At 34.0% G+C, this 57494-nt stretch carries 62 protein-coding genes, 1 pseudogene and 1 riboswitch (2 of these 64 cut by a window edge); of the genes and pseudogenes, 23 read left to right on the top strand and 40 right to left on the bottom strand.

What is annotated here, in order from left to right; translation table 11 throughout:
• Positions 1–1227, bottom strand: the beginning of a protein-coding gene (gene carB, locus GWR14_RS03140) for a carbamoyl-phosphate synthase large subunit (RefSeq protein ID WP_163407601.1). 1629 nt of this gene lie to the left of the window's left edge; the window shows 1227 of its 2856 coding nt (coding positions 1–1227); the start codon lies at positions 1225–1227; its stop codon lies off the left edge, out of view.
• Positions 1228–1372: 145 nt separating this feature from the next.
• Positions 1373–1534: a 50S ribosomal protein L34 gene (gene rpmH / locus GWR14_RS03135; protein WP_008464848.1), complete on the bottom strand. Its 162-nt coding sequence runs from the start codon at positions 1532–1534 to the stop codon at positions 1373–1375.
• A 169-nt stretch (positions 1535–1703) separates the two neighbouring features.
• Between rpmH and GWR14_RS03130 the strand changes: the two genes are divergently transcribed.
• Entirely contained in the window at positions 1704–2219 is a 516-nt protein-coding gene (locus tag GWR14_RS03130) for a DUF2892 domain-containing protein (protein WP_163407600.1), read from the top strand.
• Positions 2220–2415: 196 nt separating this feature from the next.
• On the opposite strand, the gene GWR14_RS03125 is transcribed toward GWR14_RS03130, so the two are convergent.
• Positions 2416–3075 (bottom strand): alpha/beta hydrolase, encoded by a 660-nt coding sequence (locus GWR14_RS03125; protein WP_163407599.1) that lies wholly within the window; start codon positions 3073–3075, stop codon positions 2416–2418.
• Positions 3076–3360: 285 nt separating this feature from the next.
• Between GWR14_RS03125 and GWR14_RS03120 the strand changes: the two genes are divergently transcribed.
• Positions 3361–3645 (top strand): GNAT family N-acetyltransferase, encoded by a 285-nt coding sequence (locus GWR14_RS03120; protein WP_163408049.1) that lies wholly within the window; start codon positions 3361–3363, stop codon positions 3643–3645.
• On the opposite strand, the pseudogene GWR14_RS03115 reads toward GWR14_RS03120, so the two are convergent.
• The 9 genes and pseudogenes from GWR14_RS03115 to GWR14_RS03075 all read right to left on the bottom strand — a co-directional run bounded on the left by GWR14_RS03115 (position 3642) and on the right by GWR14_RS03075 (position 13235).
• Positions 3642–5072: pseudogene (locus tag GWR14_RS03115) on the bottom strand (anion permease). The gene GWR14_RS03120 and the pseudogene GWR14_RS03115 overlap by 4 nt on opposite strands.
• A 406-nt stretch (positions 5073–5478) precedes the next feature.
• Positions 5479–6522 (bottom strand): YncE family protein, encoded by a 1044-nt coding sequence (locus tag GWR14_RS03110; RefSeq protein WP_163407598.1) that lies wholly within the window; start codon positions 6520–6522, stop codon positions 5479–5481.
• 4 nt (positions 6523–6526) lie between these two features.
• The gene (locus tag GWR14_RS03105) at positions 6527–8380 is read right to left on the bottom strand and encodes a TonB-dependent receptor plug domain-containing protein (RefSeq protein ID WP_163407597.1); all 1854 of its coding nucleotides are present in this window, start codon (positions 8378–8380) and stop codon (positions 6527–6529) included.
• A gap of 27 nt (positions 8381–8407) precedes the next feature.
• Positions 8408–8639, bottom strand: a riboswitch (cobalamin riboswitch).
• 65 nt (positions 8640–8704) lie between these two features.
• A complete protein-coding gene (gene cobC, locus GWR14_RS03100) occupies positions 8705–9241 on the bottom strand; it encodes an alpha-ribazole phosphatase (RefSeq protein WP_163407596.1) in 537 nt (178 codons plus the stop codon).
• Positions 9226–10011 carry an adenosylcobinamide-GDP ribazoletransferase gene (locus GWR14_RS03095; protein WP_163407595.1) on the bottom strand — a complete coding sequence of 262 codons (786 nt, stop codon included), beginning with the start codon at positions 10009–10011 and terminating at the stop codon, positions 9226–9228. Before GWR14_RS03095 ends, cobC begins: the two co-directional genes overlap by 16 nt.
• Positions 10012–10065: 54 nt before the next feature.
• On the bottom strand, positions 10066–11745 hold the full coding sequence (gene cobT, locus GWR14_RS03090; RefSeq protein WP_163407594.1) for a nicotinate-nucleotide--dimethylbenzimidazole phosphoribosyltransferase: 1680 nt from the start codon (positions 11743–11745) through the stop codon (positions 10066–10068).
• 178 nt (positions 11746–11923) lie between these two features.
• The gene (gene cobU, locus GWR14_RS03085) at positions 11924–12433 is read right to left on the bottom strand and encodes a bifunctional adenosylcobinamide kinase/adenosylcobinamide-phosphate guanylyltransferase (protein WP_163407593.1); all 510 of its coding nucleotides are present in this window, start codon (positions 12431–12433) and stop codon (positions 11924–11926) included.
• A 37-nt stretch (positions 12434–12470) separates the two neighbouring features.
• Complete coding sequence (locus GWR14_RS03080) at positions 12471–12845, bottom strand: four helix bundle protein (protein ID WP_163407592.1); 375 nt, start codon at positions 12843–12845, stop codon at positions 12471–12473.
• A 27-nt stretch (positions 12846–12872) separates the two neighbouring features.
• The gene (locus GWR14_RS03075) at positions 12873–13235 is read right to left on the bottom strand and encodes a DUF5522 domain-containing protein (RefSeq protein ID WP_163407591.1); all 363 of its coding nucleotides are present in this window, start codon (positions 13233–13235) and stop codon (positions 12873–12875) included.
• A 147-nt stretch (positions 13236–13382) separates the two neighbouring features.
• Here GWR14_RS03075 and GWR14_RS03070 point away from each other — a divergent pair, with 147 nt between their 5' ends.
• The 4 genes from GWR14_RS03070 to GWR14_RS03055 all read left to right on the top strand — a co-directional run bounded on the left by GWR14_RS03070 (position 13383) and on the right by GWR14_RS03055 (position 16987).
• Positions 13383–14525: an ABC transporter substrate-binding protein gene (locus tag GWR14_RS03070; protein ID WP_163407590.1), complete on the top strand. Its 1143-nt coding sequence runs from the start codon at positions 13383–13385 to the stop codon at positions 14523–14525.
• 1 nt (position 14526) lies between these two features.
• On the top strand, positions 14527–15555 hold the full coding sequence (locus GWR14_RS03065; RefSeq protein ID WP_246236269.1) for a FecCD family ABC transporter permease: 1029 nt from the start codon (positions 14527–14529) through the stop codon (positions 15553–15555).
• A 142-nt stretch (positions 15556–15697) separates the two neighbouring features.
• On the top strand, positions 15698–16111 hold the full coding sequence (locus tag GWR14_RS03060) for a GxxExxY protein (protein ID WP_163407589.1): 414 nt from the start codon (positions 15698–15700) through the stop codon (positions 16109–16111).
• A gap of 99 nt (positions 16112–16210) precedes the next feature.
• A complete protein-coding gene (locus tag GWR14_RS03055) occupies positions 16211–16987 on the top strand; it encodes an ABC transporter ATP-binding protein (RefSeq protein WP_163407588.1) in 777 nt (258 codons plus the stop codon).
• A 100-nt stretch (positions 16988–17087) separates the two neighbouring features.
• Here GWR14_RS03055 and GWR14_RS03050 read toward each other — a convergent pair whose 3' ends face one another.
• Positions 17088–17546 (bottom strand): tRNA (cytidine(34)-2'-O)-methyltransferase, encoded by a 459-nt coding sequence (locus tag GWR14_RS03050; RefSeq protein WP_163407587.1) that lies wholly within the window; start codon positions 17544–17546, stop codon positions 17088–17090.
• A gap of 77 nt (positions 17547–17623) precedes the next feature.
• Positions 17624–18205 (bottom strand): pseudouridine synthase, encoded by a 582-nt coding sequence (locus tag GWR14_RS03045; RefSeq protein WP_163407586.1) that lies wholly within the window; start codon positions 18203–18205, stop codon positions 17624–17626.
• A 136-nt stretch (positions 18206–18341) separates the two neighbouring features.
• On the opposite strand from GWR14_RS03045, the gene GWR14_RS03040 reads away from it, so the two are divergent.
• From GWR14_RS03040 to GWR14_RS03030, 3 genes are all read left to right on the top strand, one after another.
• Positions 18342–18710 (top strand): hypothetical protein, encoded by a 369-nt coding sequence (locus GWR14_RS03040; RefSeq protein ID WP_163407585.1) that lies wholly within the window; start codon positions 18342–18344, stop codon positions 18708–18710.
• Positions 18711–18863: 153 nt separating this feature from the next.
• Complete coding sequence (locus GWR14_RS03035; RefSeq protein WP_163407584.1) at positions 18864–19616, top strand: SDR family NAD(P)-dependent oxidoreductase; 753 nt, start codon at positions 18864–18866, stop codon at positions 19614–19616.
• Between the two features lie 337 nt (positions 19617–19953).
• A complete protein-coding gene (locus GWR14_RS03030; RefSeq protein ID WP_163407583.1) occupies positions 19954–23367 on the top strand; it encodes a T9SS-dependent choice-of-anchor J family protein in 3414 nt (1137 codons plus the stop codon).
• A gap of 54 nt (positions 23368–23421) precedes the next feature.
• Here the strand turns inward: GWR14_RS03030 and GWR14_RS03025 are convergent, their stop codons facing one another.
• From GWR14_RS03025 to GWR14_RS03005, 5 genes are read right to left on the bottom strand one after another with little or no spacing between them, the layout of a single operon-like run.
• Positions 23422–23955, bottom strand: coding sequence for a MepB family protein (locus GWR14_RS03025; protein WP_163407582.1), 534 nt, complete (start codon positions 23953–23955; stop codon positions 23422–23424).
• 12 nt (positions 23956–23967) lie between these two features.
• Complete coding sequence (locus GWR14_RS03020) at positions 23968–25794, bottom strand: hypothetical protein (protein ID WP_163407581.1); 1827 nt, start codon at positions 25792–25794, stop codon at positions 23968–23970.
• On the bottom strand, positions 25791–26342 hold the full coding sequence (locus GWR14_RS03015) for an RNA polymerase sigma factor (protein ID WP_163407580.1): 552 nt from the start codon (positions 26340–26342) through the stop codon (positions 25791–25793). Before GWR14_RS03015 ends, GWR14_RS03020 begins: the two co-directional genes overlap by 4 nt.
• Before the next feature lie 51 nt (positions 26343–26393).
• Positions 26394–26792: a hypothetical protein gene (locus GWR14_RS03010; RefSeq protein ID WP_163407579.1), complete on the bottom strand. Its 399-nt coding sequence runs from the start codon at positions 26790–26792 to the stop codon at positions 26394–26396.
• Between the two features lies 1 nt (position 26793).
• Positions 26794–27654, bottom strand: a complete 861-nt coding sequence (locus GWR14_RS03005; protein WP_163407578.1) for a protease complex subunit PrcB family protein — start codon at positions 27652–27654, stop codon at positions 26794–26796.
• A 187-nt stretch (positions 27655–27841) separates the two neighbouring features.
• Between GWR14_RS03005 and GWR14_RS03000 the strand changes: the two genes are divergently transcribed.
• The 3 genes from GWR14_RS03000 to GWR14_RS02990 all read left to right on the top strand — a co-directional run bounded on the left by GWR14_RS03000 (position 27842) and on the right by GWR14_RS02990 (position 30737).
• Positions 27842–29215 (top strand): DNA recombination protein RmuC, encoded by a 1374-nt coding sequence (locus GWR14_RS03000; RefSeq protein WP_163407577.1) that lies wholly within the window; start codon positions 27842–27844, stop codon positions 29213–29215.
• A gap of 47 nt (positions 29216–29262) precedes the next feature.
• Positions 29263–29811 (top strand): acyl-CoA thioesterase, encoded by a 549-nt coding sequence (locus GWR14_RS02995; protein WP_163407576.1) that lies wholly within the window; start codon positions 29263–29265, stop codon positions 29809–29811.
• Positions 29812–30170: 359 nt separating this feature from the next.
• Positions 30171–30737, top strand: coding sequence for a YceI family protein (locus GWR14_RS02990; protein ID WP_163407575.1), 567 nt, complete (start codon positions 30171–30173; stop codon positions 30735–30737).
• Positions 30738–30747: 10 nt separating this feature from the next.
• On the opposite strand, the gene GWR14_RS02985 is transcribed toward GWR14_RS02990, so the two are convergent.
• On the bottom strand, positions 30748–31659 hold the full coding sequence (locus GWR14_RS02985) for a TIGR01777 family oxidoreductase (RefSeq protein WP_163407574.1): 912 nt from the start codon (positions 31657–31659) through the stop codon (positions 30748–30750).
• Between the two features lie 98 nt (positions 31660–31757).
• Between GWR14_RS02985 and GWR14_RS02980 the strand changes: the two genes are divergently transcribed.
• The gene (locus GWR14_RS02980) at positions 31758–32420 is read left to right on the top strand and encodes a TetR family transcriptional regulator C-terminal domain-containing protein (protein ID WP_163407573.1); all 663 of its coding nucleotides are present in this window, start codon (positions 31758–31760) and stop codon (positions 32418–32420) included.
• On the top strand, positions 32417–33721 hold the full coding sequence (locus tag GWR14_RS02975; RefSeq protein WP_163407572.1) for an ABC1 kinase family protein: 1305 nt from the start codon (positions 32417–32419) through the stop codon (positions 33719–33721). The genes GWR14_RS02980 and GWR14_RS02975 overlap by 4 nt, the downstream gene beginning before the upstream one ends.
• An 83-nt stretch (positions 33722–33804) precedes the next feature.
• On the opposite strand, the gene GWR14_RS02970 is transcribed toward GWR14_RS02975, so the two are convergent.
• The 6 genes from GWR14_RS02970 to GWR14_RS02945 all read right to left on the bottom strand — a co-directional run bounded on the left by GWR14_RS02970 (position 33805) and on the right by GWR14_RS02945 (position 39380).
• Positions 33805–35100 carry a cryptochrome/photolyase family protein gene (locus GWR14_RS02970; protein WP_163407571.1) on the bottom strand — a complete coding sequence of 432 codons (1296 nt, stop codon included), beginning with the start codon at positions 35098–35100 and terminating at the stop codon, positions 33805–33807.
• A 178-nt stretch (positions 35101–35278) separates the two neighbouring features.
• The gene (locus GWR14_RS02965; protein WP_163407570.1) at positions 35279–35746 is read right to left on the bottom strand and encodes an SRPBCC family protein; all 468 of its coding nucleotides are present in this window, start codon (positions 35744–35746) and stop codon (positions 35279–35281) included.
• A gap of 67 nt (positions 35747–35813) precedes the next feature.
• On the bottom strand, positions 35814–36713 hold the full coding sequence (locus GWR14_RS02960) for a MerR family transcriptional regulator (RefSeq protein ID WP_163407569.1): 900 nt from the start codon (positions 36711–36713) through the stop codon (positions 35814–35816).
• 72 nt (positions 36714–36785) lie between these two features.
• Positions 36786–37745, bottom strand: coding sequence for an ion channel (locus GWR14_RS02955; RefSeq protein ID WP_163407568.1), 960 nt, complete (start codon positions 37743–37745; stop codon positions 36786–36788).
• A gap of 121 nt (positions 37746–37866) precedes the next feature.
• Positions 37867–38367, bottom strand: a complete 501-nt coding sequence (locus tag GWR14_RS02950; RefSeq protein ID WP_246236268.1) for a tetratricopeptide repeat protein — start codon at positions 38365–38367, stop codon at positions 37867–37869.
• Positions 38368–38489: 122 nt separating this feature from the next.
• Complete coding sequence (locus GWR14_RS02945) at positions 38490–39380, bottom strand: Fic family protein (RefSeq protein ID WP_163407567.1); 891 nt, start codon at positions 39378–39380, stop codon at positions 38490–38492.
• 310 nt (positions 39381–39690) lie between these two features.
• Between GWR14_RS02945 and GWR14_RS02940 the strand changes: the two genes are divergently transcribed.
• The 6 genes from GWR14_RS02940 to GWR14_RS02915 all read left to right on the top strand — a co-directional run bounded on the left by GWR14_RS02940 (position 39691) and on the right by GWR14_RS02915 (position 47359).
• Positions 39691–40071, top strand: coding sequence for a hypothetical protein (locus tag GWR14_RS02940; RefSeq protein WP_163407566.1), 381 nt, complete (start codon positions 39691–39693; stop codon positions 40069–40071).
• Positions 40072–40241: 170 nt separating this feature from the next.
• On the top strand, positions 40242–41321 hold the full coding sequence (locus GWR14_RS02935) for an efflux RND transporter periplasmic adaptor subunit (RefSeq protein ID WP_187356522.1): 1080 nt from the start codon (positions 40242–40244) through the stop codon (positions 41319–41321).
• 114 nt (positions 41322–41435) lie between these two features.
• Positions 41436–44603, top strand: a complete 3168-nt coding sequence (locus tag GWR14_RS02930) for an efflux RND transporter permease subunit (protein ID WP_163407565.1) — start codon at positions 41436–41438, stop codon at positions 44601–44603.
• On the top strand, positions 44596–46035 hold the full coding sequence (locus GWR14_RS02925; protein WP_163407564.1) for a TolC family protein: 1440 nt from the start codon (positions 44596–44598) through the stop codon (positions 46033–46035). The genes GWR14_RS02930 and GWR14_RS02925 overlap by 8 nt, the downstream gene beginning before the upstream one ends.
• A 234-nt stretch (positions 46036–46269) precedes the next feature.
• Positions 46270–46713 (top strand): SMI1/KNR4 family protein, encoded by a 444-nt coding sequence (locus GWR14_RS02920; protein ID WP_163407563.1) that lies wholly within the window; start codon positions 46270–46272, stop codon positions 46711–46713.
• A gap of 256 nt (positions 46714–46969) precedes the next feature.
• A complete protein-coding gene (locus GWR14_RS02915; protein WP_163407562.1) occupies positions 46970–47359 on the top strand; it encodes a VOC family protein in 390 nt (129 codons plus the stop codon).
• A gap of 73 nt (positions 47360–47432) precedes the next feature.
• On the opposite strand, the gene GWR14_RS02910 is transcribed toward GWR14_RS02915, so the two are convergent.
• Positions 47433–47657, bottom strand: a complete 225-nt coding sequence (locus GWR14_RS02910) for a helix-turn-helix domain-containing protein (RefSeq protein WP_163407561.1) — start codon at positions 47655–47657, stop codon at positions 47433–47435.
• Between the two features lie 59 nt (positions 47658–47716).
• Here GWR14_RS02910 and GWR14_RS02905 point away from each other — a divergent pair, with 59 nt between their 5' ends.
• The 3 genes from GWR14_RS02905 to GWR14_RS02895 all read left to right on the top strand — a co-directional run bounded on the left by GWR14_RS02905 (position 47717) and on the right by GWR14_RS02895 (position 49167).
• The gene (locus tag GWR14_RS02905) at positions 47717–47905 is read left to right on the top strand and encodes a SymE family type I addiction module toxin (RefSeq protein WP_163407560.1); all 189 of its coding nucleotides are present in this window, start codon (positions 47717–47719) and stop codon (positions 47903–47905) included.
• Positions 47906–48101: 196 nt separating this feature from the next.
• A complete protein-coding gene (locus GWR14_RS02900; RefSeq protein WP_163407559.1) occupies positions 48102–48524 on the top strand; it encodes a lipocalin family protein in 423 nt (140 codons plus the stop codon).
• A 232-nt stretch (positions 48525–48756) separates the two neighbouring features.
• Positions 48757–49167, top strand: coding sequence for a VOC family protein (locus GWR14_RS02895; protein ID WP_163407558.1), 411 nt, complete (start codon positions 48757–48759; stop codon positions 49165–49167).
• Positions 49168–49224: 57 nt separating this feature from the next.
• On the opposite strand, the gene GWR14_RS02890 is transcribed toward GWR14_RS02895, so the two are convergent.
• The 13 genes from GWR14_RS02890 to GWR14_RS02830 form a co-directional block, all read right to left on the bottom strand.
• Positions 49225–49440: a hypothetical protein gene (locus GWR14_RS02890; protein ID WP_163407557.1), complete on the bottom strand. Its 216-nt coding sequence runs from the start codon at positions 49438–49440 to the stop codon at positions 49225–49227.
• A gap of 11 nt (positions 49441–49451) precedes the next feature.
• Positions 49452–49862, bottom strand: a complete 411-nt coding sequence (locus GWR14_RS02885) for a single stranded DNA-binding domain-containing protein (protein WP_163407556.1) — start codon at positions 49860–49862, stop codon at positions 49452–49454.
• Between the two features lie 144 nt (positions 49863–50006).
• Entirely contained in the window at positions 50007–50288 is a 282-nt protein-coding gene (gene yidD, locus GWR14_RS02880; RefSeq protein WP_163407555.1) for a membrane protein insertion efficiency factor YidD, read from the bottom strand.
• A complete protein-coding gene (locus tag GWR14_RS02875; protein WP_163407554.1) occupies positions 50289–50519 on the bottom strand; it encodes a hypothetical protein in 231 nt (76 codons plus the stop codon).
• A gap of 57 nt (positions 50520–50576) precedes the next feature.
• Positions 50577–51641 carry a type I restriction endonuclease gene (locus GWR14_RS02870; RefSeq protein WP_163407552.1) on the bottom strand — a complete coding sequence of 355 codons (1065 nt, stop codon included), beginning with the start codon at positions 51639–51641 and terminating at the stop codon, positions 50577–50579.
• A 103-nt stretch (positions 51642–51744) separates the two neighbouring features.
• Entirely contained in the window at positions 51745–52647 is a 903-nt protein-coding gene (locus tag GWR14_RS02865) for a hypothetical protein (RefSeq protein ID WP_163407550.1), read from the bottom strand.
• Positions 52648–52651: 4 nt separating this feature from the next.
• Entirely contained in the window at positions 52652–53920 is a 1269-nt protein-coding gene (locus GWR14_RS02860) for an ABC transporter permease (protein WP_163407548.1), read from the bottom strand.
• A gap of 3 nt (positions 53921–53923) precedes the next feature.
• Entirely contained in the window at positions 53924–54319 is a 396-nt protein-coding gene (locus tag GWR14_RS02855; protein ID WP_163407547.1) for a hypothetical protein, read from the bottom strand.
• A 16-nt stretch (positions 54320–54335) separates the two neighbouring features.
• A complete protein-coding gene (locus tag GWR14_RS24095; RefSeq protein ID WP_163407545.1) occupies positions 54336–54557 on the bottom strand; it encodes a DUF4236 domain-containing protein in 222 nt (73 codons plus the stop codon).
• Between the two features lie 6 nt (positions 54558–54563).
• Entirely contained in the window at positions 54564–54764 is a 201-nt protein-coding gene (locus GWR14_RS02845) for a hypothetical protein (RefSeq protein ID WP_163407543.1), read from the bottom strand.
• Positions 54765–54917: 153 nt separating this feature from the next.
• On the bottom strand, positions 54918–55586 hold the full coding sequence (locus GWR14_RS02840) for a response regulator (RefSeq protein WP_163407541.1): 669 nt from the start codon (positions 55584–55586) through the stop codon (positions 54918–54920).
• Between the two features lie 6 nt (positions 55587–55592).
• Entirely contained in the window at positions 55593–57152 is a 1560-nt protein-coding gene (locus GWR14_RS02835) for a tetratricopeptide repeat-containing sensor histidine kinase (RefSeq protein WP_317165154.1), read from the bottom strand.
• A gap of 189 nt (positions 57153–57341) precedes the next feature.
• Positions 57342–57494, bottom strand: the 3' portion of a protein-coding gene (locus GWR14_RS02830) for a hypothetical protein (RefSeq protein WP_163407537.1). It continues 30 nt past the right edge of the window; only the last 153 of its 183 coding nucleotides appear in the window; its start codon lies beyond the right edge, outside the window — the gene reads right to left on this strand; it ends in the stop codon at positions 57342–57344.

The following is a 57494-nucleotide window of genomic DNA, read 5'->3' as shown; positions in this document are numbered from 1 at the left end:
GCCATTTCTCTTAATCTCTAAAGACTGTGTTGCTTTATGAAGTGCTTCTTGGAAAGAACGTCCAATTCCCATAACCTCACCTACAGATTTCATCTGAAGCCCTAAAGTTCTGTCTGAACCTTCAAATTTGTCGAAGTTCCAACGTGGTATTTTTACGATTACGTAGTCTAAAGTTGGTTCAAAAAGAGCCGAAGTAGATTTTGTAATTTGATTTTGTAATTCATCTAAGTTGTATCCTAAAGCCAATTTAGATGCAATTTTAGCAATTGGATAACCCGTTGCTTTTGATGCTAAAGCAGAAGAACGAGATACACGAGGGTTGATCTCGATGGCTACGATATCTTCTTTTTCGTCTGGCGAAACTGCAAATTGTACGTTACATCCTCCAGCAAAATTTCCGATACTTCTCATCATTAAGATAGCGTAGTCACGTAATTTTTGGAAAGTTGTATCTGATAATGTCATTGCAGGCGCAACTGTAATCGAATCTCCAGTGTGGATTCCCATTGGGTCCATGTTTTCGATAGAACAGATAATTACAACGTTGTCATTTTTATCTCTTAAAAGCTCTAACTCGTACTCTTTCCATCCCATCAAAGCTTTATCAATTAAAACTTCGTGAATTGGAGAAGCTTCAAGCCCGCGGGTTAAAAGCTCATCAAAATCTTCTTTTTTGTAAACCACAGCTGCTCCGGTTCCTCCAAGTGTAAATGAAGGGCGAATTACAAGCGGGAAACCAAATTCCTGAGCAATTTCTTTTCCTTCTAAGTAAGAAGTAGCTGTTTTTGCAGGTGCAGTTGGGACATTAATTTTTTCTAAAAGCTGTTTAAACTGCTCTCTGTCTTCTGTAATATTAATAGCATTAACATCAACACCGATTAATCTTACTCCGAAATCTTGCCAGATTCCTTTTTCCTCAGCTTCCAAACACAAGTTTAATGCTGTTTGTCCTCCCATTGTTGGTAAAACTGCATCAATTTGTGGATGTTCCTTAAGAATTTCAATAATCGATTTTGTCGTTAAAGGTTTCAAATAAATATGATCGGCCATAGATGGGTCGGTCATAATTGTCGCTGGGTTTGAGTTAATCAAGATAACCTCAATTCCTTCTTCACGAATCGAACGAGCAGATTGAGATCCTGCATAGTCGAATTCGCAAGCCTGGCCAATAACAATAGGTCCTGAACCTATAATTAAAACTGATTTTATTGATGTGTCTTTAGGCATTTTATATGTATTGTGTAGTTATTTACGATTTTAAAAAACGCTTCTAGTGTGCTATAAACTAGAATGTTGAGAAAATTTTTACCGACAAGGTATAAAAAAAGGCGATACTAAAAAAGTAATCGCCTTATGTATGTTTATACAAACATTATTTTTTGTGTCTAGGCTCGCTAGAAACAGTTAATTTATGTCTTCCTTTTGCTCTTCTACGCGCTAGAACTTTTCTTCCATTCGCAGAAGCCATTCTGTCCATAAATCCGTGCTTATTTCTTCTTTTTCTTTTCGATGGTTGAAATGTTCTTTTGCTCATTGCTTTGTATCTTTAAAAATGGTATCTATTAACTCGTTATTTTGGTTTTGGATATCGTTGTTCAAAAACCGAGTGCAAATATACAAAGACTTTTTTTTCTGGCAAGCAGTTTTATAAAAATATTTTTAATTCCTTTTGCTATCTTTGCAGACACAAATATACATCTATTATGTTTAACAAAATTATAAAACTTATTCTGGCCGGACTTCTTGTAGTGGCGGGCATTTGGCAATTTACAGAAAGTAATATCGGGAATGGTATATTTCTTATTTTACTGACAGCAATTCCAATTTTTCTTTATTTTAAAAACGAGTTTATCCTTTTAGCTTTCCTTAAATTAAGAAAACAAGACTTTGAAGGCGCTAAAAAATGGCTGGCATACATCAAAAATCCTGAAACGGCATTGGTAAGAAAACAGCAAGGATACTTAAATTATTTACAAGGGATCATGTTGTCTCAGACTAATATCAATCAGGCTGAAAAACATTTCAAAAAAGCAATTGAACTTGGATTGTCAATGGATATGGATTTAGCTGTTGCTAAACTTAATCTTGCAGGAGTTGCCATGTCACGAAGAAGAAAACTGGAAGCGACTAATTTACTGAATGAAGCTAAAAAATTAGACAAACAGGGGATGCTGAAGGAGCAAATCGCAATGATGAAAGAACAAATGAAGAAAATCTAAATTCTTTAAATTACAATATTTAAAATCCCAAATTCCAAATTTTTTGGAATTTGGGATTTTTTTTTGGAGCTGTTTACTGCTATCCGCTTGTATCTTTAATGGTGAATCCCCGCAATTAAAGGTACGCTGCTTCTATTATGGCTAAGGTAATTGATAGGTTAAAAACTTGGAATTTGGAATTTCTAAATTTGGAATTTTAAGATTCTAATATAATCGAAGGTAAATTTTCATTCAGCCATTTGTATTTATTCAGAATCATAATGTGAGTACCGCCTTTTACAACAATGCATTTGTTGATGTATTTTATAGGAAAAACATCATCCTGATCACCATGAATATGAATTACCTTTTCATCTATTTTGTCTCTATCCCATAAAATAACAGATTCTACGGCCCACTGCAGGTAATTAAGATCCCGTACAGCCAAAAACTTCTCGTACAATTTGATGCGTTTATTCACTTTTTCTCCAAATGAGTATTTGGCAAGATTCTCAATATTTAAAATGAGTTTCATCGGGATGAGTTTGTAAGCTTTTGTAGTTTTCCCGATTTTCATTCTCCTTGGAAATTCAACATTGCTTCTGACGCTCGAAATAATAATCACTTTTCGGGCTTCTATATGTCTGGCCATTTCCTGAACCAGAATTCCACCAAAAGAAACGCCAATTAAAACCGGATTTTCGTGTTGAATGTTTTTTGTAATCCGAAGTGCATAATCCGATAATGATTCTTTTGGGTTTGGAATTTCCCATTCGAGCAGAAACATTTCAAAAACAGTTTCATCTAATTTAATTCTTTCAAAAATGGTAGGACTAGCAGCTAATCCAGGCATAAAATAAACAGGAATTTTGCTCATTTTTCAGAGAGTGATTTTAAGTTGAAGCTAAATTTACCTTTTTTACTAATATACATGGCAATTCTTAAGCTTAATTATAATAAAATTAATAAACATTATTATTTAAAATCATTCTACATCTTTCAATAAAATGTCTTTTATTGAAAATCAAATGATTATCTTTGCAATCCGAATTCTTTGAAGGTAAAGAACTTATTAAAAGATTTTATCGGATATTAATTTCACGTTCATTTTCTAATATTTTTTATTCACCCCAAAAACATGATAAATATGGAGCCTACCGTAATGGAAATTAAAGACAATACTTTTGCAAGACAATTTGAAGCCACAATCCCTGAGGGCTTATTAAGTGTTGAGTATTCATTTCAGGAGAAAAAGATTTTTTTAACCAAAATTAATACGCCTGAAAATTTTGAAAATCAGCCAGTGATTGACTCTTTGCTGAAAAATATAATGGAACTGAGTACAGAGAAAAAATTAAGAGTTGTTCCAATTCATCCAAAAATTGCTGTTTTTTTCAAAAAAAATCCAAAATACAAAGAATTGCTTCCACCAGGAATCAGGATTTAAAAATAACCAATTAAACGGAGCCATAATCCGCCAATTACCATATAGATAAAGAGCATAACCAATCCGGTTATTAATCCTTTGATCCACCAGCTTTTCAGGTCGACATAACCACTTCCGAAGAAAACTGGTGCGGGTCCGTGTCCGTAATGGGTTAAAGTTCCATAAAGAGATCCTACAAAACCAAGCATAAAAGCGAGAAGTAAACCAGGAATTCCAATAGAGATTCCAACTCCCAATAAAGCTGCATACATGGCGGCTACATGTGCAGTTGCGCTTGCAAAAAGATAGTGGCTGAAAAAGTATACCAGTATAATGATAGGAAAAGCTATTTGCCAGCTTAAACCTCCAATCTGATTTTTTATCAAATCACTAAACCAGCCAATAAATCCTAATTCGTTGAGTGAGCTTGCCATCATTACCAAAACAGAGAACCAGACGATGGTGTCCCAGGCACCTTTTTCGGCTTTTACGTCATCCCAGGTTAAAACCGAAGTTAAAAGCAAAATGACTAAACCAATAAAAGCCGTTGAAGTAGCGTCGATTGAAAATAAATCACCTGTCATCCAGAGAAACAACAAAATAAAGAAGGTTAGCAGCATCATCCATTCGTTGCGGGATATTGCGCCCATTTCTTTTAATTTCTGAGCAGCAAATTGTGGTGCATCTCCGGTCTTTTTGAGTTCTGGAGGATAAATTTTATACAATACAAACGGAATTACAAAAAAAGCAACTAAACCGGGAACAATCGCAGCTATTGCCCAGGAAATCCAACTGATTTTGATTCCTAAGTTAAGCGCAAATTTTTGGCACATTGGGTTACTTGCCGTACCTGTCAGAAACATTAAAGATGCAATTAAATTGGTATTATAACAATTCAGAGTAAGATAGGCTCCTAGTTTTCGATGCGTTTCAGGCTGTTCAGGCATCGAACCAAAACTCATAGACATTGATTTCATAATTGGGTAAACAATTCCGCCGCCCCGGGCTGTATTGCTGGGAACGGCAGGTGCCAAAACTAAGTCAGCCAATCCTAATCCGTAAGCTAATCAAAGGGAACTTTTGCCGAAGAACCTAACAAATAAAAAAGCGATTCTGTTTCCTAAACCTGTTTTAATAAATCCTCTTGCAATGAAAAATGAAATTCCGATAAGCCAGATTACTTTATCCCCAAAACCTTTTAAAGCCAGTGTGATTGATTTTCCGGGATCGCCTGGAGCCAAAACTTGTGAAAAAGCGGTTAAGGCAACTGCAATCATACACATGGTTCCCATAGGAGCCGCTTTCAAAATAATGCCTAAAATAGTAGCAACAAAAATGGCAAATAAATGCCAGGCTTCGGCTGTAAGACCATTGGGAGCGGGAATTAGCCAAATTACGATTCCTATTGCAAAAGTAATCAGGGTTTGAGTAATTTTTATTTCTTTCATATAAACAAAGAATTAAATTAAAATCGGAATTGTAATTGAAATAAATAATTCATCATCAAAAATGATCTGCTTGTATCCGGAATTATGATTATTCTAAATTATCTGCCGTTTGAGTGTCGGCATTTGAGCATTCATCAGTAGGGCATCATAAAAAGAACAAAAAGGAGTAATAACGGTTATTTGTTAAATTATCTCTTGAAAATCAAGTTGGGTTTAATTTTTAAAATGTAATTAATTGATAATCAATACTAAGTGTGAGGCTAATGTACTGAAAAAAAATATAGCTTGTAAAAAAATATTCATTAAAATTTACCTGAGAAATACAAAAAAGGCTTTCAGTTGATGAAAGCCTTTTTTCCAAAAAACAATTTAAAAAAAACAAAATTAACTAATTGATAATTATTTTTTAATCATTAAAGTAAAAACCGTTTGTTCCCACACCTGAGGTTACTTCTTTTAGTAAATTTCCGCTTAAATCATAAATATAAGCTGCACCATCTTGTGTGTAAACTCCGTCAGCGATGTAAATACGGTTGTCATTTACAGCAAATCCATATACATTACTGGCAGGAGAGGTTACGATTGGTGTAGTTGAAGCTGCTGTTGCATTGGTATTGATTACATAAACTGAACTTCCTGATGTGTAATAAATTTTGTTATCTTCAATATCCATATAACCAGCTCTGTCTAAAGTTTCAGGAAAAGTAATTTTAGAAATTGATTTATTAGATAATTTTACTTTTACAATTTCACTTCTGTCTCCATAAGGGGCTCTTAAAATATACAAAACACCATCTTCTTCCTCTATAGAATCAGCATATGACCCAATTTCTATTGATGTTTCCAGTTTTTTAGTAGCAATATTTACTACCAATAGTTTAGTATTGTCATAAGGCTCAGTAATGTATAGTTTTCCATTTTCTTCAACTAAACGATTGGCAGTTGCATTCAAATCAATTTTAGACTCATACTTATTGGTCTTTAAATTAATAATGGCAACATAATCGTCCGTATTACCAGTTGCAGGATTTATGTATGAATAGGTGTTTGCATTGGTTACATATGCTTTTCCGTCTTTTACGACACCGTATCTTGGAGTTTTAAGACCTGTTGATATTTTATCAACTAATTTGAAAGTATATCTGTTAACTACGTTAATTACGTCTGAACCTCCGGCAATGATATAAGCATTATCCCCATAAAAGAAAATATTCTGCGCATATTTTCCAAGCAAGTCATCACCATTAGCGGCAGTGTAAACATCTTTGGTGAAAACGCTAAAATCTTCGCTTAAAAAAGAAACAGTTCCCTGATCTGAACTTCCTTCATTTAAAATGAAAACTCCGTTATCATAAACTCCTTGTGGTTCGTTTGAATCTTCATCATCGCTTGAACACGAAACGAATATAGAGGCACTAAGTGCTATTAAAAATAATTTGCTAAACTTCATTATATTAAAATTTTAAGATTAAATACATATTAAAATTACGACCCGGCATAGGTCTGTTTTCGAGACTTTCGTAAGCTTCGTTGAATAAATTCAGTACCTGAAAACCCAATTTGAAAGAATCTAAAAATTTAAAATCATAATCGGCTCCAATATTGGATATCATATAATCTTTTATGATTTCATCCGGATCATTGTCTGCTCGGGTGTAGACAAATCCGTTATGTAAAAATTGATAATAGGTTGAAATTTTATTTCTGGAATAAGAAACAGAAGCTGTAGCTTTATCAAAAGGAACAAAAAAGAGTTGTTTTTTTGTGTCAATATTTTCAGAAATGGTATGTGCGTAAGTTGCATTAACTGCAAAAATATTTTTACCAAATTGTTTTCTCCAGCCAAGTAAAGTTTCTGCTCCGTAACTGTTTACCTTATCAGTGTTTTGTGGAGTCCAGATACCATTTTTGCCAGGAACCCACTGCAATAAATCTTTTATTTTGATGTAATAGAAAGTCTGGGTTAGCGTAATGTTGCTAAATGTAAATACGTTTCCGACTTCTGCCTGATAGGAACTCTCAGGTTTTAAATCACGGTTTCCACCTGTTTCCCAATATAAATCATTAAAGGTCGGGATTCTGAAATTGCGGGATACATTCAATTTCAAATTGTACAATTTGCCAAACTGATGAGAAGAACCTAAAGAAAATAAAATAGGAGATTTGTAATTGTCTGTAAATTCTTTTCGAACTCCAAATTCATTTTTCCAGTTTGCAGAAATATCCTGTTTTACCAATAAAGAAGCCGAACTGATTTCGCGGGTATTGGTTCCAAAACCACTTCCGGTTCCTGTGGTTTTGTTGTAATCTAAAATCCCGTTTATTTGGGTTGACTTAAACAAAGTATAACCAAAATCAGCTTTTGTAATTAAGCTTTCCGTTTTTCCGTAGGTATAGTTATTGGTAGCGTTGTCAGCGTAGTATTGGTAATTTTCAAAAATATACGCTGTTTTAAAATTTGCAGTGAATCTGCCAAAATTACCATCGTATTCTAATAAGTTCCTGTTAAAACCGTTGATGTATTTACTTGGCGTTTCAGTTTCTGTGATTAAAGAAGTATTTCTGTCTGTGTTTGATGTTTGACTGTATAGTTTTAGAGTGTTTTTGGTGTTTAGTTTATAGCCTAAATTAGCACTCATTGTAAAAATATTGTATTCTCCATTTCGGTTCCAGCGTTGTTCACCTTTCCAGGTGTATTTTTTCACATATTTATAATCGTTTGTAGAACTGTTGTTAGAAAAACCAATCTGAGCACTCCATTTTTTGTTGGAAATATTAGTTTTATAATTAACTCCAATTGTATTGAAACTTCCGTAATCGAGTTTTAAATTATTCTCAAAGCGATTATAAAAGTCCAAATCGTTGTTTAAATGTACTGTTCCGCCAATTGCACCACTTCCATAAATTACGCTTCCACCTCCGGCTTTCACACTTACGGAATTATAATCAGAGCCTGAAATTGTATTAAAATCGGTGCTGCCGTTCATTTGCGAATTGATGTTAATCCCATTCCAGATTACAGCAGTCTGAGATGAAGTCGTTCCTCTAAAAGAAACCGTAGAAAGCATTCCGCGACCGTATTCTTTAAAATAAAGTGTAGAGTTGAAGTTTAGCAGGTCGGTCAGCAATGCTTCATTTTTATTGATGATCGAGTCACCAAGTTTTAAAACTGACTGAGAATTGGAGTATTTGTTGAGGTTATTGTCTGAAACAACAACTTCTTTCAGTTTCATAATAGAATCGTTCTGTGCCGAAATAATCTGGCACAAAAGCAGCAAACAAAAAGCAAAACGTATTTTTAAAGTCATAATTTCTACACTCTTTTTCCCGAGAGTTCGATATTTGTTAATAAGGCAGGTCTCCTGGCTTGCGTCTTGTTGTTTACCTTCCCATCAATAAATGACAGTGGTTTTGTAGATAACAACAAGCATTCTTTTGACAGAACTAAGCTTACAGTTGCGGGTACAGCTCAAGATTTTTTGTTTTAAATAATTTAAAATCAATAACTTGATTCCCTTTTAATGTGTTTTTTGTAATTAAAACACAACCTTAATCGGGTGCAAAGATAATGTTAAAAATATGTAAAATTCAAATTTGTTCTACTTTTCAATAAAAATTCTAAACAAATAATGTCAAAAATCTATTCTGATGACCTCCCCAAAATCTACTTTATTTTGAAACGCATCTTTTAACGGCAGTGAAGAGTGATGGCATAAAAAGCTCCTGATAATACCTGCATGAGCTACTATAATAACAGGATAATTTATTTTTTTTGATTTTTTTTCGGATAAGAAATGACCAGTCCTTTCATGTAATTCAATAAAAGATTCTCCATTTGAAACTTTAATATTGACAAAATCTTGCATCCACGGATTAAGCTGTTCCTGCGGAATAGTATCCCAGTTTTTCATTTCCCAATCACCAAAATTCATTTCCATCAGGCGTTTATCTTCCTGGTAAGAAATGGTTTTTATATTGTTCTGAATGTATTTTGCCAAAGTAACACACCTCTTCAGAGGACTGGAAAAAATTATTGCTTCTGAGGGTAAATGCGAAAGGATGTTTTTAAAAATTGTCTCAAAAGGTAATGCTAAATCTACATCAGATTGTCCGTAGCAAATTCCTTTTTCACAGATCGTTTCGGTATGACGGACTAAATAAATTTCCATAAAAAAAGAAGACTTAAATAATAAATAACTTCGCATACCTGCTGTGTTGCGCCAAGGCAATCTCCGGTATAACCGTCAATCCATTTTTGAAAATAACGAGCCAGAAAATAGCGGGTTATGAAAACCGGAATTAGAACTAAAAGGATTTCATATTGAAAATAGGAGAGTGCCAATAATGGAAGCAGCCCGAAGAAAAAAGAACCGAAAACTTCTTTCCAGCCATAGTTTTTTGCAATAGGTTTGCTTTTACTCGAAGCATCATCGCGAGAATAGTCATGAGTAAAAATAATAGAAATTGCCGCCAAACGACTTACAGAATGGGCAGAAATAAACAATAGAGAAATCAAATAATTGTGATTAGAAAAAAGCAAAATAGATTCTGAAAGTAATTTGAATTTCAATAAAAACAACAAAACCAGTCCAATCGCACCATAAGCTCCAATCGCACTGTCTTTCATAATCATCAGGATTTTTTCTTTGGTCCAGCCTCCGCCAAAACCGTCGCATACATCAGCAAAACCATCTTCGTGAAAAGCTCCTGTTGTTAATATGGAAGCGATGATTCCTAAAATCACAGCCGTTTCTGTAGATAGAAAAAGATAAGAAATATAGAAGGCAAAAAATGAAATACTCCCCACAATCCAGCCAATTAAGGGGAAGTAGCGAGTAGCTTTGTTTAAATATTCAGGATCGTGACTAATGTTTTTCGGACAGGGGATCCGGGTGTAAAACATCAAACAGGTAAAAAATATATGGAGTTCTTTTTTCATTTATAGAATATTTTTAAATTGAAATTTGCAATTGATATTGACATTGCAATTTCTTCATTTTCTGCTAACTCCTGCACTTTCAAAACTGGCCATTTCGTTTAAAAAAGCTTCAGCAGATTTTAAAATTGGAAAAGCAACTGCGCAGCCGGTTCCTTCACCAAGGCGCAAATCTAAATTTAAAATTGGTTTTGCCTGTAGATAATTCAATAATTTTTGATGTGCTTTTTCTGCAGAGCAATGACAGAAAATAGCATTTTGTATAATATCAGGATTTATTTTGGAAGCAATTAAAAAGGCAACACTGCAAATAAAACCATCAACCAAAATAAGCATGTTATTTTCGAAAGCAGCTAACATTCCGCTTGCCATTTGTATGATTTCAAAACCTCCGAAGTAGGCGAGCTGTGACATTAATTCGTCTGGCCCCGAATAATTTTCGATTGCTTTTTTAAGCAGGTTTTGTTTCTGAATCAATTTTTCATCAACAACTCCTGTTCCTTTTCCGACACATTCTTCAATCGGGAAACCCGTTAAGATGCTCATTAAAACAGAAGCTGTAGAAGTATTTCCAATTCCCATTTCACCAAAACCAATACAATTAGAGCCATTTTGAGCAATAGGTTCGACAACTGATTTTCCTTTTTCAAAACACAATTGCAATTCCATTTCGCTCATTGCCGGTGCATGCAAAAAAGATTGGGTTCCTTTTGCGATTTTAGCATTAATTAATTCTGCATTCGTTGGAAAATCATAATTGACCCCGGAATTTACAATGGAGAGTTTGATATTATGCTGATTGCAAAAAACATTAATCGCAGCGCCTCCTTCCAGAAAATTATTCACCATTTGTCTGGTCACATCCTGTGGATAAGCACTGACACCGTGATTTGCAATTCCGTGATCGGCTGCGAAAACGACAATATTTGGGTTAATTATTTTTGGGTTTAAAGTTTTAAAAACTGTTCCGATTTGAAAAGCCAGCTTTTCTAAAGTCCCTAAAGCGCCAATAGGTTTGGTTTTGGAATCTATTTTTTCCTGTAAAAGCCTGCTGAAATTTGTTTTGTCTCTAATTTCAGACTGAGGATTTAAAACAAAATCTGAAACAGGATTTTCAATAACATTTTTAATTTCGGTACAATCAGGAGCTTCCGATTTTTGTTTCCAGTGTAATTGCTGCAGCATGGGCTGATTGCCGTAATTGGTTGCCGGTTTTCCTATGCAGAAATAACCGAGAGGCTCAATATTTTCGGGTAAATCAAGTATTTTTTTAAACTGATAATAATTTAAAATCGAAACCCAGCCCATTCCGTAGCCTTGCTCTGTTAGCGAAAGCCAGATATTTTGAGCTGCACAAACTGAACTGAATTTTACTGCCTCATTACTTCCAACAGTACCAATTGTAAACTGATTCAGGACAGAGCGGTCATAAGCAATTATAAGCCCAATTGGAGCTTCTTCAATTGCTTCCAGTTTAAGAGATTTATAAAGTTCTTTTTGTTCGGGATTATCAGTAAGTTCTTCAGCCTTTTTATTATAATCTAAAAACAATTTTTTAACAGCATTTTTTACTTCTGCCGATTTGATGATGTAATATCTTGTAGCATCTGTCAGCCCGACAGAAGGTGCCCAATGTCCAGCCTGTAGAGCCTTTTCAATTACCTCATCAGGAACTTCGTCAGCTGTAAAGTGTCGTGTATCACGGCGTGATTTTAATATATCGTCCAGATTGCTCATTTTCAAAAATCAATTACAATGTCAAAAATCAATATCAATACAATTTCAAAAATCAATTGCACTAATCCTGATGTTTGAATTTATGTAAAGTTAAGGCAGAGCTTTTGAATTTTGAATTTAAAATTTGGAATTTCTTTATTTATTGATATTGATTTTTGAAATTGCCATTGAAATTTACTTAACCTTTTATTTTGACAGGGATCCCCGAAACCATCAAAACCACTTCATCTGCATTTGAAGCCAAAAACTGATTCATCCAGCCTTGCAGTTCGGTAAATTTTCTCCCAATGTGAGTGTCGGCATGCACGCCCATACCGATTTCGTTTGTAACAATAATCAGGTTGGTATTTTGTTGACTGGCTATTTTTTTAAATTCAGTCTTTGCTTCTTCCAGTGATAATGTGATATCATATTTAGTGTCAACAAAGAAGTTAGTTAACCAAAGTGTTACGCAGTCGATTAAAGCTGTTTTGTCTGAGAAGTCAATTCCACTCAAATATTTTTCTTTTTCAATATTTGTCCAGCGTTCGTCGCGCTCTTTTTGGTGACGGTCAATTCGGTGCTGAAAATCATCATCCCATTTTCTGGCAGTTGCCACATACATTGGAGCATCTGAAAGCTGTAAAGCCAGATTTTGAGCATAGCTGCTTTTTCCTGATCGTTCGCCTCCGGTAATTAAGTAAATCATTAATTGGAATTGTTAATTATGAATTGTTAGTTATTAATTAAGAAAGGACTTGCTTAGCAATAACTTGGTTTTTAGTAGTTTTAAGAATGCTGGTTGTTAATTTTAATATTGTAATTGCATCATCATGAATGTTTCCGAATTCTTTTTCACTTAAATATTCAGTTGCTTTGAGTAGTTCTAACCAATAAATTGTTTCATTGGCTTCTTTCTGTGCAATTGCAAATTTATGAATAAAATCATTTTTACTTTCAGCATGCTCTGCTTCTCTTATCATTGCACCAATACTGGTTCCGGATCGAAGGAGCTGTTTAGATAGCGTAAATTCTTTTTTCTCAATACATAGATATTGGTATAATTTAACTATTCGAATAGCAAAATCAAAACTTTTATCTTTTACAATGTTATTTTTCATTAAGAACTAACAATTTATAATTAACAATTAATATGGGCAATGGCGACAGGCATTCCCACAACAGGTTCCCCTTTTTAAATGAAACCAGGGTTTAAAAACATAATTGCCATTCTCTACATAATAGTCAATATCTTCAATTAGTTTTTCAGTTTTTGGTAAACAAATGGCTTTATTTTTAGGGGCTTTTTTAGGAGTAATAGTTTCGACATAAGCATCGATTTTGTCAACACATGCTTCTTTGAAACATTCGGGACAAAGACAATCTCCTCCTTCTGAAAGATTGAAAATAGGAGGAAAATCGTTACACCAGCAATTATTTTCAGCAGAAATATTTCCACAGCTAAAAGAAGATTCACAGCTTGAACAAACTTTTGTTTTTATAATATTCATAATATGTAAAAAAAGGTGTTTGTTTAAATTTGTAAGAATAAAGATAAACAAAAAAATATAAATTACGTTACCTTTGCCATTATTGATAAGGGAACGATAATGACGAACAATAACAATGCCATACCCCTTGAAACAACTGACCTTAACATGAAACATTTTTTTTTCAATTTTATTTTTATCATATCTTTTTTTCTTCTGACGGGATGCAAAAAAAATGAAACCACAGAAGTAGCTGCTTCTAAAATTCCTCAAAACAGTATTGAATATGCTTCAGGACTTTCAATTGTAAAACGCGATGGATATTCGGTGGTTACAGTTTCAAATCCATGGCCGGAAGCGAATAAAAATTTTAAATATATTTTGAAAGAAAAAGACGCTGAGGTGCCAGATAGTCTACAGAATTATACAATGATTAAAGTTCCTTTGGAATCTGTCGTGGTAACCTCAACAACCAATATTCCGTTTCTGGAAATGTTGGATGTCGAAAATAAACTGACGGGTTTTCCACATACAGATTACATTTCTTCCGAAAAAACAAGAGCGTTAATTGACAAAGGTTTAGTTAAAAATGTTGGACAAAACGAAAAATTGAATATTGAGCAATTAATAGAATTGTCCCCGGATCTGATTGTGACTTTTGGTGTCGATAATAATAATCCAATGCTGGATAATCTGAAAAAAAGCGGATTGAACGTTTTAATTCAGGGTGACTGGATGGAACAGTCTCCTCTTGGAAAAGCAGAATGGATTAAACTTTACGGGGCCTTATTTGGTAAAGAAGAAAAAGCAAAAGAATTGTTTGATAAAATCGTAGAGAGCTATAATCAGGCGAAGAAATTAGTTGCCGGTAAACCTGTCAGTTCAACAGTTTTATACGGCTCCATGTACGAAGATGTATGGTATGTGGCCAAAGGAAATAGCTGGGTTGCCCAATTTATGAAAGATGCTCAGGCAAATTATTTATGGTCTGATCTAAAAGGAACAGGAAGCCAGGGATTGTCTTATGAAAAAGTACTGGACAAAGCGAAAACGGCAAATGCATGGATTGTGACAGGGTCATTTAAAACTTTGGACGAATTGCAAAAAGCGAATCCGCATTACAGCGAATTTGACGCTTTTAAAAACAAAACGGTTTATACATTAGAAAGTAAATTTGGTGCTACGGGTGGAACGATTTATTACGAATTATCGCCAAGTCGTCCGGATTTGGTACTGAAGGATTATATCAAGATTTTTCATCCGGATTTACTGCCGGGTTATGAATTCACTTTTGCAATCAAACTGAATTAAATTGGCGAACCAAAAAAGAAATACTATTTTATTTGTCATTTTGGCTCTAGGGCTTTTACTGATGTTTTTTATGAGCATTAGTCTGGGGTCTGTTAATATTCCGTTTAAAGACGTCTATACAAGTTTAACCGGAGGAGAAGCCAGTAAATCGACCTGGGAATATATTATAATTAATTATCGTTTACCAAAAGCCATCACGGCTATTTTGGTGGGAACAGGGCTTTCTATAAGCGGTTTGCTGATGCAGACTTTATTTAGAAATCCGTTGGCAGGACCTTATGTTTTAGGATTAAGTTCAGGAGCAAGTTTAGGAGTAGCGTTTGTAATTTTGGGAGCAGGTTTTTTGCCTTATTTTTTAAAACTCATTGCTTTGTCATCTTACGGAATCGTTTTGGCATCTACTTTAGGAAGTACACTTGTTTTATTACTGGTTTTGTTAGTTTCACAAAGGTTAAGAGATACTATGGCAATTTTAATTGTCGGTTTGATGTTTGGGAGTTTTACAACAGCAATTGTTAGTGTTTTAACTTATTTCAGTACAGCTGAACAGCTTCAGAAATTTACTTTTTGGTCGTTGGGAAATCTTGGAAACCTCTCATGGAATTCTATTTGTATTTTATCTTTTTCTGTGTGTTTTGGTCTGGTTTTAAGTGCCGGAAGTATCAAACCTTTAAATGCTTTGTTGTTAGGTGAAAACTATGCGAAAAGTATGGGGCTGAATTTGAAAAAAACTCGATTAGTAATCATTTTTGCAACCAGTATTTTATCAGGAAGTATAACGGCATTTGCCGGTCCCATAGCATTTATAGGATTAGCGGTTCCGCATATTGCAAAACTGACATTTCAGACCAGCGATCACAAGGTTTTGTTTTGGAGTACATTGCTTTTTGGGGCTATTATTGTGTTATTCTGCGATATCGTTTCTCAAATGCCAGGCTTTGATGTGACGCTTCCAATTAATGCTATTACGTCTATAATTGGGGCTCCGGTTGTAATTTGGTTATTGGTTCGAAAAAGAAATTTTCAGTAAAAGATTACAATTTTTTATATCTTTAGTTTTTTTTAACACATAGAGACATAGTTTTTGAAAGCTTAAAAAGGCATTTCACTTTTCTTCAAAAAACATAGATAGATTGAAGATTAAAATTGTTTCTATATTTTATTAACTGAAAATGATTACTCAAAAGTATTTAGACGAATTAACATATAATGTAATTGGTGCCTGTATTGAAGTGCATAAAATAATTGGAAAGGGATTACTCGAAAATGTTTACCATCAATGTCTAAAGGAAGAATTACAACTTCGAAAGTTGAATTTTTTTACTGAAATGAAAGTGCCACTGGTTTACAAAAACAAAGAATTGAACACAGATCTAAGATGTGATTTATTTGTAGAAAATTGTTTGGTTGTCGAGTTAAAAACGGTTTCTGAAATAAGTCCCATCCATGAAGCACAACTATTAACTTATATGAAATTATCCAAAGCGCCAAAGGGAATTATAATTAACTTCAATTGTCATAATATCTTTAAAGAAGGCCAAAAAACATTTGTAAATGAATATTTCAAATTATTGCCAAAGTTTTAGCGACAACAGCTATGTGTTAATTTATAAGTGAATTTTAAAATAAACTGTCAAAGAAAAAAAGAAAACTATGTTCTCTATGTGTTTAAACAATAAGTCACAATGAAAACTATATTAAATACTACAAATTTAAATATCGGATATAAATCTAAAAAAGGTGTTACGGTTATTGCTGAGAATCTAAATTTAAATTTGGATTCAGGAAAACTTATCGCTTTAATTGGAGCCAACGGAATAGGGAAGTCAACTTTGCTGAGAACGATTACAGGAATCCAAAAACCTTTGTCAGGAAGTGTTTTTCTGAATGATAAAAATATTTCAGATTATAAGCCTTTGGATTTAGCTCAAAACCTGAGTCTGGTCTTAACCGAAAAATTGCCTCCAAGTAATCTTACGGTTTTTGAATTGGTGGCTTTAGGGCGTCAGCCTTATACCAATTGGATGGGAACCTTAACTCCCGAAGATATCGTAAAAGTAAACGAAGCTTTAAAATTAACTCAAATAGAACATTTAGCTTCAAAAAGACATTTTGAAATCAGTGATGGGCAATTGCAAAAAGTTTTGATTGCACGAGCGTTAGCACAGGATACACCATTGATCATTTTGGACGAACCTACAACCCATCTTGATTTACTACATAAAGTTTCATTGTTCAAATTGCTTAAAAAACTCACAGAAGAAACCCAGAAATGTATTTTATTTTCAACTCATGATATCGATTTGGCTATTCAGCTGAGTGATGAGATGATTATTATGACACCCGAAATGGTATTACAGGATGAACCTTGCAATTTAATCTCAAAAGGAAGTTTTACTACTTTATTTAAAGATGAACATATTGTTTTTGATGCTGAAAAAGGGAAGTTTATTGTGAGTTAATTTTTAGAAGCTATTCCTGCTATCCGTTTCAATCTTTTGTGCTGAACCCCAGCACAAAAGGATTTACACTTCTATCAGGGCTAGAACTATCGATTTTATATTAAACTTTCTTCAAGCCAATTTGCCTCTTAGCTTCCCCAACCACAAAAGCAACTGAATTGGCAATATTAAAACTGCGAATAAGAGGTGACATCGGAATAGTCAAATGATTTTCGAATCGAGCCATAAATTCCTTGCTCAAACCAACGCTCTCTTTACCAAAAACCAGCCAGTCGCCATCCTGAAATTCGTTTTCCAGATACGATTTATCAGAATGAGAACTCATTAAAAACACCCGTGACTGATCAGGAATCTTTGTAATCCATTCCTCTACAGTTTGATATTCAGTTACGTCAAGATGTATCCAGTAATCCAATCCGGAACGTTTCAGGTTTTTATCATTAATTACAAATCCAAAAGGATGAATTAAATGAAGACGGCTTTCGGTACCTACGCACAAGCGCCCGATATTTCCGGTATTATTTGGTATTTCCGGTTCTACAAGAACAACGTTTAGCATTTTTTTTAAGTTAAATGTTAGAGGTTAAATGTTTAGAAGTTTTGAAATAATTATCTCATTGACTAATTGCCGCATTATCAAATTGGTTCATTATCTAATTGAAAATCGGAAACTTCGAGTACTTCACCCGCTTTTAAGTTTTGCAAATATACATTTCCTATACGAACACGGACTAATCGTAAAGTGGGAAAACCAACTGCGGCAGTCATTTTTCGCACCTGACGAAATTTTCCTTCTCTCACAGTAATCGAAGCCCAAGAAGTAGGACCATGACGTTCGTCTCTGATTTTTTTTGCTCTGGGCCCAAAATCTGGAATTTCGGTCACAATAGCTGCTTTACACTTTTTTGTTTTGTATTTACCACCGTCCAAACCAATTTCGACACCATTTTGCAGTTTTTCTATAGCTTCGGGGGTAATCAGGCCGTCGACCTGAACAAAATATTCTTTGTCTACTTTTTTGCTACGAACCAGTTCGCTCATGTTTCCGTCTGTAGTCAAAAGCAGTAAACCTTCCGAATCTTCATCTAAGCGCCCAATTGCCATTGTCCCTTCCGGAAAGTCATGCAATTCGCCCAAAAGCTTTTTCTTTCTTTTTAATTCATAAATAAATTGACTGAGGTAGCCATAAGGTTTAAAAAGAATGAAGTGTCGGTGCATTTTAATTTTTTTGCAAAGATAGTGGTTTCATCTTCATTAAAAATAATCGAATAATAAACCAAAAGCAATGTTAAACCATTGAGTTTTAAAATTTAGAATTCGTAATATTATAATGCAAATTTTAAAGAATAATAGTATGGAAACTAATGATTTAGGCTCTAAGAAGATAAATGGAGTACAGAAAAATATAGACAAATCTAAAGGAAAAAATATTTCGCACGACGGAAAATCAGATGATGTGAATCTGAAAAAAGAAGTGGTAACTGATGCGGATGGGAATAAGCAAATAGTAGAACGGGCAAGAAACGAAAACGAGGATATTACTAAAGCATTTTCAATAAATCCGGGTAACCCCAATGCAAACCGTGGTGTAGAAACGGATGAAGAAGCAAATAAAACAGTAGAAAACAAAGACCGAAATTCGGATATTACGCCAAACCGTTATCCAAATTCCAATCCCGAAAGTCATGAAGACCGAGGGAACATGAAATTGGATGAAGACTAATTAATAACGAAAAAATTACAGATTAGACGCTCATTTCTCTAAAATAACATTTGATTAGCATATCGGGTTAATATTATGATAAACTCAGGTTTTAAAGGAGGTTACCCAAGAATGTCTTCGTAAATTTAAAGGACAATTTTAAAATTTATAAATATGGCACTTTTAGAAAACAAGGTAGCTTTTGTTTCGGGTGGCGGTTCAGGAATCGGACGCGCTGTAGCAGAAGCTTACGCCCGTGAAGGAGCAAAAGTAGTAGTTTCGGATATTAATGTTGAGCATGGTGAAGAAACTGTAAACAATATAAAGAATAGCGGAGGAGAGGCTTTTTTTGTAAAAGGCGATTCTTCGAGTGCGCTTGATAACAAACATATGGTTGAAGTTACGGTATCAAAATACGGACAACTCGATATTGCCTGTAATAATGCCGGAATGGGCGGTCCTGCAAAACCTACAGGAGAATATGAACCGGATGCATGGGATAAGGTAATTGCACTCAATTTGAGTGGTGTTTTTTATGCCTGTCGTTATCAATTGGAGCAAATGGAGAAGAACGGAGGAGGAAGTATTGTCAATATCGCTTCGATTCACGGACAGGTTGCAGCTCCAAACAGTCCTGCTTATACTGCTTCAAAACATGGAGTTGTAGGATTAACAAAAAATATTGCCGCGGAGTATGCACAAAAAAATATTCGCTGTAATGCAGTAGGTCCCGGTTATATTGAAACAGCCTTGTTAAAAGATAATTTAAACAAAAGTATGATGGATGCTGTTGCGGCAAAAGCTCCGATGAACCGTTTAGGGACATCAGAAGAAATTGCAGAACTTGTTGTTTTTTTAAGTTCTGAAAAATCTTCCTTTACTACTGGAAGTTACATTATTGCTGATGGTGGTTATACTGCAATTTAAGAACTTTTGAAGTGATTTATAAAGGCTGTCTGTTTTTCAGATGGCTTTTTTTATGCGCCATATTTTGTGTCTTTTTGTTAACAGATTGGGAATGTTTAAAATGTTAATTTTATTGATTGATGACTGGTTTGTTAATAATATTGAATAAAAGTTGTTCAAAAATAGTATTTTGTTGTCAAATGTTTATAAGTAAAAGGTTTTTAAGTAAAAGGTTTTTAAGTAAAAGGTTTTTAAGTAAAAGGTTTTTAAGTAAAAGGTTTTTAAGTTGACGGTTTTATAATATTCCCTTAACTTTAAAGGGTATAATTTTATTGTCTTAAAAATTTATTTAAAGCTTATGAAAAACATTTACTTCTTCAGGTATTTAATGGCTTTTTTATGTTTGTTGGGCTTGTCAGCTACTCTGACTGCACAGACAATGCCAGCTCCGGTGGGATCATTACCATACACAGAAAATTTTGGTTCCTTAGCCGCAAATTCTACAGAGTACCCATCTGGATTCCAGGGATGGAACGCAGCAGGAGCTCCAGGATCTTCTTTTAATACTAATGCAACATTAATTGGAGACAAACTATTGATTGCTAGTAGTTCTGCAAGTACAACCAGCGGGAATATTCATAATTACAATGGTAAAATTGGTTTTCTGAATAACGGTTCTTCAGATTTAACAATTGGTTTTGCTTTTAATGCAACGGGACAGTCTGCAATAATGGTACAGTATGATGCCATGACAATCCGTAATCCTTATGACGGAGGAAGTAACACCCGTATCAATGAAATGGTTCTGCAATATAGGGTAGGTACTACAGCCTCTTTTACATCATTATTAGAAACTGCCTATAGCAATAATACAATTACGCAAACGGGATCAGGAGTTATTACACCACAAAATTCACAAATGAAAAAAGTGACTTTGCCTGCAGAATGTAATAATCAGCCTGTGGTGCAAATCAGATGGATTTCAAGACAAGTATCAGGCAGTGGATCCCGACCATCTTTTGCAATTGATAATGTCGATATAAGAAGTGATATTTATGCTCCGGTTAATATTACCGATTATCCAAAAGCAAATAATATCCTGGGCGAAAGTTTTGATTTTATTAATAAAATTGATGAAATTGGAAAAACGTATTATGTGTTGTTGCCGGGAGGAAGTATAGCGCCATCAGTTGTTCAGGTAAAAGCCGGTCAGAATGCAACAGGAGCAGCAGCTTTGCAATCAGGATATTTAGATATCACAGATGCTTCTCAGGAATATGTAAAAAGTTTTGCAGGATTAAGCCTGAATACTGCTTATGCTGTTTTTTCTGTTTCTGAAGATTCTTATGGAAATATTCAGTCAGTTGTAAATAAGGTTGATGTTACAACATCAAACGTGCCTATTCCTTCTTTGGCTACTTCGGTTTCTTCTCTTGATTTAGGTTTTTCTGAAGCCAATTATAATTCTGAAAGTTTAAGTTACCAGATTCAGGGATCAAATCTTACTGCAGATGTAACAGTTGCAGCACCGGCTAATTTTACTATTTCTAAAGATAATAACACATTTGGTTCTTCTTTAATTTATGCAGCATCTGATTTTGCTTCAAATGCAGCACAAACGGTTTATGTTCGTTTTACTCCAAACTCTACGGCTGCTTTTTCAGGATCGATTACGCATGAATCAGCAGGAGCGGCAATAAAAAACATTACTTTGACCGGAGTTGGAATCAATCCGTATGTTCAGGAATTTAATGATGCAAATGTTTTAACCAACAGCGGATGGACTCAGCATAACACATCGGGAAGCTTGAACGCATGGGCATATACTGCGACTGCAAGAAATATAAATTCTGGTAGCGGTGCGGTGTTGATGAACGGATATTCTGATACCGGAGCGAGTAAAGACTGGCTGATTTCGCCAAGATTACGTCTGGATAATTTTAGTCAATTTATATTGTTATCTTTTTATTCACGTAAATTTTACGCAGGTCCCGAATTAAAATTAATGGTTTCGACAGATTATGACGGTAAAAGCAATCCGGAGACAGCAACCTGGGTTTCATTAAATGGTAAATTTCCAACTGTAACCGGAACTTACACAGCATCACAATATATAGACTTAAGCGGATTTAAATCAAATAATACTTATGTGGCCTGGGTTTACGAAACTACAGCAGGAGGAACTAATTTTGCTGCAGAATGGTCATTAGATGATATCGCAATTACAGACGATGCAGGTTATGTAGATGCCAATCCTGTTTTGGATTTTGGTGATGTAAATGTAAATGTAGTCTCTGCAAGCCAGTCTTTTATTTTTAAAGCGGAAGGTTATGGAGACATTACTCTTACAGCTCCTGCAGATTACAAATTGTCGTTGGATAATATTTCATTTCAATCTAGTGTGGTTATCGATGCTACGGATGCTGCAAACAACAAAACGGTTTATGTGCAATTTGCTCCTTCTGTAAAGCAACTAACAATTTCAGGAGTATTAACAGTTACCGGGACTTCATTAAATAAACAAATTGGATCATTTACAGGTTCTTCAATTCCAAAAGCAGATACTTTTGATGTGGTAACTTATAATCTAGAATTTTTCGGTACTGATGTAAAAGGTACTGACGGAGTTGAATTTGGTCCAACGGATGATGCTTTGCAAATCGAGAATATAGCAAAGGTAATGAACAAACTCAATGCAGATGTATATGTAGTTCAGGAAGTGTCTGATGATCCGTCAATTGATATATTGATTCAAAAAATAAGTATCAACGGTAAAACATTTGATAAAACAATTTCTACATCATGGTCGTATTCATTTAATGCACCAGACCCGAATTTTCCTCCTCAAAAATTAGTGGTGCTTTATAATACGCAAACCACTACAGTTAAAAAGACCCGGGTAATGTTTAAAGATTTGTACGATGAGGTTCGTGCGGGAACTACAACTTTGCCGAATTATCCTGGAGGAAACGGAGCAAGTTTTTTCTCATCAGGACGTTTGCCTTATATGGTACAGATAGAAACGAATATTGGTGGAATAACAAAAGAAATCAGCCTGATTGATCTTCATGCCCGAGCCAATAGTGGAACAGATATCTCAAGATACAATATGCGTAAATACGATGCAGAATTATTAAAAGACAGTCTGGATGTTCATTATCCAAATGCAAATTTCATGATTTTGGGAGATTTTAATGACGATGTAAAAGCATCTGTTCTTACGCCAAATCCGTCTTCGTATGAGGCTTTTGTAAATGATACCAGCAGATACAATGCGCTTACATTAGGTATTAGTCAGGCGGGTGCTTACAGTTTTTTAAGCTCTGGAGGATTTTTAGACCATATTGTTATTTCTAATGAACTGACAGATGAGTACATACCAAATTCGATTGCAGTTTATGATCCTCGTACAGATATTACAAATTATACCACTACAACTTCTGACCATGGTCCTGTAATTGCCCGTTTTGAATTGAAATCTGATAATTTGGGGACTGTGGATTTTGATAACGTGGATTTTATAGCAAAGGTATTTCCTAACCCGGCTACAGATGCTATAAATCTTCAGGTAAAAAGCAATTTAGATAAAAATCTGAAATTAAGGCTTTATGACAGCAACGGGCGTCTGACAGGAAGTACTGTTGATGTTAAGGCAGGTCAGGATATAAGTACTACGGTAATTCCGGTGACTCATTTACAGTCGGGATTCTATATTTATACTTTGACAGAAAATAATAAAGTTATTTTTAAAGGAAAAGTTTTAAAGAAATAAACTAGACAGGCATATAAACTAAAACAGGCAGCTCATTTGAGACTGCCTGTTTTTTTATGAGATATCAAATAATTTTTTTGCTTTTGAAACTATAGTTTCCTTTTCGAATATTTCTAAAAAATAATTAACCTGCCATTCCTGCGTTTTTTGAGCCTGTTTGCTTGTAGTAATGTCCCAGGGTGGATAAACACGAATTGCTCTTTTGCCTTCTTTAGCTGAAGTAGAGAAAATTCCTTTTTCCAGTAAAACACTTTTCGGAAAGATGAATAATCCAAAATTATTTTCTTTTCGGGCACTGATAATCACAAAATCGATTGGGTCCGAAAAATCAAATGGCTCAATAGTGCCTGATATATTCCGTTTCCACAAAGTAACAAACTGTCCCGTTTTTGTTGGTGTAATTTTAGCTTCCCTATAACAGATTTTTTTATCGTTGATTTCAAAACGATAAGCACTATATTCAGCACTTTCTGTTTCCGGTTCAGGCAGAGTGGATTTTAAATTGCAACAGTTAAAAACTAGTTCTTTTACAAGAATTAAATCATTTGATATTGATTTTGAATTAGTCCACTGCTTATGATTGTCCATTTTAGTTAAGAATTAAAACGAAACATTAAGGCCAAAATTAAACGACCATTGAAATTGGTTAAAAGTTTGATTATTCAGCGGATTGATGTAATAATTCATCCCCGGCTCAACAAAAACATGTGTTTTTTTGTATAATTGATATTGAAAAGTGCTGCTTAACAAAGAGCCATAAACAAAATCATTTGCGTTTAGGTTATCGCCTATTGAACTTCCGTTTAAAGTCACATCGTTTGAAATCAGTTTTCCAACAAAACCACCTGTATTCAGGCTGATATTGGTTTTGTTTTTATTGAATAGGGAATAAGAGACCTCAAGTGGCATTTCAATATATTTTAAACTCTGGTTAATATTTCCACTTTCAACATTGTCACTTTTTAAAGTGTTTTGTGTGCTTTTTGAAACAAAAACATAGCTGGAATTATCTGTTATTTTTGGCGAAATTAATGTAGAACTACTTTGTAAATAGTCATTTGTTAGCGGGGCTGACGGAATTGATACTGCTTCATGATTATTGTAGTATGAAACATTAGCAATGCTTTGTCCCAGTTCATTTAGTTTTAAACCGGAACTTACCGCCCACTTTTTATTTAGTTTGTAATTTGTTTTTACTCCGTATGTATTTGTCTGTTTAGATTCATTAACATTTCCAAGAGTCTTTTGTTTGCCGTAATTCTCAGAATTAGCAATTCCCGCAAAAACTTCCAAAGACCATTTTTCACTATTAGAACCAGGCGTAGTTTTTTTGTCTTTTTTAGTTTCAACTTCTGCAATACCTTTTTCTAAATTTTGTAACTGAACTAACTGAATAGAATCTTGTTTGCTCAATGCAGCATTGTTTTTTTGAGTAAGTTCTGCAATGGCAGTTTTCGAACTGATAGTTTCTGTTACAGTTTGTCTCTCATTTAAAGAATTATTTTTTTCTGTTGAATTTGATCGATTTAAAGCAATAACAGCAGCGTTTTTGGAAATTGCTTTTTCTTCAAAAACAGAATTTGATATTGTGCTTTTTGAAAAAGAATTAGTAGTGTTTTGTTTTTCTGTACCAAAAGTTGTGTGGGCTACGGCTTGATTTTCATTGTTTTTTACAGAATTCGGTAATTGATTATTTGAAAAAGAATTGAATGTATTTTGTTTTTGAGTACTAAAAGTTTTTTCAGCTATAGTCTTATTTTCATTGTTTTTTACAGAATTCGGTAGTTGATTATTTGAAAAAGAGTTAAATGAATTCTGCTTTTGTGTACTAAAGGATTTTTCAGCTACAGCCTGATTTTCATTTCTTTTTTTAGAATTTGGTAATTGATTATTAGAAAAAGAATTAAATGAATTTTGTTTTTGTGTACTAAAAGTTTTTTCAGCTATAGTCTGATTGCTATTTTCTTCACTAGTATTTGATTCCTCGTTTGTACCGAAATTCATTTTAGTGTCAGAAGTTTTAGTAATGTTTGTTTTATAGGCGTTATTTTTTTGTGTTTTAGCAGATTGATTTGATGTGTTTTTTATAGTTGAACTTTCAGCTACTACGGTTTCTTTTTCGATAATATCATCTTTTGTAGAAATTGTTTTGTTGTCTGAGTCTTTTTTGTTTTCATCAATTACAACATTTTTTTCTACAGATCCGTCATTTTGTATTTTCATTCCTGAATCAGAGGAAAAATGTAAAACAGATGGAAGTAGTAATCCTAATAAAAGGCATGCAGCAGCCGACCACCAAAGAACAATTCTTTTTTTCTTTTTAGGTTTGTCAAGTTCTTCTTCAATTTTCCTCCACAATTCGGGTGGCGGAACACTCGAAAAGTTTTCTATTGAGGAAAAAATATCTTCTATTTTTTGCTTTTTCATGCTGTTTTAAAATTTTTAATACTCAAAATTTTTTTCTGTAAAATTTTTTTGGCCCTGTTTAGGTTTGATTTTGAAGTTCCTTCCGAAATTTTGAGTAATTCTGCAATTTCTTTATGTTTCATTTTTTCGAAAACATACAAATTAAAAACCATTCGGTATTGATCGGGTAATTCCCTAATGTATTCAAGCAGTTTTTCCTGTGGTACTGTAATGATGTCTAATTCCTCTTCTTCTATAAAATCGGTATCAGGATCAAAAACATCCAAAAAGAAACTTTCTTTTTTTTTCTTATTTAGTGTTTCAATTAGTTTGTTGATGAAAATTCGTTTTAGCCAGCCTTCAAAACTTCCTTCAAATTTATATTGGTGGATTTTCTGAAAAACGATAACAAAAGCTTCCTGAAAAACATCTTTTGCGTCATCTTCATTTTTCATATATTTTAAGCAAATACCGTATAAGACAGGAGAGAACAACTGATAAATTTTCAGTTGTCCAGCTCTGTCATTTTGTACGCATTGCTTTATATATGTATCTAAGTCGTTTTTCAAAAAACAGTTTGGTTTGATTTTGGCAAAAATAACGAATTTTAAATATTCAGACTATTTTTTATAGATGGTACGTGTTCCTTCAGAATCGTTACTTATTAATGTTAAGTTTTGATTGTCAAGGTTTTCTATGATGTAAGTTTTGCCCTCAAAAGAGATTAGTTCCTGTTCTGAATCATCAAAAAAACTAACTCCTTTTTTTATTTCATAAGCGCTGTTTCGAATCTCGACACCATCTTTGTAGGTGATGATTTTTCCGTCCTGAGTAAAAACTATTTTTTTATTGAATCCTGTTGACTTGGGAGTTGAAATATAAGGATTGCTCTCTCCCCCTATAGTTTTTTCCCAAATCCAGGTGTTGATAATTTTGCTGGTTTCGGCTGTGTTTGCTTCTAAAGAATAAGCAGTTGCAAAAATTCCAAATACAATAAAAAAGAATAGTTTTTTTCTCATGTTAATTTACTTTTAAAAGAAGGATTTTGTCTTTAATGGCCCTCTTGAAAGCTTTAACTTCTGTACTCTGATCATCAGTATCGTTGTTGTCGATGTAGATTTTTGTTGTACTGGCACCTTGGTGTAATTCAAAATAAACCAAATTTGACGAGCTTGGAGCTCCGTAGATTTTGGTTTGGCCTTTTAAGTTTAAGATTTCAGTTGGGACACTTTTCAGGAACAACGTATATTCACCCCTTTTTATTGTAGCAGTGTATTTATATTGATTAAATTGAAAACTTTCCTCAGCGGCAACATTTAAAAACTTAAGAATGTTATAGTCATTTAGTTGGAAAAAGTCATTAGTGGCTCCAAAAGTTCCAATTACTATATTGTCTTTGTTTTCTGTAGTTTTGTTAAAATAAACAGGTTTAGTTGTTTTAGGAATCAAAACAAAATCAGAAGGATATGTTTTCGTTGGTGAAGTGGTTTCTCCTGTTTGTGGACCACTTTCAAAAAAATTAACCACAATCTGACAGCTATTTTCTACTATCGAAGTGATTTTTATTCCATAGCCGGTAGTTGCTTTCTCTCCTGAAAAAATGGCAACCAGATAATATTTAGTAAAATCAATAGTAGGATCGCTCGAAATCGTACAGGTATTGTCATGTTTTGTAAAATACTGATTCAGTTTTTCTTCAGAGGTTATAATAGCAAAAGCCGAATTGACTGGTGATTCCTTGATAGTGTAATTGCATGGCAGCGGGAAACCGGTAAAAGCAAGGTTTGTATAGTCTCCACAAGTATCAGTAGGCAAATCGTCGCCCAAAGAACATGAACTTAGTCCAAAAGCTATAAATAAGCTCAACATTAATTTTTTCATGATTTTATTATTAGGTTTATTTCTAATAGATGTTATTGTTTAAAAAAGGTTGCGTCAGGAGAAAAATAATTTAAAAAAAATGTCAATTGTTTATTTAATTTAGAATGGTTACTAATTCGTGAAATTTTAGTTATAAAGATCAGGAACTACGTATTATTGCGTACTTTTACTTAAAATTAACGTAGTTATGTTCGATTTACTTCCCTTTTTATTGGCTTTTCTGATTGCTTTGTTCCTGGGAATCTATTTAGGTAAAATATTGTCTTTGGGTAAATTCGAGTCGGAGAAAGTTAGTCTGAACGAAAAGCTAAATACAGCAAATATCCAATTTCAATTGCAGAAAGAACAATTTCAAAATGATAAAAACAGTTTTGAAAAACAGCTTCATTTAATTCATTCAGAAAAAGAAAATATTCGGAACGAAAAAGACAGTCTGGCAATTCAGCTTTCTAAAAAAGAAGTTGATTTTGAAAATTTATGGGAACGTCATAAAGAGCAAAAAGCAGAAATAACAGCATTACAGGAAAAATTTACCAAAGAATTTGAAAATTTAGCCAATAAAATTCTCGAAGAGAAATCGGCAAAATTTACGGAACAGAATTCCATAAATATGAAGAGTATCCTTTTGCCTTTGCAGGATAAAATTCAGGGATTTGAGCAAAAAGTAGAACAAACTCATAAAGAAAGCATAGATTACCATGCTGCACTGCGTCAGCAGATTTTAGGTTTGAGCGAAATGAATGTTCAGATGAGTAAAGAAACTTTGAATTTGACCAAAGCACTGAAAGGTGACAGTAAAATGCAGGGCAATTGGGGCGAACTGGTTTTAGAACGTGTGCTCGAAAAATCAGGGCTGGAAAAAGGAAGAGAATACGAAGTACAGCAAAGTTTTACGAATGCTGACGGGAATCGTGTATTTCCTGATGTGGTGATTAATTTGCCTGATGGTAAAAAAATGATTGTCGATTCGAAAGTTTCTCTGACAGCTTATGAAAAATGGGTAAATGAAGAGGAGGAAAGCCTTAAAAATGAATTTCTGAAAGAACATGTCAATTCACTAAAAAGGCATGTTGAACAGCTCGGAAGCAAAAATTACCATGATTTGTACCAAATTGAAAGCCCCGATTTTGTTTTACTTTTTATTCCGATAGAACCTGCTTTTGCAATTGCCTTAAACGAAGATTCGGCTTTATACAATAAAGCTTTTGCAAGAAATATTGTGATTGTGACACCAACTACATTACTGGCTACTTTAAGAACTATTGACAGTATGTGGGCCAACCAGAAACAACAGGAAAATGCTTTTGAAATTGCACGTCAGGCAGGAGCATTATACGATAAGTTTGAAGGTTTTGTAACGGATTTGGTAAAAATCGGAAACAAAATAAAAGACACCAAAACTGAATACGAAAACGCAATGAATAAACTTGTCGACGGAAGAGGAAACCTGATTTCGAGTGTTGAAAAACTAAGAAAAATGGGAGCTAAAGCTAAAAAAACGCTTCCGGAAAATATTATTGCAAGAGCTTCAAATACTGATGAAAATCAATTATTGAATTAAATTCTCATTTTAAAATAAACTAAACAAAACCATAAACTACAAGATTAATGACTACAGATTTCAGACCCGTTTCTTCATCAAAAATTAGTATTTCAGAATTGATGCTTCCGTCGCATACAAACTTCAGCGGAAAGATTCACGGAGGATACATTTTACAATTACTGGATCAGATTGCCTTTGCGTGTGCCTCAAAATTTTGCGGCAATTATTGCGTAACAGCTTCAGTAGATACGGTAAACTTTTTAAAACCCATTGAAGTTGGAGAATTAGTAACCATGAAGGCATCCGTAAATTATGTTGGGAGGAGTTCGATGATTGTAGGCATCCGTGTTGAGGCAGAGCACATTCAGACGGGTGTGATTAAACATTGTAACTCGTCTTATTTTACTATGGTTGCCAAGGATAAAGAAGGCAAAAGTATTCAGGTTCCGGGACTCATTTTAACTAATCTGGATGAAGTACGTCGTTTTAGAAAATGTATCAAACAAATAGAAACCAGAAAAGAAATAGAAGAACATGCAAAAGAAGCCAAAGTAAATTCGATTGAAGATCTGGCGAGTTTAGACAAATACAATGTATTGGTTGAAATTGGTTAATAGTTTTGTAAATCAGTTTGTTATATTTGGAATAAGTGTCAGGCGGAGCCGAAGCCCTTTGTGATTAAAAAACTTTTGACTTCATTTAAGATGACATTATTCCCTGAAATTGAATGATGTTAACTCCTGATATTAACGTTTTATACTTTAATAAAAGTCGGAAGAAAGTAATATAAAGATTCACAAATATTTAGCATAAAATCATCAGCCAGACTCCTGAAAATTTCGTAACTTTAAGTGTAATCATTGAGTTACTATATTTTTTCACGGAGTACGCCATTCGATTTTTTTGATCTTAGTTTTTTTCTTTCTTCTTAAAATAAAAACCGAATGACATAATTGTTTAAATGCTGACGATTATGAAAAGAACTGTATTTTTTATTTTATTGTTTACCGCCTGTTCTATTATTGCCCAGGAAAAAATTACTACCAACAAGGCAATAATAAATTTTGAAGCTACCGTACCATTTTTCGAAGAAATAAAAGCGGTAAACAAATCGGTTATGATTATTTTAGATCCTAAAGCAAGTACATTTTTATGTACTGTTGTTATGAGAGATTTTCATTTTAAACTGGATTTGATGGAAGAGCATTTTAATCAAAACTATGTAGAAAGTGATCGTTATCCCAAAGCTTTTTTTAAAGGCAAAATTGCAAAATTTGACTTAAAAGATATTGATGAAACGGAGAAAGAATATGTAATCAAAGGAAAATTGATGATCCGAGGAAAATACAAAGAGATTGCGGTAAAAGCATTGTTGAAAAAGGTGTATGGAGGGATACAGATTAAATCGGATTTTCCTATTTCTATTGCCGATTTTGATATTGAAATTCCGAACAGAATAGCTGCTAAAATTGCAAAAACAGTCAATACTGAGTTAAACGGAGTGATTGGAAATGACGAAATGCTTTTGACACTGAAATGAAAACCAGGCATTAGGAGATACAGTTTGAAAGTGCAGTTTTTAAATCTTCAAACTGGAAATTTAAACCCGTATTTTTGATTTTTTCTGAAGAGACCCTTTGACCGTTAAGTACGGCAACGCTCATTTCTCCTAAAAGCAGTTTAAGTACAAAAGCAGGAACTTTGGGCAGCCATATGGAATAACCATATAAATTTGCAAGTGTTTTAGATAATACAGCGTTGGTTGTGTTGTCTAAAACAGTTGCATTATAATTACCGTTTGTTGCCTTGTCCTGAATTGCTTTTAAATAAATGGTACACAAATCGTCAATATGGATCCAGGGAATATACTGGTTTCCGGTTCCTAAAATGGCTCCAAATCCTGACTTAAAGCTGGGTTTTAATTTCTTTAAAAAGCCTTCGTTTCTTCCCAACACAATTCCGGTTCTGACTTTTACAGTTCGGATTCCTAATGATTCAATTTTAGCAACGGTTTCTTCCCAAATTTGGCAGGTAGTACCTAAAAAATCATTTGCCGGCGGTGTATCTTCAATACAAATTTCATCAGATGTTATTGCTCCGTAAATTCCGACTGCCGAAGCCGAAACAAAAGCTTCCAGTGATTTGTTATTTTTTTGCAAAACCGAATAAATAAGTTCAATGGGTTTTGTACGGCTTTCTAAAAGGGCTTTTTTTCGTTTTTCCGTCCAGCGTTTTTCTACAATTCCTTCGCCTGCCAGATGGATAATAAAATCGGTATTTAAAATGGCATTTTCATCAATATAATTACGATCTAAGTCCCATTGGTAATATGTAATAAAATCAGTATTGTTTCGGGAACTTCTACTTAAGATAGATACCGAAAAACCATTAGCAATCAGTAAACTGGTAAGATGTTTGCCGATGAATCCGGTTCCTCCGGTTAATAATACGTTTTTAGCCATGATAGTTTATAATATATTTAACAGTGCCAGCTGTTTAAGGATTCATAAAGATACTCAAACATTGCTTACCTTTAGGACGAATTCTAAATTTAAAAGAAATGGCTGCTAAAAAGAAGGTAATCAGTAAAGAAGATATCGTTTCAATATACATGAATGAAGTTTTGGAAAAAGGCCAGAAACCAAAATCGGTTTATCATTTTGCCAAAGAAAATGATTTTACAGAGGCTGAATTTTATCCATTTTTTGGAACGCTGGAAGGTTTGGAAAAAGAAATTTTCAGATTGTTTTTTGCAAACACAATTGATTTGCTGCACAAAAACACTGATTATTTAGAATACGATATGAAGAACAAAATGCTGAGTTTTTATTTCACTTTTTTCGAAATATTAACTGCTAACAGAAGCTATGTTCTGCAATCGCTTAAGCTGGACAGAAATCCGTTAAAGAATTTGGTTCAACTTACTTCTCTTCGTGATAGTTTCAAAGAATATGTTTCAGAAATCCTGACGGATGATTACAGACTTGAAGTTGAAAAACTGCAGAAGTTTCAGGAAAAAGCCATTCAGGAAAGTGCCTGGCTACAGTTGATGATGACGATAAAATTCTGGATAGACGATTCATCAGCAGCTTTTGAAAAAACAGATATTTTTATAGAGAAATCAGTCAATGCTTCGTTCGAATTAATGAATGTCGCACCAATGAACCATCTGATAGATTTAGGAAAATTTCTGTTTAAAGAAAAAATATACAGTAAATCATGAAAACAATCGATTATATACCAACTTCAAAAATAGAAAGAGCCGGAAAACTGGTTCAGACAGGTGCTAAAATTGGAGTAAACTATGTTAAACATTATGCTGAAAAAATAGTCAACCCGGATTTGACACGCGATAAACTCAATGAAAATAATGCAGAAGATATTTACGACGGATTAAAAAGCTTAAAAGGAAGCGCTCTGAAAGTTGCCCAAATGCTGAGCATGGACAAAAACTTTTTGCCTCAGGCGTATGTGGAGAAATTTTCGTTGTCACAATTTTCAGTTCCGCCACTTTCGGCTCCTTTAGTGTTAAAGACGTTCAAGAGCAATTTTGGTAAAACACCGTATGAAATTTTTGATGAGTTCAATGCCAATTCTGTTAATGCAGCAAGTATCGGACAGGTGCATCTGGCGAAGAAAGACGGAAAAAAACTGGCAGTTAAAATTCAGTATCCGGGTGTTGCCAACAGCATTTCGTCTGATTTGGCTTTGGTAAAACCAATTGCGATTAGAATGTTTAATCTGCAGGGAAAAGATTCTGATAAATATTTTAAGGAAGTTGAAGATAAACTGATTGAAGAAACCAATTATTTACTGGAATTAAAGCAAAGCGAAGAAGTTGTAAAAGCCTGCAGTAAAATTGAGAACATTCTTTTTCCCAATTACTATCCGGAATTTTCATCAGAGAAAATCATTACGATGGACTGGATGACCGGAATTCATCTTTCGGAATTTACAGTAAAAGATTTTGATCGTGAAACCGGCGACAAAATAGGGCAGGCGCTTTGGGATTTTTATATGTATCAAATTCATGTGTTACGAAAAGTTCACGCCGATCCGCATCCCGGAAACTTTTTGGTAGACGATCAAAACCGTTTGATTGCTTTAGATTTTGGCTGTATGAAACAAATTCCGAATGATTTTTATATTCCGTATTTCGAACTCATCAATAAAAATGTCATTACCGATAAAAATCGTTTCAACGATAAATTATTCGAATTAGAAATCCTTCGCACAGACGATACACCTGCTGAAATCGAATATTTTACAGCGATGTTCCATGATTTGTTATCATTGTTTACTAAACCTTTTCAAAACGAAACTTTCGATTTTGCTGATGAAACGTTCTTCAACGCTATCGCCGAATTAGGAAAACGCTTTTCAGAAGACACCAACCTGAAAAAAATGAACGGAAACCGCGGATCCAAACACTTTATTTACATGAACCGTACTTTCTTCGGGCTGTACAATTTAATGTTTGATCTGAAAGCGAAGATCGTTGTTGAGAATTATTTGAAATATTAGGCTTAGAAATTCCAATATAAAAATTCCAAATTCCAATTGTAGTAAACATAATGATTGGAATTTGGAATTTAAAATTTGGAACTTTATTTAAGTATCCCCGCCTTATAAGTCGCAATCGCCCTGTCCCTTGCAAAAGCATGATCTATCATTGGTTCATTATATCCTAAATCAAATTCAGGAATCCATTTACGGATGTATTCACCTTTTTCATCAAATTTCTTTTGTTGTATTTCCGGATTAAAAACCCTGAAATAAGGTGCGGCATCACAGCCTGTTCCGGCTGCCCACTGCCAGTTACCTACATTTGAAGCTAGTTCAAAATCTAAAAGTTTTTCTGCAAAATAAGCTTCTCCCCATTGCCAGTTAATCAACAAATGTTTGCATAAAAAACTGGCAACAACCATACGCACGCGATTGTGCATGTATCCTGTTTCGTTGAGTTGGCGCATTCCGGCATCGACCATTGGATAACCCGTTGTTCCGGAACACCAGCGCTTGAAATCTTCTTCATTATTACGCCACTGAATCCCGTCATAAGCTGATTTGAAATTGTGATTGACACAATCTGGAAAGCTGAACAGAATTTGTATAAAGAATTCTCTCCAGATTAGTTCACTTAAAAAAGTCTGGTTTTTTCGGTTTGCCCAATTTACTAATTTTCGGATGCTAACGGTTCCAAAACGTAAATGTGGAGAAAGATAAGAGGTACTGTCCAAAGCCGGAAAATCCCGTGTCTCTTTATAATTGGCTATTTGGGTTAAATTATGCGATTGTACTTTTATAACACTTTTTTCAAAGCCAATGGCGGGCAAATCTGGAAAAGGAAACTGATTTTTTGCAAAATTCGAAAAGTAGGATTTGGTATCATATTCTGGTGCTGAACCTGAAAAATGGTATTTCTCCAGCCATTTGTTCTTGTAAGGCGTGTAAACCGTGTACGGAAGCCCATCTGCTTTTGTGATTTCTTTTTCTTCAAAAATCACATGATCTTTATAAGAGAAAGATTCAATATTATTTTCTTTTAATAATTTAATAATTGATAAATCACGTTTAATCGCAAAAGGTTCATAATCTTTATTGAAGAAAACGTTTTGGATATCAAATTCTTTGATAAGTGATTGCCAGACGTCTTTGGTATTTCCTTTTTTAATTAAAATTGAAGACTCTAAAGCATTTAATTCAATATTTATCTTTTCAAGCGAATCATAAATAAAACTCACTCTTGCATCATTTTTTGGAAGGTTTTCCAGAATCGCATCATCAAAAATAAAAAGCGGAATCACAGGAAAACCGGATTGTAAGGCGTGAAATAATCCGGTATTGTCTTCTAAACGTAAATCACGTCTAAACCAGAAAAAAGTAACTTTTTGTTTTGTCATTGTATGAGTTTTACTGGATATTTTTTAACAGATAGGGACATAGATTTTAATTTTTTGGAAAAGGATGTAAAGAAGAAACATATTTCTCAACACATAGTTATGTGTTTTAATACAAGTGAAATGCCTTTAGCCACAAACAGAATCTATGCTTCTATGTGTTTAAACTTAAAATCTGTAATTATAATTTTGGATTAAACAATTCATCAATCTTATTACGACGATATTCGAAAATGGTTTTCAATTTATTTTTTACCACTAACCGGTTCATGAGGCGTCCTAAAATTCCGAGTGGTAATGCATAATGAACAATATCTGTCATTTTCGTCCTGCCATCTTCTGTAGGTTCAAAAAAGTGTTTGTGGTGCCATAATTTATAAGGGCCAAATCGCTGAATGTCTAAGAAATAAAGATTTTCTTGACAGGCAGTAATTTCGGTAACCCAGGAAATTTTAATTCCCAAAAGTGGTTTTAAAGTATAGGAGATAATTTGTCCTTGATACATTCGCTTGTCATCAAAATCCTGAATTTCAAAACTCATGTTGTCGAGTGTTATGGTTTGCAGGTTTTTTGGACTCGAAAAAAAGTCCCAGCATTGAAAAATGCTGGCATTTATATATTGTACGGTTTCTATTTTGTATAATTTCATAACGATACGATATCAATTGACAGCCTGAATCTGTTATTGAAATTGGTTTAACGAAATGTATAAAAACTTATAATTTAAGAATAGTTTCCTCCATGGAGTCAAAAACAAATGTTCTTTCGGATAAGTTTTCTCTGTTTATGTGTTTCGTCATTTTTCCCATTAGCCAGATTTCATTGTCTTCAGAAAGCAGTTTTTGTTCCATCAGTTTTACATACTGATTAACAAAATTAGGATCAGGCTGAATAGTCATAAAGGTAGCAAAAGTTATTGAATTGAAATGTCTGGTAAGGTCCTGAAGATTTTCTATCGGCATACTTTCGCCTAAATAAATTGCTTTGTAACCCCTTAATAGAATTTCGTACTGAATGTACAGCAAACCTATCTGATGTACTTCATTCATCGGTAGTGAAAGCACAAATACCTTGTCGGTTCTGGTTGGTTTCAGAATCTGAAGGCTTTCAGTATAAATTAATATTTTCTGCTTAATAAGGTGGCTCATGAAGTGTTCATTGGCCGGGCTTATGGTTTGGGATTGCCATAATAAGCCTAATTCTTTCAGTAAAGGCAGGAAATGATCCTTGAAAACTTCCTGAAATGATTTCTCTGAAATTAGCCAGTCGAATGTGTTGAAAAACAATTCCTGATCAAAATTCATCATAGCCATCTTAAAAGAATTGATAGCGTAGTTTTTTGAATTTTTTTTGGTCGTAATTTCGCGAACCAGCTGCGGAATTTTTTCTTCAGGAAAAGTAGCTATTTTGGATATTTTGTATCCGTATTCGTGAAGAAGCGTAATGTTTAAGAGTTTTTGTAAACTGGCAATATTGTACAACCGAATATTGGTGTCGGTACGCATTGGTTCAAGGACATTGTATCTTTTCTCCCATATTCTGATGGTGTGCGCTTTGATTCCGGATAAGTTTTCAAGATCTTTTATACTGAAAACGGTCTTAATATTGTTTATCATTTTTTGCAATTGGATAAACAAAAATAGAATAAAATCTGAAAAAACCCTTATGGAAGGCTTAAAATGATAGTATTAGAAGGTTATTCTCTCAAAATTGTTTAATATGTCCAGATGTAAAATGGTTTTTGAACCGTTTTTGCTTCGGTTATACATGGTCTGAAATTTTGCTCCATAGATAATTTCATTAAAAGTATAAGAGGTTCTGGCAGCAACTGTATTACTAAACATATCATCAAAAGTGGTAATGAATACCAAAATTTCACCATGATTTTTTTTGAAATCTTCTTCAGTAAAATTATATAAAGGGCTGTTTTCTGTAATGGGATGAACTAATGTCCAGCTCAAAGAGAGGGCATTAATTCGATCCAGTTCTAAGTCAAGGTTATAAAATTTGTTTGTGAGGTTCCCGTTTTCTTCCACAGTCATTCCGAGAGTCACTTTTGCCTTAGCATCTGTAAAATTGGTATTTTTAAAAGGAACAAGACGAATCATCAGTCCTTTACCTTTTCCATAAGGAGAAATTAAGGCATGATGCGAAAATTTTAAAAAGGCTGTCGGTTTGCTGAATCTTCCAAAAAATAAACCAGTCGCAATGGCAAAACTTAAAAGACCTATTAAAGCTTCTGCAGCAGAAAGGGCACTGGTTAAAAATCCTGTCGGACTGATATGTCCGTAGCCAACTGTTGTAAAAGTCTGGGCACTAAAGAAATATGCCTGGCCAAATTGTGTCCATATACTTTGAGATTGTGCAATTCCGTCAAGATGCTCAATTCCGATTACATAATAAAGAATTGCAAAAAGAAAATTGATTACAATATAAAATATAAACAGAATAAGCATGAATTTCCAGTTGGGCATATCAATCATGGTATGATACCAGCTGATTCTGCGTAACAAATGCATGCCTCTTTTTTCGATATTAGGGGTTCCGTTTTTATTTACAAATCGTCCGCCGTAACTGTTCGCATTGGTACCGAAACCTGAATTTTGATCTGTTTGAAAATTATGGTTTATTTTTTTTAAAAGAGCCATTTGTTTTTATTTTGAACAAATGTAAGGATTAGGTTGATAAGACCCTGTTTTATACAAAAAAAGCAATCTGTAAAAAGTTAAATTCTACAGATTGCTTTGTATACGATTTATTAAAAATATTCTATTTACAGAAAGTAGCTCTGTTTTTAATAGCGCTCTGACTTCCTAACTCTATTGCTTTAGAAAAATCTTTGCAACAATTTTTTTTGTCACCTGATTTATTGTATGCTAAAGCCCTAAGGTTATAAGCCACATAATCTTTTGGATTGATGCTAATTGACATTGTACAGTCTTTTATTACATCAGGATAATTCATTAATTTGTAATTGACATTTGCTCTTCCGGAATATGCACCGGAATTAAAGTCATCTAATTCCAGAGTTTTGTTAAAATCGGCCAAAGCACCTTTTAAATCTTCAAGTTTAAATTTTGCAACGCCTCTGTTTTGGTAAGCTTCTACAAATTTAGGGTTTTTGCTGATTGCCTTAGTATAATCTGCGATAGCACCTTTTGTATTTCCTGTTTCAGCTTTTTTCATTGCTTTGTCGAAATAATCATTTGCTGATTGTGACCATACTGAACAGGTTGCCATAAAAAATAAAGTAAGTAATACGTGTTTCATAAAAACTAATTTGGGGTTTAAATTAATATGAAACGAATATAGAAATATTTCTTTTGCAAGAGTGAGTCTTTTGCTTAAAAAAAATGGAAAGTAAGAATTAAATTTTATGTATAGAGGATCATTTATTTAAAGTTTATTTCAAAATAATTAAGGAGAGATTTATAGTTATCCTGAGTGGTAAGACAAGTGTCTAAAAGATATTCCTGCACAAGATTCCATTCCTGTAAGCCTCTATAATAGAATAGTTTTAGTTCTTCATCAATTATAAAAGGAACAATATTATTGGCAAGACATTCTTTAAACATAATTAATCTTCCTACGCGACCATTGCCATCCTGAAAGGGATGAATGATTTCAAATTGCTGATGAAAAGCAATAATATCTTCAAAGGTTTTCTTTTCTTTTTTATGATAGTTAAAAAGTAACTCTTTGATTTTTGCGGAAACTTTATTAGGAGGACAAGCTTCATTACCTCCAACTTCATTAGGCAGTTTTTTATAATCACCAACATTAAACCAATCTTTTCTGCTATCTGATGTGCCTGATTTCAATAAAAAGTGTAACTCTTTAATTAGACCTTCTGTAAGCTTGCTTTTTGCTTTGTCAATAATCAAATCGATGCAGCGAAAGTGGTTGGAAGTTTCAATAATATCGTCTACGTTCACACTTTCTTTAGAAGCTCCAATTGTATTAGTTTCAAAAATAAAACGTGTTTGTTCTTGACTAAGTTTACTTCCTTCAATACGATTGGAATTATAAGTAAAATCAATTTGTGTCCGATGATAAATACCACCTTTTAGTTTCATTTCTTTTTGCTCTTTTAAGTGATTGAGCAATATGTTATTACTGAATTTTTTGTTTCCTTTTTCAGCTAATGCGGTATCTTCGGGAATGTTCCATGTTTTACCAGTAAGGAAAGCTCCATTTATTTTTCCTGTAGCACAATGGTGACGTACAGTCCTTTCGGATAGTTTCCATTTTTTAGCAAACTCACTAACTGAAATATATCTCATAGTTTATTTAAACTGCCGTTATCGGCAAATATATGATAAAAAACTTTAAAATTTTGTGTTTTTTTGCCGATAACGACATGGGAAGATATTTTTTATCAATTAAATTAAAAGGTAAACTATTTAAAATCAATTTAAAAGCTTTTATAGAGCGATTGAAGAAAAAGTCTTCTATTTTTTACAAATAAAATCTGAAAATTGAATTGTTAAATTTATAATTAGTGATTGAAAACGTTTTCGTTCGTTTTTAGTTGTTAAACCTTATTAAAATTTATTTTTTTGTTTCGATTCTTTGCTTACTTTCGCAACCAATATGAGAAGAATAATTGTATTTCTGGTATTCATGAATTTCCTTCTGCTTGGCGGAGGGCAATATGTTAATGCCGGTACACACCAAAATTCTCATCACACTTACGAACACAAACACCGCGTAAAGTATATCACCCACGAGCAGGGAACTTCTATCATTGAAGAAGCTGACGTTGATCTTGATGAGGAATTTCTGGGCGGTGATTCTCTTAAAAATGATTTAGGCGGTAAAGTTTTTGCTGCAAATTATAGTCTGCTTGATAGCTGGTATCTGACATTCTCAGATCAGATTACGATTAATTATTACAGCCATTTCAAATTCTTTGTGCCATTCTGTGGCTATTCAAATCCTATTTACATTACGCAGCGCGTTTTAAGAATCTGATAAATATTATACATCGGTTGCCTGAGTTATGAGCATATTCATATCTCGTGATGTATATTTTATTTCTTCACATGGGACAGTTCTGTTCTGACTATGGTTACTGATGCTTTTACCTCTAAAGGAATCTTTGCATTCCAAGCATTCAATCGCTTAATTTCCATACTTAAATCATGAAAAGAATTGTTTTCACAGGCTTAATTGCCTTAGTGTGCCTAACCAGTTGTACATCTAAAAAAGAAGAAAAAGAGGAAGCGGAAAAATTTACAGTAACTAATCCTGTAAAAATTGATACTTCGTTTACCAAAGAGTATGTTTCGCAGATACGTTCTGTACGAAACATCGAAATTCGTGCCCAGGAAAAAGGGTTTTTACAAAATATTTATGTTGATGAAGGTCAGTTTGTAAAAGCAGGCCAGTTATTGTTCAGAATCATGCCAAATATGTATCAGGCAGAATTACTGAAAGCACAGGCAGAACAAAAATCTGCAGAGATTGAAGTTTTAAACGCCAAAACCCTGGCAGATAAAAATATTGTTTCTAAAAACGAATTAAGCGTTGCCCAGGCAAAACTGCAGTCGGCAAAAGCAGAAGTGGCACTGGCAAAACTTCATTTATCATTTACTGAAATCAGAGCTCCGTTTGACGGAACGATTGACCGTATTCCGTTGAAATTAGGAAGCCTTATTGATGAAGGAGAATTGTTGACGAGCCTTTCTGACAACAGTCAGATGTTTGCTTATTTTAATGTTTCTGAGCCGGAATACCTGCAATATCAGACTAATGTAAAAGACCGTGCCGGAAATAATGTAAACTTACTTCTGGCGAATGGCGAATCTTTTAAATACAAAGGAAAAGTAGAACTTATTGAAAGTGAATTTGATAATGAAACCGGAAATATCGCATTTAGAGCACGATTTGCCAATAATGGAAAACTGCTTAGAAACGGTGAAACCGGAAAAGTTCAGATGCTGGTTCCGTTGAAAAATGCTATTGTGATTCCACAAAAAGCAACCTATGAAATCCAGGATAAAAAATACGTATTCATAGTTGGTAAAAACAATAAAGTAAGTTCAAAAGAAATCACGATTACAGGCGAAATCCCGGATTTATATGTGATCAGCAGCGGACTTACTGAAAATGATAAAATTTTACTGGAAGGGGTTCAGAAAGTAAAAGAAGATGACAAAATCAATTACGGTTACATCGCTCCGCAAAAGGTAATCAACAATTTACGATTAAAAGCAGAATAGGTTTTTGTTTTTGTTGTTTCAAGTTTCAGGTTTCAAGTTGAGCTTAAACCTGAAACTTGAAACCTGAAACAATTTTAAACTTTCTCTTAGTTCAATCATTAAAAAAGCAAACAGATGTTTAATAAATTTATACAAAGACCTGTACTGTCGATAGTAATATCGCTGATAATTGTCTTTTTAGGGGTGTTGTCTGTAATCAGTTTACCTATTACGCAATTCCCTTCTATATCTCCTCCGATGGTTAATATTACGGCAGATTACCCGGGATCGAATGGAGAGCTGATGATCAAATCGGTTATTATTCCGTTGGAAAGAGCCTTAAATGGTGTTCCGGGAATGAAATATATGACCTCAGACGCCGGAAATGATGGTGAGGCAAGTATTCAGGTAGTCTTTAATTTAGGTACAGATCCGAATCAGGCTGCGGTTAATGTTCAGAACCGTGTGGCTTCGGTAACCAATAAATTGCCTCCTTTGGTAGTGAGAGAAGGGGTAAAGATTACCCGTGAGGTACCAAGTATGTTGATGTACGTGAATCTTTACAGTACTGATAAAAATACCGACATGAAGTTCCTTTATAACTATGCAGATATCAATATACTGTCAGAGTTAAAAAGGGTAAACGGTGTTGGATCGGGAGATATTTTAGGTACTCGTGAATATGCCATGCGTATCTGGTTAAAACCGGACCGAATGCTGGCGTATAAAATTTCTGCCGAAGAGGTAATGGAAGCATTATCCAGCCAGAGTTTGGAAGCATCTCCGGGAAAAACAGGGGAAAGTTCCGGTAAGCGTTCTCAGGCATTTGAATACGTATTGAAATATTCAGGACGTTTTACAACCAAAGAACAATACGGAAATGTTGTCGTAAGATCTAATCCTAATGGAGAACTTTTACGTTTAAAAGATATTGCCAATATTGAATTCGGAAGTTCAATGTATGATATTTATTCGAACCTGAACGGAAAACCATCTGCGGCAATTGTATTGAAACAATCTTTTGGAAGTAACGCGAATCAGGTTATTGAAGATGTAAAAGCCAAACTGGAAAAAATTAAAACCAAATTTCCAAAAGGAATGGATTATGAAATCTCGTATGACGTTTCTAAATTCCTTGATGCTTCTATCGAAAAAGTAATTCACACTTTGGTTGAAGCTTTTATTCTGGTAGGTTTGGTAGTGTTCCTTTTCTTAGGAGACTGGCGTTCTACGGTTATTCCGGCAATTGCGGTTCCGGTTTCATTGGTGGGAACATTCGTATTCATGACTTTCTTCGATATTTCGCTTAACTTAATTACGTTATTCGCTTTAGTATTGGCAATTGGAGTCGTCGTCGATGATGCTATTGTCGTTATCGAAGCCGTCCATGCCAAAATGGAAGAAGAACATCTGTCGCCATTTAAGGCTACTAAAAAAGCGATGCATGAAATTGCGGGGGCCATTATTGCAATCACTTTCTTAATGGCGGCAGTATTTATTCCGGTTGCCTTTATGTCAGGTCCTGTGGGAGTTTTCTACCGACAGTTCTCAATTACAATGGCAACTGCAATTATACTTTCGGGTATTGTGGCTTTGACTTTAACGCCGGCTCTTTGTGCGATGATGCTGAAAAATAATCACGGTAAACCTAAAAAGAAAACTCCGGTAAACAGGTTTATCGATGGTTTCAATAACAAGTTTAACCTGGCTCAGGGAAAATACCAAAATGTACTGGCAAAAATTGTAAACCGAAGAGCGGTAACAGTTATTGCACTTCTTGGATTTTGCGCCGGAACATGGTTAATAAGCGGAACGGTTCCTTCTGGATTTATTCCGAATGAGGATCAGGGAATGTTCTATGCGATTATCCAGACTCCTCCGGGTTCATCATTAGAAAGAACAAATAATATTGCAGAGCAGTTACAAAAAATAGCCGAAGGTATAGAAGGTGTAAAATCAGTTTCATCATTGGCTGGTTATGAAATTTTGACGGAAGGTACAGGAGCAAATGCCGGAACCTGTCTGATCAACCTGAAAGACTGGAACGACAGAAAGCAATCTGTTCAGGAAATTATGATTGAACTGGAAGAAAAGTCAAAAGATATTCCGGGAGCCAATATCGAATTTTTCCAGCCACCGGCAGTTCCGGGATATGGAGCAGCTGGAGGATTTGAGCTTCGTTTATTGGATAAAACCGGTACAAGTGATTTCAAAAAACTGGAAGAGGTAAATAAAGAGTTTGTTGAAGAACTGAACAAACGTCCTGAGTTATCTAACGTGTTCAGTTTCTTTAGTGCGAGTTTCCCTCAGTACATGATGAAAGTCGACAATGATCTGGCACAGCAAAAAGGAGTTTCTATCGAAAATGCGATGAACACTTTATCAACGCTTGTAGGTAGTAACTATGAAATCAGTTTCATTAAATACGGAATCAACTATAAAGTAATCGTTCAGGCAGCACCGGAATATCGTGCTCAGCCGGATGATATTTTGAAATTGTATGTAAAAAATGATCATGACGAAATGGTACCGTTTTCAGCCTTTATGAAACTGGAAAAAGTATACGGTCTTTCAGAAATTACGAGACACAATATGTACACGTCTACAGAGATCAGTGGTGGTCCTGCTCCGGGTTACAGTTCCGGAACAGCGATTAAGGTGATTCAGGAAGTGGCAGCCAAAAAACTGCCAAGAGGTTATGATATTGACTGGGCAGGTATCTCTGCCGATGAGGTGGCTCAGGGAAATCAGGCCATTTGGGTATTCTTAATCTGTTTAGGATTCGTGTATCTGGTTTTAGCAGCTCAGTACGAAAGTTTCATTTTGCCATTATCTGTAATTCTTTCATTGCCGGCAGGTATTTTCGGAGCTTTCCTTCTATTGAAATTCGCAGGATTAGAAAACAACATTTATGCTCAGGTTGCCATGGTAATGCTTATTGGATTGCTGGGTAAAAATGCCGTACTGATTGTAGAGTTTGCTATTCAAAGACATGCCGCAGGAAAATCAGTTTTGGAAGCTGCAATGGAAGGTTCAAAAGCTAGGTTCCGTCCGATTTTGATGACTTCGTTTGCGTTTATTGCCGGATTATTGCCGCTTGCTTTTGCGACTGGTCCGGGTAAAATTGGAAACAGAACCATTGGTACTGCAGCAGCAGGAGGAATGCTTATCGGAACCATTTGCGGGGTATTTGTGATTCCGGGACTGTATTACATTTTTGGAAGAATTGCCGAGAAGTATAAACTGGTGAAACATGAAGAAGAAAATCCATTAACTGAAGAAATTGACAACAATCATGTATAAATTCAAAGCATATCAATATAGTATTGCATTAGGTCTTTGTCTTGCTGCAGTGGGCTGTAAAGCTCCTGTAGCAGAGACTGCAACGGCAAGTGCGCCTGTTCCGGAATCTTTTGGAACAGGGAAAACCCTGGACACAGTCAATACAGGTTCCATGAAGTGGAGAACATTTTTTAAAGATCAGAATCTGATTGACTTAATTGATGCAGCCTTAAAAAATAATCAGGAGTTAAATATTACCCTGCAGGAAATCGAAATTGCAAAAAATGATATCCGTGTTAAAAAAGGACTTTTATTACCATCTGTAGGTGTACGTGCCGGAGCGGGATTAGAAAAAGTAGGGCGCTACACGAGTCAGGGTGCAGGTGATGCTACTACAGAAATAAAACCTGGGGTAGAAACTCCAGATCCGCTGGGTGATTTTACCATTGCTGCTTATGCCAATTGGGAAGTAGATATCTGGAAAAAACTGCGCAATTCTAAAAAAGCGGCAGTAAACCGCTATCTGGCAACCGTAGAAGGGAAAAACTTTGTAATTACCAATCTGATTGCTGAGGTTGCCGATTCCTATTACGAATTATTAGCTTTAGACAATCAGTTGGAAATTGTAAAACAAACGATCGAATTGCAGACAAATGCTTTAGAAATCGTAAAAATTCAAAAGCAGGCTGCAAGAGCTACAGAACTTGGTGTTCAGAAGTTTCAGGCTGAGGTATTGACTTCAAAAAGTTTAGAATTTGATATTCTTCAGAAAATTAAGGAGAACGAGAATAAAATCAATTTTTTATTAGGAAGATATCCGCAGGAAGTAAAAAGAACCAATAGTAATTTTTTGGCTTTATTGCCTGCTGAAGTAAATTCCGGAATTCCGTCTCAGTTACTGATGAACCGCCCGGATGTGAAGCAAGCCGAATTAGAACTGGTGGCAGCCAAATTAGATGTAAAAGTTGCCCGTGCCGAATTCTATCCTTCTTTGGATATTTCGGCTGCATTTGGCGTGCAGGCTTTTAAACCGTCTTATTTATTTACATTTCCGGAATCTATTTTGTACTCACTTGCAGGAGATCTTGCAGCGCCACTGATTAACAGAAATGCGATCAAGGCTGAGTTTTCAAGTGCCAATGCAAGACAGCTTCAGGCTTTGTACAATTATGACCGTACCATTTTGAATGCGTATCTGGAAGTTTCAAATCAGCTTTCTAAAATCGATAATTTACAGAAAAGTTACGATTTAAAATCACAACAGGTTGACGCCTTAAATAAATCAATCGAGGTATCGAATGACTTGTTTAAGTCGGCAAGAGTAGATTATTTCGAAGTTTTGATGACACAGCGTGATGCTTTAGAATCAAAACTAGAATTGATAGATACCAAAAAAGAACAGCTCAACGCAGCAGTTTATGTCTACAAAGACTTAGGCGGCGGCTGGAAATAATATCATTTTTTATATTAATAGTTGTAGGATTGAACCTCCCGGAAAGTGAAATTTTCGGGAGGTTTTTTTGTGGATGATTTGAATGTTGATTTTCTTTTGTAATAATAAGATTGTTATATTAGCTGAAATTAATTCCAGTATTTCTTATTGTATAAATTCATTTAATAGATGGAATTGTAGCCATTCTTTGGCTGATATGAAGAAGAGTTAAGGTGCAACCATAAAAATAACCCAATGAATAATAATTTGGATATGCCTCAATGCGAAGATGAGATTTGGGCTAGAAGTGTTGTTGAAAGATGGAGAAAAATGGGAATAAAACTTAACCCTCCAGCAACACTAAAAGAGATAATAGAAATAGAAGCTGAACTAAATTTTTCATTTCCAAATTCTTTTAAAGAGCTATATAAATTGGCAAATGGATTTCGGGATTGGGATTTTACAAATGAATTGATGTCGATTTCTCCTCTTAGTAAAATACTTAAAGATTATAAAGAAGATGAGGATGAAGATTTTATACCTTTCTGTGATCACTCTATTAACTTATTTTGGATTGGTTTTTTAAAAAGTGAATCAGGTGTGTTTTTAAGCAGTTACACTGTAGAACCATTAGCGTTGACATATAAGGAGGCAATTGAACTAATAAACACTGGAGACAGAAGACTTTTTGAGAATTAGATAAGAGATCAATCTGATGCTTGTTTGAAACCTGTAGAGGCCCAAATTGTTTTTCATGAACAGGATTATGTAAACAACAGTTATAGAAATTACGAAGAAGATAATACTGTTTTTTGTAATGTTGCAATTGAACCATTGTGGTAAATGAGCCGCGTTGCAAACGCTATAACCTATGTTTGAAGTAAGTAGGTACTCGTTGTAAACGAGCACCAGATTTTGCAAAAAAAATATAGACAACAATTAAAATCATTATAAAATGACTCTGAACAATACAATAAGTATAAAACCATTTCTAACAGTAAATGATGGTAAAAAAGCCCTTGATTTTTACGTTGCTGCGTTTGGTGCAACCGAAAAAGCGAAATATGAATTGTCAAACGGAAAAATAAGTGCTGAATTAGCTATCGAAAATGCCTCATTTTTTATTGGAGATGAAGAACCGGAATTTGGCAACTTAAGTCCTAAAACTGAATCCGATAGTCCTGTCAGATTAATTCTTACAACCCCAAATGCAGATGAGTTGTTTGATCAAGCCTTAAAATTTGGCGCAACTGAAATATGCCCGATGACTACAGAAGAAGAATGGCGAATTGGAAAGCTAAAAGATCCTTTTGGACACATTTGGGAAATTGGTTATGTCCTGTAAATGAAAACAACTAAATCTGATACTCGTTACAAATGGGCATCAGATTTTTTTGCAGATTTAGTCGCGGAGGTATTTAAGATAAATCTACTAAGTTTGATAATGAAATCCCCAAAGTGTTTGTGATTTTAATTAAGGTTAGTAATCGAGGATTTGTTTTACCATTTTCAATCATGTGCAATTGAGTTCTACTAATTTCACAATCAAAAGCAAAAGATTTCTGATCAAGATTTTTTGCCTCTCTCAATTGCTTAATTTTTTCGCCTAAATCCTTAAAATATTTTTCTTCTTTCGTGTTCACTATAGCGAATATCTAAAATTAATACGTATCTTGTGTTCGTAATAACGAACACTGGAACAATGAACAGATTTAGAAAACTCAAAATTCATAAAAAATATCAGGCCAGAACTTATGGCGGTACCACTATTCCTGAAATTAGGCTGGAAGGGAAATGGCTTGAAAAACTGGGTTTCAGAGAAGGACAAATAGTAAACATAGAACAAAAGAAAAACAAGCTCACGATTACTATAGATAAAAAACAGAAATAACAGAAGTTAATCTGTTACAGATTTCTTTGAGAGCAATATAAGCAGTAAGATAATTTACTCAATCCTTTCAGTGGATGCTATAAAAACGTGTTTTTGACCACAATACCAATTATGTAAGTTATTTCTATAATTATGAAACTCATTTGCTTATGTTGAATGTAATTTAGCATTAAACATAATTTAAATACAAAAAGACATGAAAACTAGAAATTTTTTATACGTAATAGCACTAAGTTTTGGGTTATTCGCAACAACATCTTGCAGTAACGAAGACAATGACGGAGAAACAATAGTACCAATTCAGGGAAAGTATGAGTTAAGCAAGGTAGGATCAGCAGATACTAACGGAAATGAAGTGTTATTTGATGCACCGGAAAACGAAAGCGGCTGTAATAAAGATTACTTAGATTTAAGACTGAGTAATGCAGCAGTAATTGGTGATTATGATGGATCCAGCTGTACCTTGACAGAAACGACAGGAACTTATGTAAGATCTCATAATGATTTAACGATCAGTGTTGGTAGTACAAGTTCTACTTCTGATATTATGAATCTTACGAACAAAGAACTAAAATTAAAAGATAAGACTACAGGTGTTATTACTGTTTATACCAGATAAAATGTATTTAAGGGAATACCAGATTTATTTTGAATTAGAATTAAAACGGAAATAACTGACAAAAGTTATTTCCGTTTTTTTATTTCGAGGTTATATATAAAGTCTTTTATATTTAACTTAAAATGCAGCTTTCGAAAGTATTTTACTTATCGATATAAAGCAGATGAAATAGTTAAGATGTATTGAATTTCATTATATTAGTTGATGATTCTGACAACTTAAAAAAGTAATTATGGGAGATCAAAAAAAGCAAACAGATAAATTAGAACCAAAGGTAACAGGAATCGGAGGGATTTTTTTCTTTTCAGATAATCCGCAGGAAACAAAAGACTGGTATGCCAAAAATTTGGGTTTCGAAATCAGTGATTGGGGCACCTCAAGTTTTGAATCCCGCGACGTCAATAAACCTGAAGAAATAAACTCGTTACAGTGGAGCCCTTTCCAAAAAGGAGATGAATATTTTTCGCCATCCAAAAAAGATTTTATGATCAATTACCGCGTTCAGAATATTGAAGGTCTGATAGATAAACTTAAGGAAAACGGAGTAACTATCCTTGACGAAATTGCAACTTATGATTATGGCAAATTTGTACATATCATGGATGCGGAGAGCAACAAAATTGAATTGTGGGAACCTGCTTAGGATAACTAATGATAATAACAAAACCTCTCCGAATTTAACTCGGAGAGGTTTTGAATTTCAATCTTCCCAGCCACAAAGCGTTAATCCGTAGCCTTGCGCCTGCGAAAGAGGTACTTTTGTTAATTGATGTCGGCAAGCGGTTAAGCCACGGCAATTTTCTTTATAATGATATTTTTTTGCGCCGGTTGGTCCGCATATAAATACATTGTTCTCCACAGGCTGAAAAGAAGAAAGAGAAACAAATAGCAGGATTAATAATAGGTTATATTTCATCTGAGGCGTTTTTATTTGACCATTAAATAATATTCATTTCTTTTTTTATCAAAAGCTTTTAGCTTTCCGTAAGAAATCCATTCTGTGTTGATTTCGATATCTCCAACGCTGTCATTAATTAAAATTCCGGCGCCGTATTTTCCCTCCACATTTATATTCCCGAAAACAGAGTCGCCTTTACTATTGGTCCCTTTTACATCATAATTGTATTCATAATGTCCTGAATATCCGGTTCTGTATTCGTATTGATAGGTTTTGTCAACATGATATGTTTTGGCTTCTTCGGGCGTAATTGTTTTGCGGTCGTCTGCCGTAATCACTTTTTTGTAAAAAGAATTGATTTGCGGTGGAGGAGGAGCATCAGCTTTTTTACAGGAAAATGTAAAAAATAGTAAAGACAGGATGGAGTAGTTCTTTAGCATAAGCAGCGTGGTTTTTAAAGTAAAGTTGGCTTAAGTCAGTACTTTAGAATTTGTTTTTAGTCAATTTGTGATAAATCTAAATACAATCTGGCCGTTTAAAATGAGTACTTATACCTGATTTTATATTTCCTTTTATTTTGAAATTTAAAGAGTTAATCTTTCCGCTATTTCTTCCCTTTCAACTATAATCTGAGAGGGAAGAATTATTTGAACGCTATCATTAATTGGATTTCTAAAAACCTGAAAACCGCTCCTGCAATTTTTGTATCGAAACCAGAATGCTTTTAAACCGCTTACAAAACCTTCTTTTTGAGTTATTTCAAAAACATAATTTGAACAGGATTTCTTAAAAATGCATTTTCTTCTTTTAGATTGCGGAACAATGTTCCAATACATTTTAACAGCAAACAAGATTAAATACTTCATCTATTTTTTAAAGATAACTAAATGAGTAAAGAGTGTTTGGGCAGGCCTTGCTCCAAATCCAAAACAGCCATGTTCTGCATGCACAAAAGTGGTTATGTTTTCTACGCGGACATATTGCCAGTCTTTTTCAGAATAATGTTTTATCAGACTTTCTAACTGTTCTGCAATTTGGGCTGATGAATTTTTCTTTCTATCTATTGAAGCTGCGAAGGGTACTACTTTATGTTCCATAATTTTTTTGATTTATTAGATTAAATATTTGATCTTAAATTTTCTAAAATAAATGTTTTACACCTGAACCTGACCATCATAAATTTCCAGGGTATCCAGCAATTCTTTTTCGAAATGGTAAATATCATCTATAGATAAAATAGCCGTTTTGGATTCTGTTTTGTTATCATTAAAAAGGCTGATGTATTTTTTTCCTCCGTTAAGGTGTAGCCTGCAAAGCGGTTTTCGGTTATTATCGTCTAAAAGAATTCCGAAATACGATTGTGTGTCCCGATGAACAATTCTCTTAATCGGAATTTTTCTTCTCAAAATCGCTACAACAATTCTGTAAGCTTCCAGTTCTTCTTCAGTGGTAATGATTTTACCATCTTCTTCGGCAGGTACTATTTCTTCATCCTGCTGTTTAATTGTTTCTTTTGTTAATGCAGCGTTGAGACGGTCATTAATCTTGTCATTAATGTATTGACTAAGTGATTTCTGAACCAAATCCTTAAACTCGTCTACTACTTTTTCAGTTAATCTTCCGACATATACTTTATTTGCAAAAAGTTTAGTGAAATCATTCGATGGATTTTCAAGTTCTGCATTGATCTGCTTTTTGATTTCTTTGATATATTTTAAAGAGCTCGCATTGCTGACAATATTATTTACATCGAAATTAGATTTGTGAAATTTGGTAATCTCGTTAATCGTATTTTCTTTAAGATTTGTGATGTCAAATTCCAGAAATGGTTTTTCATCCATTTTGTTTGGAGCATCCAGATCGGTAAAAAACTGGTAATTGATTCCGTTTGTTAAGAGAGCGAATCTGGTTTTGGTAACATGGAAATAGCGAAATAACTGCGAATTATGAATGGTCAGTTTTTCTTTCCAGCTTTTGCATTCTACTATTATGATTGGTTCTCCGTTCTGGAAAATGGCATAATCTACTTTTTCGCCTTTTTTTAAACCAAGATCAGCGGTAAACTCAGGAACAACTTCAAGCGGATTAAAAGCATCGTATCCGAGAGAGTTTATAAAAGGCAATACAAAAGCATGTTTGGTAGATTCTTCTGTGTCGATTTTGTTTTTTAGCTGATTGATTTTATCGGCTAATGATTTTAGTTGAATATTGATTTCCATTGGTTGTTGGTTTAAATTAATAATTCAAATGTAGAGTCAATTAAAATCAGTATTTTATTGAAATCCGTAAAGGCTGATTTATTATTTTCTAAATAAAATCGATTCAGGATTTCTTTTCTAGTATAAAGTCTTTAATGATTTTCTCCATGTTTGAAGGCAGATCAGCATTTTTGATTTCAAAATGTTTGATTTTCATTTCGGTAAACCATTTTGTCCAATAGGCTTTTATTACTTTTTCTTCATAAGGATTATTTGGATTCGGATTAATACCTAAAACCAAAACTTCCAGATTAGATAAATCATCACCGGCTTTAATAAAACCAAAATCCTTGCCCTCAAAATTCTTTTCCCAGTCTTTGGTATTTAAGCCATTCTTTCGAATTAATTCCGGAGTAATGTAAGATGTACGGTTTCCTTCTTTCATTATAGTATTGTCATAAAAGATGTAGCCATCCGTCAGTATAACCAGGATATTTCGGTCATCGTTTTCTATGCACTGGTCTTTTACTTTAGTGTCAAAAAAACTCCAGATATCAGAGCCGATAAAATTGTTGTCCTTTATGGCTGATTCGTATATTTTTGAAGTCTGTGAAGCATAATTTGCATTGATAGAATTTAGTAAATCCTTTGAAGCATTATTTTTATCAATAACAATTTTTAACTTCTGCGAAATCGAATTAATATCAGAATCTTTAGGTTCCGGATTAAAAAATAATTGCATTTTGTCATCAATCTGGCGTATTCTTTTTGATTTTAAATGTGCTGTAAAAGCTTCAGAAACTGATTTTATGTATCCTAAATCCCTTTGGTAATATTCCATTGTTGGGTTAGAATTTTTCTCAGTACTAATTCTGTCTGATAAATCGAGAAGTATACTAATATTATAATTTTCGGATTTAGTATTTTTAGAGCTAAGCTCTTCTGTATCTTTATCAGGTTCCTGTTTGCATGAAAATGTCAAAACGAGTAATGATGATATGGTAAATATTTTCAAAATAGTGTTCATAGGATTAGTTTTTAGAATATACCAAATGCTGAAAGTCAGGATCGACCAGGTTTAATTTGCTAAGATGTTCTTCAGAGTGAAGCTCACAGCTTTCCAGAAGTTCTGTTTTTTCTTTATGTGCCAGAGCAATTTCGGTATTTATGGCCTGAAACCACCCTTCTTTGTATTGATGATGATAATGCAGGTATTCTTTTACCGGAAATACAAATCCATCAATTTTAGACTGAAGTTCAGAAATCCTTCCGTTTGCCGTTACAATCTGCTGTTTGAAATCATTTATCTTATTGATGTATTCGGCTTTCAGTTTTTCTAAATCAATCAGATTTTCTTTTTTGCCTCTTATAAAAGCTCTGATTTTATCAATGTTTTCAAATTCTTTCATTACAAAATCAAAAACAAGTCCCCAGATAATATAGACTACAAAACCAGCAAAAATGATCATCCAAAATTCAGCTTCGCCCAAAGCGATATTTAAGTTGTAAGGAGCAGAATCTGTTGTTTTATTGAATTCATAAATCTTCTTTTCGATTTGATAGGCCAATAAAGCATCAAATAAAAAGGTGGTGACAAAAAGAGCAATCATTCTGAAGACATTTTTAATTCCTTTTCCTTTTTGTACCATGTGAATTACATAGCCTAATCCCATGAATACAAAAGGAATTGTTACTACCAAGACTCCTTCAAGCCAGCTTGCCTTAAAAGAATTTGTTAAGGCATCGGCGTCGAAAATAGCAGCTGTTAAACTATCATTTGAGAATTCTTTAAAAAATGCAGAATAAGATGCAGAAACATAAAACACCAAAACATAAAGCGTGATAGGAAGCAGTAAAAACAAACCGATATAAAATTGTGCTTTTAATCCTTTGCCATCTTCAATTCCAAATTTGTCAGGATTACGTTTTACTTCGATGATTTCATTTTTTATCAAATCAGCAGATTCGTTGATATCCTGTTCTTTCTTTTCGTAAATCCCAATTGCAGTTTCACACTTTTTGAGTTCTGTGCGATTCTTTTCCTGTTCTTCACGATAAGGCTGTTTTAATTTGTCCTGCTCTAATTTTTGTTTTCGGCACTGATCTTCAAAACTCATGTATAAGTTTTGTAAGCAGGCTTTCAGGACAATTGGTTTGCCCGTTGCTTTTATTGAAGCAGCGAAACCGCTCTGATAATAAGTAATTCTGATTTGTTCTCTGTCTTCTTCATTTTCTTCGAAAAGTTTAGAAGAAGAATCTGTAGATTTTTTTAAACTAAATAATTGTGAAAGTGTTTTCATGGCTTAAGGGTTTAGTTGACTAATAATTTCTTCTTTACCAATGTTTTTCTGGACACAATCAATCAGATAGTCAGACAAATCATTGATGTTTTCTTCAACGAAATCAAATTTTTTGCAATATTTTCTAAGCATATTCAATTCGTCATCCGTTACTTTTTCGTCAGCCCAGATAATTCTTGCCAGATCATACAGATATTCAATTTTTGTAGTTAAGGCTTCGGGAACTATAAAATCGGTATTGACAGGATTTAAAAAAAGTTTGTCAAGTTCTTCTTTTGGAATTCCTCTTTCATCTGCAAAATGGTAGAGCATTTGAAGTTCCAAAACATCAAAGTGATCATCTGATAATGCCATTTGATACAATCTTAGAAAATGGCTTTTAAGTTCTAGTGTTATCATGTGTAGTAGTTATATTTTAGAGTGTGTAAATTAAAAATGCAAAAAGTCCAGTGAAGACAAACAGGACAAGACAGCCACTGCTTTGATATCGTACTCCGGGTATTCCGGTTTTAACAGAATATTTTTTACTGCTAAATGTTCCCATTTTTGTTCTTAAGCTCGGAGAAATTCCGGATTTGCTAATATTTAGTCCGAGTCCGCCTCCAAGCTTAATTCTTTTTTGAAATCGAAAGCCCATGATAGATTAGCTGGTATGGCATGCAGGACAGCAAGTTTTACAGCCATTTGATTTTGAATAAGTTTTTTTAGCCTCAGTAACGGCAGATTTACAATCTGAAAATGCGCCTAAATATTTTCTGTTCGATGGTAAATAGATACAATCTTCGGTATGAACTTCATGGTCTCCGTTTGATTGAGCAGTGTTGTTTACGTAATAATCTTTCATGATTTAAAAAGTTTTAATTAGTTATTGATTTTGATAATTCAAACTTAAACCTGTTTTAAATCAATATTTTACGGAAAACCATAATCCGTGAATTTTAAATTTCAGCCATAAAAAAAGCCCCCGAAGGAGCTTAAAAAATATAATGAGGAGAAATTAAATTATCCCCATATCTTTTGTAATCGAAACCAGATGAACGGTATTGTTTGCTTTAAAAAAGTCTTTAAGTTTAGACAGTCTTTTTTCGACAGCGCTTTTGCTGTTGGGTTTAATGTTTGAGTTTTTAAAAATTTCTATGATTTCATCCTGTGAAGTACCCGCAGACAAATGTTTTAGAATTTGAATATCAACATCGTCAATTTCGTAGTTGTTCTTTTCCTGCAATGAAGAGGCAACTTCGGGAGAAATAAATTTTTGGTCTGAAGTCGAAATTATGTTAATTGCTTTTTTAAGATCTTCGATACTGTTTAAGCCTTTAAGGACAAAAGCATCAATTCCGATGTTATCAAAAAGAGATTTAATCCGGAAACCTTTATCTTCTACAGAATAGGCTATGATTTTAATACCGGGCTGTACTTCACGTACTTTTTGAATTAGCTCGTCTCCACTTGAAATTTTTACTTCACGATGGTCTGTTTTGAATGAAAGATCACTGATTAATAAATCGTAAGGGTCATTGTCCTGAATGGCTTTTCGGATTTTCAAAAATGCTTCGTCACAAAATTTTGAATGTTGAAAATTGACAATATTTAAATCTTTTAAGACTTCCTGGATTCCTAAATTAATAGCATCAATATCTTCCGCTATTATTACTTTTTTAAACATAGGCTTTTATTTAGGCATTGTTATTTTTACTTTAAAACCTTTATTAGGTTCAGTATCAAAAGTAATTGTTCCTTTTATGGCCAGAATACGGTTTTCCATATTTTGCAAACCATTTTTTGTAATTTTTGATTTTTCACAGCCTTTTCCGTTGTCCGTATAATTGATAGACACTAAATTTGATTTACTTTCAAACTTAATAGCAACCAAAGGAGCTTCGCTGTGCTTTTTCATATTGACCATTAATTCCTGAAGTACTCTATGGGTGGTAACCTTTTTTTCATCATCTATGTTGTCCCAGTTTATCTTTTCAATGTTTGTAATAATAACATTGGTACTGCTGCTATTATAAGTTGAAAGCATTTCTTTTAAGTTGAGTGCATAATTAGGGCCGGTATCAACATTACTATTTTCCCTGGATATTCCGCGAACCCGGGAATAAATATGATCTAGATTTTGTAATAAGGTTTCCTTGTTATTTTCTGAAGTTAAAGATTGGGTTTGAGTGTAAGTAATAGCATGAAAAACATCATTGGCCAATTCATCATGGATATTCTTGGCAATTCTGGTTTCGGTATCGTAAGCCGTTTTTATTTCGACAAGGCGGGTTTTGTTTTTATGACGTTTTATTAAATATGCAATTAAAAAGAACGAGAAAATAATTCCTATTATGAAAAAGATTCTTTGGTATTCTGCTTTTTGAAGCGCTAATAAATTTTCTGCTTTTTCTAACCGGAGTTTCTGGTTTTCGTCTTTTTCTTTTTTAGAGTCATATTTTATTTTGGCAAACTTGTTTTTATAGTTGTTTCTTACCTTAATTATACTATCGTTTAAGATAATATACTTTTGCGCATATTTAGTTCCCGAACCATTAGAGATTAAAAATGATAATGCCTTTAAGCGTTCGTCTATACTATTAAATTTTGTTGCAGTTTGATATGCATATTGAGCATATTGAATTGATTTTTTAACATCTCTTTTTAAATAATATTCAGAGAGATGCAAATTACTTTCAATATATCCATAAGGGTCTTTGGCTTTTTTATTTAACTCCAAACTTTGGTCCATCCATATAAGTCCTTTTTCATTCCACCCTTTTTTAAAATAAGCAAAACCCAGATTGTCTAATACACGTGCTTTACTGGCAGGGTCTTTATCAATAATTTTTTTGTTTAATATATATTCTAAAATATGAACTGCTTTATTGTATTCTTTCTGCTGAATGTAAACTACTGCAATATTATTTAAAGGAGATTGTTTTGATATTTCATCTGTACAATCTTTTATGGCTTCTTTGTAATAATAAATAGCATCGCGATAAAGAGAAAGCTCTTTATCAGCAATTCCGAAAAAGTTATTGATGGAAGCACTATAAATGTCTTTTTTTTTAAGATAGGGTAATGCTTCTGTCAGAGTTTCTTTGCTGCCATAATAATCGCCGTTGATTTGTTGGATGGAAGCCATTTGGATAAGATTATAAACAATATTGGTACTGTCTTTTACTTTTTCAAAGATTATTTTCGATTTGTTGAAATTGTAGAAAGCAGTATTAAAGCTTCTTTTCTCCATGCTTGATATTCCTTTATTCCTTAGGTCAACAGCTTCCTTTTTTAAAGACTCCTTATTAAGGATAATTGTTGTTTTTTTCGTACACGAAAGGAGTAAAAGGAAAATGAGGAAACAAAAAAACGGGGATCGTAACATAGAATTTACTTTCCCCGAATGTACTAATTAATTATAAATTAAAAGATTAAATGACTAATATTTTGGTGGTGGCGGTGGCGGAATTACCGGATCATCTCCAGGCCCATCTGCGTATGTTGGCGTTATAGGATTAATTGTTTTTTTTGCCTCAGTTTCAGTTTCGTATTCATCTGCAGTGCAGGAAAACAGAGTAGTAGACAATAGCGC

Source organism: Flavobacterium ajazii (assembly GCF_010614725.1).
Classification (GTDB): Bacteria; Bacteroidota; Bacteroidia; order Flavobacteriales; family Flavobacteriaceae; genus Flavobacterium; species Flavobacterium ajazii.
This window is presented reverse-complemented; position numbering and strand designations above follow the sequence as displayed.

Coding starts and splice junctions, on each gene's coding strand:
- GWR14_RS02955 (WP_163407568.1), bottom strand. CDS start 37,745: ATGGCTCTTTTAAAAAAAATAAACCATAATTTTCAAACAGATCAAAAT.
- GWR14_RS02940 (WP_163407566.1), top strand. CDS start 39,691: ATGAGAAGAATAATTGTATTTCTGGTATTCATGAATTTCCTTCTGCTT.
- GWR14_RS03000 (WP_163407577.1), top strand. CDS start 27,842: ATGTTCGATTTACTTCCCTTTTTATTGGCTTTTCTGATTGCTTTGTTC.
- GWR14_RS02915 (WP_163407562.1), top strand. CDS start 46,970: ATGACTCTGAACAATACAATAAGTATAAAACCATTTCTAACAGTAAAT.
- GWR14_RS02980 (WP_163407573.1), top strand. CDS start 31,758: ATGGCTGCTAAAAAGAAGGTAATCAGTAAAGAAGATATCGTTTCAATA.
- GWR14_RS02870 (WP_163407552.1), bottom strand. CDS start 51,641: ATGGAAATCAATATTCAACTAAAATCATTAGCCGATAAAATCAATCAG.
- GWR14_RS02945 (WP_163407567.1), bottom strand. CDS start 39,380: ATGAGATATATTTCAGTTAGTGAGTTTGCTAAAAAATGGAAACTATCC.
- GWR14_RS03110 (WP_163407598.1), bottom strand. CDS start 6,522: ATGAAGTTTAGCAAATTATTTTTAATAGCACTTAGTGCCTCTATATTC.
- GWR14_RS03075 (WP_163407591.1), bottom strand. CDS start 13,235: ATGAATATTATAAAAACAAAAGTTTGTTCAAGCTGTGAATCTTCTTTT.
- GWR14_RS03055 (WP_163407588.1), top strand. CDS start 16,211: ATGAAAACTATATTAAATACTACAAATTTAAATATCGGATATAAATCT.
- GWR14_RS02860 (WP_163407548.1), bottom strand. CDS start 53,920: ATGAAAACACTTTCACAATTATTTAGTTTAAAAAAATCTACAGATTCT.
- GWR14_RS02935 (WP_187356522.1), top strand. CDS start 40,242: ATGAAAAGAATTGTTTTCACAGGCTTAATTGCCTTAGTGTGCCTAACC.
- GWR14_RS03130 (WP_163407600.1), top strand. CDS start 1,704: ATGTTTAACAAAATTATAAAACTTATTCTGGCCGGACTTCTTGTAGTG.
- GWR14_RS03005 (WP_163407578.1), bottom strand. CDS start 27,654: ATGAAAAAATTAATGTTGAGCTTATTTATAGCTTTTGGACTAAGTTCA.
- GWR14_RS02960 (WP_163407569.1), bottom strand. CDS start 36,713: ATGATAAACAATATTAAGACCGTTTTCAGTATAAAAGATCTTGAAAAC.
- GWR14_RS02930 (WP_163407565.1), top strand. CDS start 41,436: ATGTTTAATAAATTTATACAAAGACCTGTACTGTCGATAGTAATATCG.
- GWR14_RS03125 (WP_163407599.1), bottom strand. CDS start 3,075: ATGAGCAAAATTCCTGTTTATTTTATGCCTGGATTAGCTGCTAGTCCT.
- GWR14_RS03030 (WP_163407583.1), top strand. CDS start 19,954: ATGAAAAACATTTACTTCTTCAGGTATTTAATGGCTTTTTTATGTTTG.
- GWR14_RS02875 (WP_163407554.1), bottom strand. CDS start 50,519: ATGGAACATAAAGTAGTACCCTTCGCAGCTTCAATAGATAGAAAGAAA.
- GWR14_RS03080 (WP_163407592.1), bottom strand. CDS start 12,845: ATGAAAAATAACATTGTAAAAGATAAAAGTTTTGATTTTGCTATTCGA.
- GWR14_RS03035 (WP_163407584.1), top strand. CDS start 18,864: ATGGCACTTTTAGAAAACAAGGTAGCTTTTGTTTCGGGTGGCGGTTCA.
- rpmH (WP_008464848.1), bottom strand. CDS start 1,534: ATGAGCAAAAGAACATTTCAACCATCGAAAAGAAAAAGAAGAAATAAG.
- GWR14_RS02840 (WP_163407541.1), bottom strand. CDS start 55,586: ATGTTTAAAAAAGTAATAATAGCGGAAGATATTGATGCTATTAATTTA.
- GWR14_RS03105 (WP_163407597.1), bottom strand. CDS start 8,380: ATGACTTTAAAAATACGTTTTGCTTTTTGTTTGCTGCTTTTGTGCCAG.
- GWR14_RS02885 (WP_163407556.1), bottom strand. CDS start 49,862: ATGCTAAAGAACTACTCCATCCTGTCTTTACTATTTTTTACATTTTCC.
- GWR14_RS03040 (WP_163407585.1), top strand. CDS start 18,342: ATGGAAACTAATGATTTAGGCTCTAAGAAGATAAATGGAGTACAGAAA.
- GWR14_RS03070 (WP_163407590.1), top strand. CDS start 13,383: ATGAAACATTTTTTTTTCAATTTTATTTTTATCATATCTTTTTTTCTT.
- GWR14_RS03020 (WP_163407581.1), bottom strand. CDS start 25,794: ATGAAAAAGCAAAAAATAGAAGATATTTTTTCCTCAATAGAAAACTTT.
- GWR14_RS02905 (WP_163407560.1), top strand. CDS start 47,717: ATGAACAGATTTAGAAAACTCAAAATTCATAAAAAATATCAGGCCAGA.
- GWR14_RS03095 (WP_163407595.1), bottom strand. CDS start 10,011: ATGAAAAAAGAACTCCATATATTTTTTACCTGTTTGATGTTTTACACC.
- GWR14_RS02990 (WP_163407575.1), top strand. CDS start 30,171: ATGAAAAGAACTGTATTTTTTATTTTATTGTTTACCGCCTGTTCTATT.
- GWR14_RS03050 (WP_163407587.1), bottom strand. CDS start 17,546: ATGCTAAACGTTGTTCTTGTAGAACCGGAAATACCAAATAATACCGGA.
- GWR14_RS02965 (WP_163407570.1), bottom strand. CDS start 35,746: ATGAAATTATACAAAATAGAAACCGTACAATATATAAATGCCAGCATT.
- GWR14_RS02925 (WP_163407564.1), top strand. CDS start 44,596: ATGTATAAATTCAAAGCATATCAATATAGTATTGCATTAGGTCTTTGT.
- GWR14_RS02975 (WP_163407572.1), top strand. CDS start 32,417: ATGAAAACAATCGATTATATACCAACTTCAAAAATAGAAAGAGCCGGA.
- yidD (WP_163407555.1), bottom strand. CDS start 50,288: ATGAAGTATTTAATCTTGTTTGCTGTTAAAATGTATTGGAACATTGTT.
- GWR14_RS02920 (WP_163407563.1), top strand. CDS start 46,270: ATGAATAATAATTTGGATATGCCTCAATGCGAAGATGAGATTTGGGCT.
- GWR14_RS02890 (WP_163407557.1), bottom strand. CDS start 49,440: ATGAAATATAACCTATTATTAATCCTGCTATTTGTTTCTCTTTCTTCT.
- GWR14_RS02900 (WP_163407559.1), top strand. CDS start 48,102: ATGAAAACTAGAAATTTTTTATACGTAATAGCACTAAGTTTTGGGTTA.
- GWR14_RS02985 (WP_163407574.1), bottom strand. CDS start 31,659: ATGGCTAAAAACGTATTATTAACCGGAGGAACCGGATTCATCGGCAAA.
- GWR14_RS03010 (WP_163407579.1), bottom strand. CDS start 26,792: ATGAGAAAAAAACTATTCTTTTTTATTGTATTTGGAATTTTTGCAACT.
- GWR14_RS02835 (WP_317165154.1), bottom strand. CDS start 57,152: ATGGAGAAAAGAAGCTTTAATACTGCTTTCTACAATTTCAACAAATCG.
- GWR14_RS24095 (WP_163407545.1), bottom strand. CDS start 54,557: ATGGGCTTTCGATTTCAAAAAAGAATTAAGCTTGGAGGCGGACTCGGA.
- GWR14_RS02895 (WP_163407558.1), top strand. CDS start 48,757: ATGGGAGATCAAAAAAAGCAAACAGATAAATTAGAACCAAAGGTAACA.
- GWR14_RS03045 (WP_163407586.1), bottom strand. CDS start 18,205: ATGCACCGACACTTCATTCTTTTTAAACCTTATGGCTACCTCAGTCAA.
- GWR14_RS02865 (WP_163407550.1), bottom strand. CDS start 52,647: ATGAACACTATTTTGAAAATATTTACCATATCATCATTACTCGTTTTG.
- GWR14_RS02970 (WP_163407571.1), bottom strand. CDS start 35,100: ATGACAAAACAAAAAGTTACTTTTTTCTGGTTTAGACGTGATTTACGT.
- GWR14_RS02950 (WP_246236268.1), bottom strand. CDS start 38,367: ATGAAACACGTATTACTTACTTTATTTTTTATGGCAACCTGTTCAGTA.
- cobT (WP_163407594.1), bottom strand. CDS start 11,745: ATGAGCAATCTGGACGATATATTAAAATCACGCCGTGATACACGACAC.
- GWR14_RS03060 (WP_163407589.1), top strand. CDS start 15,698: ATGATTACTCAAAAGTATTTAGACGAATTAACATATAATGTAATTGGT.
- GWR14_RS02995 (WP_163407576.1), top strand. CDS start 29,263: ATGACTACAGATTTCAGACCCGTTTCTTCATCAAAAATTAGTATTTCA.
- cobC (WP_163407596.1), bottom strand. CDS start 9,241: ATGGAAATTTATTTAGTCCGTCATACCGAAACGATCTGTGAAAAAGGA.
- GWR14_RS02845 (WP_163407543.1), bottom strand. CDS start 54,764: ATGAAAGATTATTACGTAAACAACACTGCTCAATCAAACGGAGACCAT.
- cobU (WP_163407593.1), bottom strand. CDS start 12,433: ATGATTTACTTAATTACCGGAGGCGAACGATCAGGAAAAAGCAGCTAT.
- GWR14_RS03025 (WP_163407582.1), bottom strand. CDS start 23,955: ATGGACAATCATAAGCAGTGGACTAATTCAAAATCAATATCAAATGAT.
- GWR14_RS03120 (WP_163408049.1), top strand. CDS start 3,361: ATGGAAATTAAAGACAATACTTTTGCAAGACAATTTGAAGCCACAATC.
- GWR14_RS02855 (WP_163407547.1), bottom strand. CDS start 54,319: ATGATAACACTAGAACTTAAAAGCCATTTTCTAAGATTGTATCAAATG.